Source organism: Pseudomonas sp. Fl5BN2, from assembly GCF_009908205.1.
In the GTDB taxonomy this organism is placed as follows: domain Bacteria; phylum Pseudomonadota; class Gammaproteobacteria; order Pseudomonadales; family Pseudomonadaceae; genus Aquipseudomonas.
In genome coordinates this window covers 285,604-343,274 of sequence record NZ_JAAARL010000003.1, presented here as the reverse complement: position 1 = coordinate 343,274, position 57,671 = coordinate 285,604, and the positions used below count along the sequence as shown (strand labels likewise).

47 protein-coding genes and 1 pseudogene (2 of these 48 only partly in view) are annotated in these 57,671 nt (G+C 62.0%); 17 read left to right on the top strand and 31 right to left on the bottom strand.

Going from position 1 to position 57,671, the window contains the following annotated elements:
- From mdoH to hutC, 12 genes are all read right to left on the bottom strand, one after another.
- Positions 1-825, bottom strand: the 5' portion of a protein-coding gene (gene mdoH / locus GV819_RS06025) for a glucans biosynthesis glucosyltransferase MdoH (protein WP_161754454.1). The gene continues 1,746 nt to the left of window position 1, outside the view; 825 of the gene's 2,571 nt are visible here — the first part of the coding sequence; it begins with the start codon at positions 823-825; its stop codon lies off the left edge, out of view.
- Positions 818-2,629, bottom strand: a complete 1,812-nt coding sequence (locus GV819_RS06020; RefSeq protein ID WP_161754452.1) for a glucan biosynthesis protein G — start codon at positions 2,627-2,629, stop codon at positions 818-820. The genes mdoH and GV819_RS06020 overlap by 8 nt, the downstream gene beginning before the upstream one ends.
- 276 nt (positions 2,630-2,905) lie before the next feature.
- Positions 2,906-3,343: a D-aminoacyl-tRNA deacylase gene (gene dtd, locus GV819_RS06015; RefSeq protein ID WP_161754450.1), complete on the bottom strand. Its 438-nt coding sequence runs from the start codon at positions 3,341-3,343 to the stop codon at positions 2,906-2,908.
- Positions 3,340-4,311: a prolyl aminopeptidase gene (pip, locus tag GV819_RS06010; protein WP_161754448.1), complete on the bottom strand. Its 972-nt coding sequence runs from the start codon at positions 4,309-4,311 to the stop codon at positions 3,340-3,342. The genes dtd and pip overlap by 4 nt, the downstream gene beginning before the upstream one ends.
- A gap of 159 nt (positions 4,312-4,470) precedes the next feature.
- On the bottom strand, positions 4,471-5,274 hold the full coding sequence (hutG, locus tag GV819_RS06005; protein WP_161754446.1) for an N-formylglutamate deformylase: 804 nt from the start codon (positions 5,272-5,274) through the stop codon (positions 4,471-4,473).
- Between the two features lie 10 nt (positions 5,275-5,284).
- Positions 5,285-6,490, bottom strand: coding sequence for an imidazolonepropionase (gene hutI, locus GV819_RS06000; protein WP_161754444.1), 1,206 nt, complete (start codon positions 6,488-6,490; stop codon positions 5,285-5,287).
- Between the two features lie 12 nt (positions 6,491-6,502).
- Positions 6,503-7,915, bottom strand: coding sequence for an amino acid permease (locus tag GV819_RS05995; protein WP_161754441.1), 1,413 nt, complete (start codon positions 7,913-7,915; stop codon positions 6,503-6,505).
- A 156-nt stretch (positions 7,916-8,071) separates the two neighbouring features.
- Positions 8,072-9,604 carry a histidine ammonia-lyase gene (gene hutH / locus GV819_RS05990; RefSeq protein WP_161754439.1) on the bottom strand — a complete coding sequence of 511 codons (1,533 nt, stop codon included), beginning with the start codon at positions 9,602-9,604 and terminating at the stop codon, positions 8,072-8,074.
- Positions 9,605-9,727: 123 nt separating this feature from the next.
- On the bottom strand, positions 9,728-11,197 hold the full coding sequence (locus GV819_RS05985) for a purine-cytosine permease family protein (RefSeq protein ID WP_161754438.1): 1,470 nt from the start codon (positions 11,195-11,197) through the stop codon (positions 9,728-9,730).
- 129 nt (positions 11,198-11,326) lie between these two features.
- Entirely contained in the window at positions 11,327-13,009 is a 1,683-nt protein-coding gene (gene hutU, locus GV819_RS05980) for a urocanate hydratase (protein ID WP_161754436.1), read from the bottom strand.
- A 416-nt stretch (positions 13,010-13,425) separates the two neighbouring features.
- Entirely contained in the window at positions 13,426-13,998 is a 573-nt protein-coding gene (locus GV819_RS05975; RefSeq protein WP_161754434.1) for a HutD/Ves family protein, read from the bottom strand.
- Positions 13,995-14,663 (bottom strand): histidine utilization repressor, encoded by a 669-nt coding sequence (gene hutC, locus GV819_RS05970; protein WP_256667381.1) that lies wholly within the window; start codon positions 14,661-14,663, stop codon positions 13,995-13,997. Before hutC ends, GV819_RS05975 begins: the two co-directional genes overlap by 4 nt.
- A gap of 188 nt (positions 14,664-14,851) precedes the next feature.
- Here hutC and GV819_RS05965 point away from each other — a divergent pair, with 188 nt between their 5' ends.
- On the top strand, positions 14,852-16,216 hold the full coding sequence (locus tag GV819_RS05965; protein ID WP_161754429.1) for a formimidoylglutamate deiminase: 1,365 nt from the start codon (positions 14,852-14,854) through the stop codon (positions 16,214-16,216).
- An 81-nt stretch (positions 16,217-16,297) separates the two neighbouring features.
- On the opposite strand, the gene GV819_RS05960 is transcribed toward GV819_RS05965, so the two are convergent.
- Both GV819_RS05960 and GV819_RS05955 read right to left on the bottom strand, forming a co-directional pair.
- Positions 16,298-16,867, bottom strand: a complete 570-nt coding sequence (locus GV819_RS05960; RefSeq protein WP_161754427.1) for a lipocalin family protein — start codon at positions 16,865-16,867, stop codon at positions 16,298-16,300.
- A gap of 32 nt (positions 16,868-16,899) precedes the next feature.
- A complete protein-coding gene (locus GV819_RS05955) occupies positions 16,900-17,154 on the bottom strand; it encodes an outer membrane protein assembly factor BamE (RefSeq protein ID WP_161754426.1) in 255 nt (84 codons plus the stop codon).
- Between the two features lie 281 nt (positions 17,155-17,435).
- Here GV819_RS05955 and GV819_RS33645 point away from each other — a divergent pair.
- Both GV819_RS33645 and GV819_RS33640 read left to right on the top strand, forming a co-directional pair.
- A pseudogene (locus GV819_RS33645) lies at positions 17,436-18,470 on the top strand (HAMP domain-containing protein); the annotation flags it as partial.
- A 93-nt stretch (positions 18,471-18,563) separates the two neighbouring features.
- The gene (locus tag GV819_RS33640; RefSeq protein ID WP_434738421.1) at positions 18,564-19,328 is read left to right on the top strand and encodes a methyl-accepting chemotaxis protein; all 765 of its coding nucleotides are present in this window, start codon (positions 18,564-18,566) and stop codon (positions 19,326-19,328) included.
- Positions 19,329-19,425: 97 nt separating this feature from the next.
- Here GV819_RS33640 and GV819_RS05945 read toward each other — a convergent pair whose 3' ends face one another.
- The 5 genes from GV819_RS05945 to GV819_RS05925 form a co-directional block, all read right to left on the bottom strand.
- Positions 19,426-20,028, bottom strand: coding sequence for a DUF924 family protein (locus tag GV819_RS05945; RefSeq protein WP_161754422.1), 603 nt, complete (start codon positions 20,026-20,028; stop codon positions 19,426-19,428).
- Positions 20,029-20,032: 4 nt separating this feature from the next.
- Positions 20,033-21,043 (bottom strand): class 1 fructose-bisphosphatase, encoded by a 1,011-nt coding sequence (locus GV819_RS05940; protein ID WP_161754420.1) that lies wholly within the window; start codon positions 21,041-21,043, stop codon positions 20,033-20,035.
- 160 nt (positions 21,044-21,203) lie between these two features.
- Positions 21,204-22,583 (bottom strand): DUF3999 domain-containing protein, encoded by a 1,380-nt coding sequence (locus GV819_RS05935; protein WP_161754418.1) that lies wholly within the window; start codon positions 22,581-22,583, stop codon positions 21,204-21,206.
- Positions 22,580-26,230, bottom strand: coding sequence for a DUF2339 domain-containing protein (locus tag GV819_RS05930; protein ID WP_161754416.1), 3,651 nt, complete (start codon positions 26,228-26,230; stop codon positions 22,580-22,582). The genes GV819_RS05935 and GV819_RS05930 overlap by 4 nt, the downstream gene beginning before the upstream one ends.
- Positions 26,231-26,436: 206 nt before the next feature.
- Positions 26,437-28,887 carry a glycogen/starch/alpha-glucan phosphorylase gene (locus GV819_RS05925; protein WP_161754414.1) on the bottom strand — a complete coding sequence of 817 codons (2,451 nt, stop codon included), beginning with the start codon at positions 28,885-28,887 and terminating at the stop codon, positions 26,437-26,439.
- A gap of 266 nt (positions 28,888-29,153) precedes the next feature.
- Here GV819_RS05925 and GV819_RS05920 point away from each other — a divergent pair, with 266 nt between their 5' ends.
- Complete coding sequence (locus GV819_RS05920; RefSeq protein WP_161754412.1) at positions 29,154-29,594, top strand: YkgJ family cysteine cluster protein; 441 nt, start codon at positions 29,154-29,156, stop codon at positions 29,592-29,594.
- A 222-nt stretch (positions 29,595-29,816) separates the two neighbouring features.
- On the opposite strand, the gene typA is transcribed toward GV819_RS05920, so the two are convergent.
- Together typA and thiI are read right to left on the bottom strand one after the other, a co-directional pair.
- Positions 29,817-31,637, bottom strand: coding sequence for a translational GTPase TypA (typA, locus tag GV819_RS05915; RefSeq protein ID WP_161754410.1), 1,821 nt, complete (start codon positions 31,635-31,637; stop codon positions 29,817-29,819).
- Positions 31,638-31,776: 139 nt separating this feature from the next.
- A complete protein-coding gene (thiI, locus tag GV819_RS05910; protein ID WP_161754408.1) occupies positions 31,777-33,231 on the bottom strand; it encodes a tRNA uracil 4-sulfurtransferase ThiI in 1,455 nt (484 codons plus the stop codon).
- Between the two features lie 330 nt (positions 33,232-33,561).
- Here thiI and glnA point away from each other — a divergent pair, with 330 nt between their 5' ends.
- From glnA to GV819_RS05895, 3 genes are all read left to right on the top strand, one after another.
- Complete coding sequence (gene glnA, locus GV819_RS05905; protein ID WP_161754406.1) at positions 33,562-34,968, top strand: glutamate--ammonia ligase; 1,407 nt, start codon at positions 33,562-33,564, stop codon at positions 34,966-34,968.
- A 178-nt stretch (positions 34,969-35,146) separates the two neighbouring features.
- A complete protein-coding gene (locus tag GV819_RS05900) occupies positions 35,147-35,701 on the top strand; it encodes a chorismate mutase (RefSeq protein ID WP_161754404.1) in 555 nt (184 codons plus the stop codon).
- 77 nt (positions 35,702-35,778) lie between these two features.
- A complete protein-coding gene (locus tag GV819_RS05895; RefSeq protein ID WP_178124666.1) occupies positions 35,779-36,285 on the top strand; it encodes a DUF4124 domain-containing protein in 507 nt (168 codons plus the stop codon).
- Positions 36,286-36,298: 13 nt separating this feature from the next.
- Here the strand turns inward: GV819_RS05895 and GV819_RS05890 are convergent, their stop codons facing one another.
- Positions 36,299-37,486, bottom strand: a complete 1,188-nt coding sequence (locus GV819_RS05890) for a CaiB/BaiF CoA transferase family protein (RefSeq protein WP_161754400.1) — start codon at positions 37,484-37,486, stop codon at positions 36,299-36,301.
- Between the two features lie 35 nt (positions 37,487-37,521).
- The gene (locus tag GV819_RS05885) at positions 37,522-39,243 is read right to left on the bottom strand and encodes an acyl-CoA dehydrogenase family protein (RefSeq protein WP_161754398.1); all 1,722 of its coding nucleotides are present in this window, start codon (positions 39,241-39,243) and stop codon (positions 37,522-37,524) included.
- Between the two features lie 111 nt (positions 39,244-39,354).
- On the opposite strand from GV819_RS05885, the gene GV819_RS05880 reads away from it, so the two are divergent.
- Complete coding sequence (locus GV819_RS05880; protein WP_161754396.1) at positions 39,355-40,254, top strand: LysR family transcriptional regulator; 900 nt, start codon at positions 39,355-39,357, stop codon at positions 40,252-40,254.
- 153 nt (positions 40,255-40,407) lie between these two features.
- On the top strand, positions 40,408-41,835 hold the full coding sequence (locus GV819_RS05875; protein WP_256667369.1) for an MFS transporter: 1,428 nt from the start codon (positions 40,408-40,410) through the stop codon (positions 41,833-41,835).
- A 5-nt stretch (positions 41,836-41,840) separates the two neighbouring features.
- On the opposite strand, the gene GV819_RS05870 is transcribed toward GV819_RS05875, so the two are convergent.
- Positions 41,841-42,935: a bifunctional transcriptional activator/DNA repair enzyme AdaA gene (locus GV819_RS05870; protein ID WP_161754394.1), complete on the bottom strand. Its 1,095-nt coding sequence runs from the start codon at positions 42,933-42,935 to the stop codon at positions 41,841-41,843.
- Between the two features lie 372 nt (positions 42,936-43,307).
- Here GV819_RS05870 and glnL point away from each other — a divergent pair, with 372 nt between their 5' ends.
- Together glnL and ntrC are read left to right on the top strand one after the other, a co-directional pair.
- A complete protein-coding gene (gene glnL, locus GV819_RS05865) occupies positions 43,308-44,393 on the top strand; it encodes a nitrogen regulation protein NR(II) (RefSeq protein WP_161754392.1) in 1,086 nt (361 codons plus the stop codon).
- Complete coding sequence (ntrC, locus tag GV819_RS05860; protein WP_161754390.1) at positions 44,390-45,826, top strand: nitrogen regulation protein NR(I); 1,437 nt, start codon at positions 44,390-44,392, stop codon at positions 45,824-45,826. Before glnL ends, ntrC begins: the two co-directional genes overlap by 4 nt.
- 751 nt (positions 45,827-46,577) lie before the next feature.
- Here the strand turns inward: ntrC and GV819_RS05855 are convergent.
- Positions 46,578-47,018: a hypothetical protein gene (locus GV819_RS05855; protein WP_161754388.1), complete on the bottom strand. Its 441-nt coding sequence runs from the start codon at positions 47,016-47,018 to the stop codon at positions 46,578-46,580.
- On the opposite strand from GV819_RS05855, the gene GV819_RS05850 reads away from it, so the two are divergent.
- The gene (locus GV819_RS05850) at positions 47,017-47,472 is read left to right on the top strand and encodes a tRNA (cytidine(34)-2'-O)-methyltransferase (RefSeq protein WP_161754386.1); all 456 of its coding nucleotides are present in this window, start codon (positions 47,017-47,019) and stop codon (positions 47,470-47,472) included. The two genes, GV819_RS05855 and GV819_RS05850, sit on opposite strands and share 2 nt — an antisense overlap.
- A 97-nt stretch (positions 47,473-47,569) precedes the next feature.
- On the opposite strand, the gene secB is transcribed toward GV819_RS05850, so the two are convergent.
- The 3 genes from secB to GV819_RS05835 are packed head-to-tail and all read right to left on the bottom strand — an operon-like array spanning position 47,570 to position 48,762.
- Positions 47,570-48,052 carry a protein-export chaperone SecB gene (gene secB / locus GV819_RS05845; protein ID WP_161754384.1) on the bottom strand — a complete coding sequence of 161 codons (483 nt, stop codon included), beginning with the start codon at positions 48,050-48,052 and terminating at the stop codon, positions 47,570-47,572.
- A 42-nt stretch (positions 48,053-48,094) separates the two neighbouring features.
- Positions 48,095-48,349, bottom strand: coding sequence for a glutaredoxin 3 (gene grxC, locus GV819_RS05840; RefSeq protein ID WP_161754382.1), 255 nt, complete (start codon positions 48,347-48,349; stop codon positions 48,095-48,097).
- Positions 48,349-48,762, bottom strand: a complete 414-nt coding sequence (locus GV819_RS05835) for a rhodanese-like domain-containing protein (RefSeq protein WP_161754380.1) — start codon at positions 48,760-48,762, stop codon at positions 48,349-48,351. Before GV819_RS05835 ends, grxC begins: the two co-directional genes overlap by 1 nt.
- A 164-nt stretch (positions 48,763-48,926) precedes the next feature.
- On the opposite strand from GV819_RS05835, the gene gpmI reads away from it, so the two are divergent.
- From gpmI to GV819_RS05810, 5 genes are all read left to right on the top strand, one after another.
- Positions 48,927-50,462 (top strand): 2,3-bisphosphoglycerate-independent phosphoglycerate mutase, encoded by a 1,536-nt coding sequence (gene gpmI / locus GV819_RS05830; RefSeq protein ID WP_161754378.1) that lies wholly within the window; start codon positions 48,927-48,929, stop codon positions 50,460-50,462.
- A gap of 282 nt (positions 50,463-50,744) precedes the next feature.
- The gene (locus tag GV819_RS05825; RefSeq protein ID WP_161754376.1) at positions 50,745-51,665 is read left to right on the top strand and encodes a DUF1460 domain-containing protein; all 921 of its coding nucleotides are present in this window, start codon (positions 50,745-50,747) and stop codon (positions 51,663-51,665) included.
- A gap of 219 nt (positions 51,666-51,884) precedes the next feature.
- The gene (locus GV819_RS05820; RefSeq protein WP_161754374.1) at positions 51,885-53,171 is read left to right on the top strand and encodes a murein hydrolase activator EnvC family protein; all 1,287 of its coding nucleotides are present in this window, start codon (positions 51,885-51,887) and stop codon (positions 53,169-53,171) included.
- A 31-nt stretch (positions 53,172-53,202) separates the two neighbouring features.
- Entirely contained in the window at positions 53,203-54,513 is a 1,311-nt protein-coding gene (locus GV819_RS05815; RefSeq protein WP_161754372.1) for a S41 family peptidase, read from the top strand.
- A 115-nt stretch (positions 54,514-54,628) separates the two neighbouring features.
- Entirely contained in the window at positions 54,629-55,435 is an 807-nt protein-coding gene (locus tag GV819_RS05810; protein ID WP_161754370.1) for a divergent polysaccharide deacetylase family protein, read from the top strand.
- A gap of 48 nt (positions 55,436-55,483) precedes the next feature.
- Here GV819_RS05810 and GV819_RS05805 read toward each other — a convergent pair whose 3' ends face one another.
- The 3 genes from GV819_RS05805 to hisA form a co-directional block, all read right to left on the bottom strand.
- Positions 55,484-56,239, bottom strand: coding sequence for a substrate-binding periplasmic protein (locus tag GV819_RS05805; RefSeq protein ID WP_161754368.1), 756 nt, complete (start codon positions 56,237-56,239; stop codon positions 55,484-55,486).
- Positions 56,240-56,302: 63 nt separating this feature from the next.
- A complete protein-coding gene (gene hisF / locus GV819_RS05800; protein ID WP_161754366.1) occupies positions 56,303-57,073 on the bottom strand; it encodes an imidazole glycerol phosphate synthase subunit HisF in 771 nt (256 codons plus the stop codon).
- A gap of 9 nt (positions 57,074-57,082) precedes the next feature.
- On the bottom strand, positions 57,083-57,671 hold the 3' portion of the coding sequence (gene hisA, locus GV819_RS05795) for a 1-(5-phosphoribosyl)-5-[(5-phosphoribosylamino)methylideneamino]imidazole-4-carboxamide isomerase (RefSeq protein ID WP_161754364.1). Its footprint extends 149 nt past the window's final position; 589 of the gene's 738 nt are visible here — the last part of the coding sequence; its start codon lies beyond the right edge, outside the window; it ends in the stop codon at positions 57,083-57,085.

Sequence of the window (57,671 nt, the reverse complement as noted above, 5' to 3'; positions counted from 1 at the left end):
GGCCGCCACCGACTCGAAGGTCGCCCGCAGACCAGCAAATACCCGGGGCACGTCTTCGTTGCAGATCGGCATCACCAGTGCGGTGCGCGCATCTTTCGCAATCGGTTCGTTGCCGGCGCTGGCTCCGGAGATGCGATATTTATCGCGACCGGTCAACAGTTCCAGGAAGCCCATCAGCGCTGTCCAGAAACCCGCCGAAACCCAGCAGAAGAGGATCCCGAACAGGATCAGGATGCTGGTCTGCAATGCATAAGGCAGTACCTGCTGTGCGGTCTGCATCAGTGGCTGATGCATCACTTCATCCAGGTCGACGAAGGACCAGCCCTGATACGGCATGATGCCTTTCATGTACCAGCCGGCAACGATGGTCTGGCCGAGCATCAGCACCAACAGGATATAGCGACGGATCGAACCCACGGTGCGCCAGCGGGCAGCCGGCAGCACCCGCTCGTCCTTGGGCGGCGCGGGTGGGTTGGTGCGCCCGGTCAGGCGACGCCAGCCACGCACCAGGATATTGGTACGCCACGGCTCGGGCACCACCTTGGTCCGACGGATCGGTGGCGTAGCCTTGAGACAGACTCGCCCCACGGCGTCGACGCCAAGCATTTCGGCATCTTCCAGTTCAGCCGCGGTGCTCAGGCTCAAGCGCGGCCCGATCGAAGCCTGGGCGGCATCGTCAGGACCATCGAAGGTGGCAGACGACAGACGCTGGTGCAGTTCACTGAAGGACTGGCAGCCCGCGAGTTCCGCGCGCTGCTCATCCGACATCGGCAAGTGAGCCAGGTACTCGGCAAGAGACTCTGGCTGGAGTTGAGAGTTACTCATCGGCAGGCAACTGATAGCTCCAGGTCTCGGTCAGGACTTGTTCAGTTTTAACCGGTTCCGGTGTGGCTGGGGCCGCTTCGGCAGCCACTGGCTGCTTGGCGTCTTTGTGGTCCTTGTCCTTGGTATCCTTGACGTCTTTGGCCGACTGGGCAGCCGCCTGCTTGGCCGCTTCCTTCTTCTCTTTTTCCTGCTGCTTGGCGGCAACCTTGTCGGCCTTGGCCACGGAGGAATTGGAGTTCGGCGTCGAGGCCTTGGCCGGTTCGGCAACCGGGATATCGCGAACCAGCGCGGCACGCATCTCGGTGGCTTTGCTGGCGTCCTTGATCTTCAAGCGCAGGGTCAGGCGCCAGCCCTTGGTTTCGTCGTTGTAGCGCACGCTGTTCTCGACCACTTCGGCGTTGTCGCCGACGCTGACCTGGCTGCGTACCTGTGCATCGGCCGGCAGTGCCTTGAGCGACGGGCCTTCGAAGTCCACCAGGTAGGCAACGCTGCCGTCAGGCTGACGGATCAGGTTGGACTGCTTGACGTCACCGGTGGAACGCAGGGTCTGTTGCACCCAGGCGCTGTCCGGGGAATGCAGGGCGGCTTCATCCATGGTCCAGTGCAGACGGTAGGCGAAGTCCAGCGGCTGGCCTGGCTCAGGTTGTTTTTCCGGGTTCCAGAACGCCACGATGTTGTCGTTGGTTTCGTCGGCGGTAGGGATTTCCACCAGGTCGACAGTGCCTTTGCCCCAGTCGCCCTTAGGCTCGATCCAGGCGCTTGGGCGCTTGTCGTAGCGGTCGTCGAGGTCTTCATAGTGGCTGAAGTCGCGGCCACGTTGCAGCAGGCCGAAACCACGCGGGTTCTCCACCGAGAAGTTGCTCACGGCCAAGTGCTTCGGATTGTTCAGCGGACGCCAGATCCACTCGCCATTGCCGGCATGGATCGACAGGCCACTGGAGTCGTGCAGCTCGCGACGGTAGTTGAGGACTTTCGACGGCTGGTTGGCGCCGAACAGGTACATGCTGGTCAGCGGGGCCAGGCCCAGCTTGCCAACTTTGTCCCGCAGGAATACCCGGGCCTTGACGTCGACAATGGTGTCAGCGCCCGGCCGCAGGGTCAGGCGATAGGCGCCGGTGGCCCGTGGCGAATCCAGCAGGGCGTAGATCACCAGGTGCTTGTCGGTAGGCTTGGGCTGTTGAATCCAGAACTCGCTGAAACGCGGGAACTCTTCACCGGACGGCAAGGCGGTATCGATCGCCAGGCCACGGGCGGACAGGCCATACGTGTGGCCTTTGCCGACGACGCGGAAATAGCTCGCGCCGAGCATGGTCATGATCTCGTCTTGCTTGTCAGCCTTGTTGATCGGGTACAGCACACGGAAACCGGCATAGCCGAGCTTTTCGGTGGCCTTGGGATCGAACTTGGCGTCGCCGAAGTCGAAACGGCTCGGATCGTACTTGATCTCGGAAACGGCGTTGGCGCTGATCTGGTTGATCTTCACCGGCGTGTCGAAGTGCATGCCCTGGTGATAGAACGACAGCTTGAACGGGGTCTTCTGATCGGCCCATTCGGCTTTTTCGGTGAGAAAGCGAATTTTCTGGTAGTCCGCGAACTTCATGTCACGGAACTCGTTCGGCAGGTTACTGCGCGGGGCCTCGTACTTCTGCCCGGCAAGATCCTTGGCTTTGGCCGACACATCATCAAGATTGAATGCCATGAGTTGACCGGCACCGAGCAGGCAGAACAGCGCAGAGCCCGTCACCAGTACGTTTCGTAACCGTTTGGCAAACAAATTTGGTGCATTACAGGGACTAACAATCACGAGCAACCCTCGCCGAAAACAGATCAAAAAACCAACGGCCAGCTATCTATATGCCAGGTTGGCGAGCATTGTTCCGACTCCGATGGGGCTAAATGATTCCCCAAACGGCCGTGGACAAGTCTCTACTTAAGTCAAAATGGACCAACGAACGCTGATCCCCGTAGCGCGCGATTATCTAGTAGCCCGCGTTACAACGCATCAGGGGCAACAAAGTATTTATCGCGAAAAACAGCAGTTTCCGGCCTAAATCGATGGAAAAAGATGTTTCAGGCGCTTTTAGGTCTGTAACAGGAAGGTTACCGGGCCATCGTTGACCAGATGCACCTGCATGTCCGCACCAAAACGCCCTGATGCCACTTTGCCATGCAACTGTTGCGCCTTCACTACCAGGTAGTCGAAAAGTTCCTCACCGAGAGCGGGCGGCGCGGCGCTGGAAAAACTCGGACGCAACCCGCTTTTGGTGTCCGCCGCCAGGGTGAACTGCGACACCAGCAACAACCCTCCCTGCACATCCATCAAGGACAGGTTCATCTTGCCCTCGGCGTCACTGAACACCCGATAGTTAAGCAGCTTATGCAGAAGTTTGTCGGCGCTGGCCCGGGTGTCCTCGGGCTCCACCGCCACCAGCACCAGTAAACCCTGGTCCACGGCGCCGACTCTTTCCCCGGCGACCTCCACTCGCGCGCCGGCCACGCGCTGCAACAGGCCCTTCATGCTTCTTCAGGCGGCAAGTCGAGCAGGCGTCGGGCCAACTGATCGGTGGCACGCACCAGGGCATCGGTGATGCCCGGCTCGGAAGCGGCGTGGCCGGCATCGCGAATCACCTGCAACTCACTGTTGGGCCACGCCTGATGCAACTCCCAGGCGTTGTCCAGAGGACAGATCACATCGTAGCGGCCGTGGACGATGACCCCAGGCAAATGGGCGATCTTGCCCATGTCGCGAATCAGCTGATCGGGTTCGAGGAAGGCGTTATTGGTGAAGTAGTGGCACTCGATCCGGGCAATCGACAGTGCTCGCTGTGGCTCGGAGAACCGGTCCACCACCAGCGGATTGGGACGCAGGGTCGCGGTGCGCCCTTCCCAGCCGGACCAGGCTTTGGCTGCATGCATCTGGGCGATCTGGTCACTGCCGGTCAGGCGCTTGTGGAAGGCACTGACCAGGTCATGACGCTCCTCCAGAGGAATCGGCGCGACGTAGTCCTGCCAGTAGTCCGGGAACAGACGGCTGGCACCACACTGGTAATACCACTGGACTTCCTGGGGCCGGGCAAGAAAGATGCCCCGCACGATCAGCCCGTGCACCCGCTCCGGGTGGGTTTGCGCGTAGGCCAGGGCCAGGGTCGACCCCCAGGAACCGCCGAACAGCACCCATTTGTCGATGCCAAGGTGCTGGCGGATCCGTTCCAGGTCGGCCACCAGATCCCAGGTGGTGTTGTTTTCCAGGCTGGCGTGGGGAGTGGAGCGCCCGCAACCGCGCTGGTCGAAGGTGACAATGCGGTACAGGTTCGGATCAAAATAGCAGCGGCTGGAAGCATCACAGCCAGCACCTGGCCCACCATGAATGAACACCACCGGCAAACCTTCCGGTGAACCACTTTCGTCGACATACAGCACGTGGGGGCTGTCGACGGCCAGATCGTGCCGGGCATAGGGTTTGATCTGCGGGTACAAAGTCTGCATTACGCGCTCCGTGGAGGTCGGGTTCATCCCTGAAGGGACTTCATTTATTCTGCCGTCCGGCATCATAAACCCGAATTACACAATGAGCATGCCCTTGAGAAAAATGGGGTTGTTGACCCCATTTGTCGTCTCCAGCCTGGCGTGGCTGCCACCATATGATCAGCGGCCGTAGCGCTCATGCCCCCAGGCCAGCAGGCCTTGCAGCAATGCCTTGAGCACCTCCTGGGTCGGTGCCGCCAGATCCTCGCGATAGCGGAACGGTTCGAACTCCTCCATATAAGCGCTCTGCGCCAGTTCCAGCTGCACCGCGTGAATGTGCTCGGCCGGGTTACCGTAATGCCGGGTGATGTGACCGCCCTTGAAACGACCGTTGAGCACATGGGTGTAATCACCATGAGCGGCGCAGATGCTCTCCAAGTGGCTGGCCAGTTGCGGATCACAGCTGGCGCCATTGAAGGTGCCGAGGTTGAAGTCCGGCAGCTTGCCCTCGAACAGGTGCGGGATCAGCGAGCGAATGGAGTGGGCATCGAACAGCAAGGCATAACCGAACTCGGCCTTGAGCCGCGCCAGCTCCTCCTGCAGGGTGCGGTGATAAGGCCCCCAGACCTCTTGCAGGTACTGCTGCCGCTCGGCCTTGGAAGGCGCCTGCCCCTCGATGAACAAGGGCTCACCATCAAACAGCGTCTCCGGGTACAGGCCCGTGGTGGCGCCAACGTAAAGGGGTTTATCGTCGGACGGACGGTTCAGGTCGATGACGAAGCGCGAGTATTCGGCGGCCAGGGTACTGGCCCCCAGCGCCGTGGCGAATTCGTACAGACGTGGGATGTGCCAGTCGGTATCCGGCAGGCTCTGCGCCCGCGGAACCAGCCCGGCGGCCACCGCCGGGGTCAGGCACGTGCCGGCGTGGGGCATGCTGATCAGCAACGGCACCCGACCAGGTTTGAAACTCAGAACCTTATCCACAACCCTTCTCCTACACAGTCACTTCAACGCCGTGTCGTACGACGCGTTTTTCCAGGTCACCGCCCAGCCAATAGGCCAGGTCGGCGGGACGATCAATCTGCCAGGCGACGAAGTCCGCCACCTTGCCCACTTCCAGCGAGCCATGGGTTTGCTCCATGCCCAAGGCCTGGGCCGCATGCAGGGTAACCCCGGCAAGGGCCTCCTCGGGAGTCATGCGAAAACAGGTGCAGGCCATGTTCAACATCAAGCGCACTGACAGCGCCGGTGAAGTGCCAGGATTGAGGTCGCTGGCCACGGCGATCTTCACCCCGTGTTTGCGCAAGGCATCCATCGGCGGCAACTGGGTTTCCCGGAGGAAATAAAAGGCCCCGGGCAATAGCACCGCAACCGTCCCGGAGGCCGCCATGGCGATGGCATCGCCCTCGGTCATGAACTCCAGGTGATCGGCGGACAGTGCCTGATAGCGCGCTGCCAGGCTCGAACCATGCAGGGAAGACAGCTGCTCGGCATGCAGCTTGACCGGCAGGCCAAGCTTCTGCGCGGCAATGAACACCCGCTCCACCTGCGCCGGGGAAAACGCCAGGTATTCACAGAAGGCATCCACGGCATCCACCAACCCCTCGGCCGCCAGCGCCGGGAGCATCTCGCTGCAGATGTGCTCGATGTAGTCATCCGCACGCTCGGCGTATTCCGGCGGCAGGGCGTGGGCCGCCAGGCAGGTGCTGCGCACGCTGACCGGCAGCACCTCGCCGAGCCTGCGGATGACCCGCAGGATCTTGCGCTCGCTGGCCAGGTCCAGGCCATAGCCGGACTTGATCTCGACGCTGGTGACGCCATCCCGCAGCAGGCTCAGTAGACGCTTGCGCGCACTGACGAACAACTCCTCCTCGGTGGCCGCACGGGTAGCCCGCACGGTGCTGGCGATACCGCCACCGGCGGCGGCGATTTCGGCGTAGCTGACCCCCTGCAGACGCTGTTCGAACTCACCGCTGCGGTTGCCACCGAACACGGTATGAGTGTGGCAATCGATCAGGCCCGGGGTGACCCAGGCACCCGCCAGGTCCTGTACCTGATGGTAATCGGCGACCGGCGCCTGCTGGCGCCGGCCGATCCACTCGATGTGCGCCCCTGACGTCACGATGGCCGCGTCCTCGATGATCGAGTAGGTGCCCTGGGCCATGCTGGCGACGTTGCAGTGTTGCCAAAGAGTCTTCATCCAAGGCCTCCGTTAATGATCAGTAGGTACAGAAGTGTCGGCGAGAATTCGCTGGGCCTGCGCGGCCGCCGGTTTGACCCACAGCATATAGGCCAGCACTAGCAACACGACCCACGCCACGCCCACCATCAGCGATGCCTGGGTTTCCGGGAAGTAGGCCAGCACGCCGAAGATGAACAGCATGAAAACAATGGCCGCCGCCGGCGCCCAAGGCCAGAACGGCACCTTGAACTGCAACTGCGCCACCTGCTCGGCGCTCATGGAGCGGCGCATGGCCACGTGGGTCAGGAGAATCATCAGCCAGACCCAGACCGTGGCGAAAGTGGCCAAGGAGGCAATCAGCAGGAAGATGTTTTCCGGAATCAGGTAGTTCAGCACCACCCCGCCCAGCAAGGCCACGGCCATCACGAGCACGGTCATCCACGGCACCCCATACTTCGACACCTGGGCAAAGCCCTTGGGCGCCTGCCCTTGCTGGGCCAGGCCGAACATCATACGTCCAGCGCCAAAGATATCGCTGTTGATCGCCGACACCGCCGCCGAAATCACCACAATATTGAGGATGGTCGCCGCCGCACTGATTCCCAGGCTGTCGAAGATCTGTACGAACGGACTGCCTTGGGTACCGATCTGCGGCCAAGGGTAAATCGACATCAGCACGAACAGGGTCAGCACGTAGAACAGCAAGATCCGCAGAGGCACCGCGTTGATCGCCTTGGGGATGACCCGCTGCGGGTCCTTGGCCTCACCGGCGGTGACGCCAATGATCTCGATCCCGCCGAAGGCGAACATCACCACGGCGAATGAAGCGATCAGCCCACCCACGCCGTTAGGCATGAAGCCACCATGAGCCCAAAGGTTGCTGACGCCGGTCGCCTGGTCGGCGGTGGCCGAGCTGAGGCCGAACAGCATGATGCCGAAACCACCGAGAATCATCGCAACGATCGCCCCGACCTTGAGCAGTGACAGCCAGAACTCCATCTCGCCAAAGACCTTGACGCTGCACAGGTTCAGGCCGCCGATCAGCAACACGATGCCCAGTACCCAGACCCAGCGCGCCACCTCCGGAAACCAGAAGCCCATATAAATGCCAAAGGCCGTGACGTCGGCCAGGCAGACGATGATCATCTCGAACGCATAAGTCCAACCCAGCACAAAACCCGCCAGGGGGCCCAGGTACTGGCTGGCGTAGTGACCGAAGGAGCCGGACACTGGGTTGTGCACGGCCATCTCGCCCAGGGCGCGCATCACCATGAATACCGCCGCGCCACCGATCAGGTAGGCCAGCAGTACCGCCGGGCCGGCCATCTGGATCGCCGAGGCGGAGCCGTAGAACAGCCCGGTGCCGATTGCCGACCCCAGGGCCATGAAACGTATGTGCCGGGCGGTCAGGCCCCGGCGTAAGCCTTTCTCTTGCGATTGCATGTCTTTGTCCCTTTTATTGTTATCGGACAAGACCACCCTGCGCGGCTGCGCAGGGTGACTGGAGCAGGCGCTCCAGGTCTGTCTTGCGGGTAACGCGCCCCCTAATGGGCCGCCCCTGCCTACCGGACACGGAGTGACAGGGCGGCCCGTCGCCCATCACAGGCTCGGCAACAACCGGGCAGGCAACAGATCGTTCAGGCAGCGTGAAGCCAACAGTTCGCTGGCGGCGTTGATGTCCGGTGCGAAGAAACGGTCCTTCTCGTAGTACGCCACTTTTTCGCGCAGGGTAGCGCGGGCTTTTTCCAGGGTCGGCGAGGTTTTCAGGCCTGCGCGCAGGTCCAGGCCCTGGCAGGCCGCCAGCCATTCCACAGCCAGGACACCGCGGGTGTTCTCGGCCATTTCCCACAGGCGCTTGCCGGCGGCCGGGGCCATGGAAACGTGGTCTTCCTGGTTGGCGGAGGTGGGGATGCTGTCCACCGAGTGCGGATGGGCCAAGGCCTTGTTTTCGCTGGCCAGGGCCGCCGCGGTGACCTGGGCGATCATGAAGCCGGAGTTGACCCCGCCATTGGCCACCAGGAACGGCGGCAGCTGGGACATGTGCTTGTCCATCATCAGCGAGATACGGCGTTCGCTCAGGGAGGCGATCTCGGCGATGGCCAGGGCCATGTTGTCGGCGGCCATGGCCACCGGCTCGGCGTGGAAGTTGCCACCGGAGATCACGTCACCCTCGGCAGCGAACACCAGCGGGTTGTCCGATACGGCGTTGGCTTCCACCACCAGCACTTCGGCGGCCTGGCGGAACTGAGTCAGGCAAGCGCCCATCACTTGCGGCTGGCAACGCAGGGAGTACGGGTCCTGAACCTTGTCGCAGTTCTGGTGCGAGGCGGACACCTCGGTGCTGTCCCCCAGCAATGCCCGGTAGGCCGCAGCGGTATCGATCTGCCCGCGCTGACCGCGAGCGGCGTGAATCCGCGCATCGAACGGCGAGCGCGAACCCAGCACGGCTTCCACCGTCAGGCCACCACAGACCAGGGCACCGGCGAACAGATCTTCGCCTTCGAACAGACCGCGCAGGGCATATGCAGTCGAAACCTGGGTGCCGTTGAGCAGCGCCAGGCCTTCCTTGGCGGCCAGGGTCAGCGGCTTGAGGCCGGCGACTTCCAGGGCCGTCGTAGCTTCCAGCCATTGCCCCTTGTAGCGCGCCTTGCCCTCGCCCAGCAGCACCAGGGACATGTGCGCCAGTGGCGCCAGGTCACCGGATGCACCCACAGAGCCCTTGAGCGGGATATGCGGGTAGACCTCAGCGTTGATCAGGGCGATCAAGGCATCGATCACCTTGCGACGGATACCGGAGAAGCCACGGCTCAGGCTGTTGACCTTGAGCACCATGATCAACCGCACCAGATCATCGCTGATCGGCTCGCCCACGCCAGCGGCATGGGACAGCACCAGGGAGCGCTGGAGATTTTCCAGGTCGGCGCTGGCGATGCGGGTCGAGGCCAACAGGCCGAAACCGGTGTTGATCCCGTAGGCGGTGCGGTTCTCGGCGAGGATCTGCTCGACACAGGCGACGCTGGCGTCGATCTGCGCCGAAGCGCTGTGGTCCAGGCTCAGGGTCAGCGGTTGCTGATAGATAGCCCGCAGTTGGGCCAGGGTCAGTTGGCCGGGAATCAGGTTTAGCGCAGTCACATTTATGCTCCTTTTGAGAGTTTTGTAATAACGACCAGTCGCTCCGGAAGCTTCCGTTGTCCGTCGCCAGGCTCAATAGTGAGTCGCTGGCGCCTTGGCACGCTGGTTATGGAAAATCGGGGTTCACACCGCCGTAACACGGCGAGGCTCATGGGTCGTTTGTTCAAGGGCTGCTGGCGGCTCGGCGGGCAGGATCAACTGCTCGGGCACCGCCCCATGCCACTTCTTCGCACAGACGTAATACAACGCTGCGGGCACCACCAGGCCGATGATCCAGGAAATATCAGTATCGCCAAGACTCGCCACCAGGGGGCCGGTATAGAAGTGAGTGGAAATGAACGGCATCTGGACCAGCACGCCGAACACATAAATGCTGATGCCCATGACATTCCAACGACCGTAGCGACCGTCCGGGTCGGACAGCGCAGGGATGTCATAACGCTCCCTGGTGATGCAATAGAAGTCCACCAGGTTGATCGCGCTCCAGGGCGTGAAGAACGCCAGCAGGAACAGGATGAAGGATTTGAACGCACCGAGGAACGAGTGCTGGCCGAGCAGAGCGATCAGGGTCGCGGTACCGACAATCAGCAACACCACGACCAGCCGCTGCAAGCGGGTCACCTTCAGCTCGCCGCGAAAACCGCTGATGATGGTGGCAATGCACATGAAGCTGCCGTAGGAGTTCAGCGTCGAGATGGTCACCTTGCCGAAGGCGATGCTGAAGTAGAGCAACGCGGCTATCGCACCACTGCCACCCAGGCCAACGATGTAGGCCACTTCACGGCCAGCGAACTGGCCCTTGGACATGGCCGCGGCGAACACCCCGAGCACCATCGCCACCTGAGCACCGATCACCGAACCTGCACCGGCGGCGAGGAACGTCTTCAACGGCGAAGTCGTGCTCGGCAGGTAGCGCGAATAGTCGGCGACGTAGGGACCGAAAGCGATCTGCCAGGATGCGGCCAACGACACGGCCAGGAGGAAACTGCTCCAGCTGAAGTGACGAATAGCCAGCAAGGCACTGACGTCGGTCTGGCTCAGCAGCCGGCTGAACAGGTAGCAGAAAGCGATCACGCCGATCACACTGGCGACTCGGCCGATATAGTGAATCACCCGATAGCCAAGCACAGTGACCAGCACAATGACACTGGCGAAGACCAAGATGCCGGTGCTGTCACTGACGCCGAACATCTGGCCCAGCGCCTGCCCGGAAAGCACCGTGCCGGTCGCGGTGAAGCCCAGGTACATCAGGCACACCAGCACCATCGGGATGGCCGCGCCATAGACTCCGAACTGCACCCGACTGGAGATCATCTGCGGCAGGCCGAGCCTCGGCCCTTGCGCCGCATGCAGCGCCATCACCCCGCCGCCCAGCAGTTGCCCGATCAACAGACCGATCAACGACCAGAACACATCACCGCCCAACACCACCGCCAGAGCGCCAGTGACGATGGCTGTGATCTGCAGGTTGGCACCCAACCACAGGGTGAACTGACTCAAGAGACGACCGTGTCTTTCCGCTTCCGGGATGTAGTCGATCGAACGCTTTTCGATCAACGGTTTGATGCTTGCACGATCATTCGCTAAAGCCATGGACGTCGAACCTCTATGGGCACTGCAGACGATATCCCCTGTAGGAGCGAGCTTGCTCGCGAGGCGGTACGACTCGCGCACCGCAGTGTTGCCATCGCCAGCAAGCTGGCTCCTACAGAGAACGGGGGGTTACTTGCCGGTGATCATCGGCAGATTCAGGCCCTGTTCCTTGGCGCAATCGATAGCGATCTGGTAACCGGCATCGGCATGCCGCATGACCCCGGTGGCCGGATCGTTGTGCAGCACGCGGGCAATACGCTCGGCCGCTTCATCGGTACCGTCGCAGACGATCACCATCCCCGAGTGCTGGGAGAAGCCCATGCCAACGCCGCCGCCGTGGTGCAGGGAAACCCAGGTTGCGCCACTGGCGGTGTTCAACAGGGCGTTGAGCAACGGCCAGTCGGACACGGCGTCGGAGCCGTCCTGCATGGATTCGGTTTCACGGTTCGGGCTGGCCACGGAACCGGAGTCCAGGTGATCACGGCCGATGACGATCGGCGCCGACAACTCACCGCTACGGACCATTTCGTTGAACGCCAGACCGAGCTTGGCGCGCAGGCCCAGGCCGACCCAGCAAATCCGCGCCGGCAGGCCCTGGAAGCTGATGCGCTCGCGGGCCATGTCCAGCCAGTTGTGCAAGTGGGCGTCGTCGGGGATCAGCTCCTTGACCTTGGCGTCGGTCTTGTAGATGTCTTGCGGATCACCCGACAGCGCCGCCCAGCGGAACGGGCCGATGCCGCGGCAGAACAGCGGACGGATGTAGGCCGGGACGAAGCCTGGGAAGTCGAAAGCATTCTCGACGCCTTCTTCCTGGGCCATCTGGCGGATGTTGTTACCGTAGTCGAAAGTCGGGATGCCCTGCTTCTGGAAGTCGAGCATGGCCTGGACGTGCACGGCCATCGATTGCTTGGCCGCCTTGACCACCGCTGCAGGCTCGGTCTTGGCGCGCTCGCGGTATTGCTCCCAGGTCCAGCCAGCCGGCAGGTAGCCGTTGAGCGGGTCGTGGGCGCTGGTCTGGTCGGTGACCATGTCCGGGCGCACGCCGCGACGGACCATTTCCGGAAGAATCTCGGCGGCGTTACCGCACAAGGCAATGGAGATCGCACGGCCTTCGGCAGTGTATTTGGCGATGCGCGCCAGGGCGTCGTCCAGGTCCTTGGCCTGCTCGTCGACATAGCGGGTCTTGAGGCGGAAATCGATGCTGGTCTGTTGGCACTCGATGTTCAGCGAGCAGGCGCCGGCCAGGGTTGCGGCCAGAGGCTGGGCGCCGCCCATGCCGCCGAGGCCGGCGGTCAGGACCCAGCGGCCCTTGAGGTTATCGTTGTAGTGCTGGCGACCGGCTTCGACGAAGGTTTCGTAGGTGCCTTGGACGATGCCCTGGCTGCCGATATAGATCCAGCTGCCGGCGGTCATCTGGCCGTACATGGCCAGGCCCTTGGCATCCAGTTCGTTGAAGTGTTCCCAGGTAGCCCAGTGCGGCACCAGGTTGGAGTTGGCGATCAGTACCCGCGGCGCATTGCTGTGGGTCTTGAACACGCCCACTGGCTTGCCGGATTGCACCAGCAGGGTTTCGTCATCATTCAGGTTGGTCAGGGCTTCGACGATCTTGTCGTAGCACTCCCAGTTGCGGGCGGCGCGACCGATGCCACCGTAGACCACCAGTTCCTTGGGGTTCTCGGCGACTTCCGGGTCGAGGTTGTTCATCAGCATGCGCAGCGGCGCTTCAGTCAGCCAGCTCTTGGCGGTCAGCTTGTTGCCGCGGGCGGCGCGAATTTCGACGTTGCGGAATGTGGTGGGTTTGCTGTCAGTCACGGAAAAACTCCTCGGCGATGAGTCCAAGGTGCGAAGAGGATTCCATCGACTCTTACGCACACATATTTACTTGTACATACAAGCATATGCAATCAAGCGGCCAACTCTCTTGAGACTTACCTGATAAGCCTCAGGAAAAATCTGCAAGCCTTGTGGAATGCGGTCTCCAGCAGTGCGTAATTTTTAAACGAAGATTTTTTGCCAGGTGCGCAGCTGTTACCAAAGTCGGGGGTTGCGCCGTACTGGGGCATTCGGTAACAAATCAGTGCGCGAACGGAAGCGCATTCGACGGCCGAGAGGTGGGAGTTTTACCCAGCACCAATCGCCTCGATCCGAATGGGATCGAAGTGCAGATTAAGGAGGGAAGTGTGAAACATCCGCAGGCCGTATCCCGGCCTGCGGCAACCGCTGGTTGATCAAACAGCGGTGAGTTCGATCACGCAGCAGAGACCATCGAGGGCGATTTCCATGACCTCGGTGTTGCCGTCCACGCGCAGGCAGTCATAGCGCCCCAGTGCTTGCACCGGGGTGTTGCCCATGTCCACCCACGCCTGCTCGGCGGCACCAAACACCAGCACCGTGTGGGCCTGGGTGAAAAACCGCTGCTGGCCATCGAGCCATTGCAAACGGGCGACGTAACGCTCAGGGCAATAGATCAGGTTGAAGTCGCGGATCGCCCCGTCCAGCAGGGTGCAGCTCACCTGGCTGGCGCCACTGAAGGCAAAGGCATCGAGGGGCAGCAAGGGCCGCGCATCCCGGCCATCGACATTGAGCGTCATGCCGGTGCCTTGCAGCACGGTGATGATCCGCTGATAACCGGCAAAGCTGGAAAAACCGCCGGACTCGGCGATGTCGGCAATCGACAGGCGCCAACCGAAACCCTCCAGGCCGGCCCCAGTATCGCGAGCAATCTCTTCAGTGCTGCCGCCGCCATTTTTCCACGGCATGCGCGGGTAGTCGGTGGCGCGTAAAAGGGTGGACTGGATCATTTATGAAAGCGTCCTTCCAGACGATGACGGGAACCGGGGTGGATCAAACGCGCAGCAGTCACCGGCTGGCGCCCGGACCAGGTACGGCGGCGAATCAGCAGGCACGGCTCGCCACGCTCGATCTGCAGCAGCCGGCACTCTTCGGGCTCGGCGAGAATCGCCTCCACCACGTGCTCGCCCTCGGTCAGGGGTGCGACCTGGGACAGATAGGCATAAGGGGTTTGCAGGGTGAAGTCCTGCTTGAGGTACTCCGGCGCCACCAGGGCGTTAACGAAGCGATCCTCGATCTGCACCGGAATATCGTTCTCGAAATGCACGATCAGCGAGTGGAAGACCTTCTGCCCTTCGCGCATGTCCAGGGCCAGGGCGCGCTCGGAACCGGCAGCCTCCTCGCCCAGGGTGACGACCTGGCAGGTGTGGCGATGACCGCGGGAGGCGATCTCGTCGGCAATGTTGTGCACCTCGAACAGCGCCGACTGGCTCTTGGGCTCGGCAACGAACGTGCCCACGCCCTGCATGCGCACCAGCATGCCCTCGGCGGTCATTTCCCGCAGCGCGCGGTTGATGGTCATGCGACTGAAGCCCAGCTGATTGACCAACTCGCTTTCCGACGGCACCCGGTAATGCGGCGGCCAGTTCCCGCTCTCGATCTGCTGGGTGATCATCTGTTTGACGCGGGCATACAAGGGCGCCGGACTATCGCCCAGATGGGCAGCCAGCGGCAATTTGGCAGGCGGAGTCGGCACGGGAAATCCTTGTGATTCGATAAAGGTGGCTAGCTTGCCGGAGTTTACCGGGCAGGCAAACGTCTGTATATGTATATACAAATAACATAACGATGGGGTTTTGAACCATGTCCGCCTTCTTTGCCGAGCGCGCGCTACTGCCTAATGGATGGGCCAACCATGTACGACTTGAAGTCAGCGCCAGCGGCCAACTGACTCACATCCAGGCCAACGCCAGCGCAGAAGGTGCCGAGCGGCTCAAGGGCCCGCTGCTGCCAGGCATGCCCAACCTGCACTCCCACGCGTTCCAACGGGCCATGGCCGGGCTGGCGGAAGTTGCCGGCAACCCCAACGACAGCTTCTGGACCTGGCGTGACCTGATGTACCGCCTGGTAGGCAAGATCAGTCCCGAGCAGTTGGAGATCATCGCCCGCCAGCTGTACATCGAAATGCTCAAGGCCGGTTACACCTCGGTGGCGGAATTCCACTATGTGCATCACGACACCGACGGCCAGCCCTACGCCGATCCTGCCGAGCTGTCTCGGCGCATCAGCCAGGCGGCCGGCAGCGCCGGTATCGGCCTGACCCTGCTGCCAGTGCTGTACAGCCACTCCGGATTCGGCGGTCAGGCACCCAATGACGGCCAGCGGCGCTTTATCAACAGCACGGAAAACTACCTCGAGCTACAGCAGCGTTTGCAGCCCTTGCTGGCACAGCAGGCCAACCAGCAACTGGGCTTGTGCTTTCACTCCTTGCGCGCGGTCACCCCACAGCAGATCAGCGAAGTGCTGGCCGCCAGCGATCGCCAATGCCCGGTGCATATGCACATTGCCGAACAGCAGAAGGAAGTCGACGATTGCCTGGCCTGGAGTGGGCGTCGCCCACTGCAATGGCTGTATGAAAACATCACGGTGGATCAACGTTGGTGCCTGGTCCACGCCACCCACGCCAACCCGGAAGAAGTCAGTCTCATGGCCAAGAGCCAAGCCATTGCCGGCCTGTGCCTGACCACCGAGGCCAACCTCGGTGACGGGATCTTCCCAGCGGTGGATTTCCTCGCTCAGGGCGGGCGCTTGGGCATCGGCTCCGACAGCCATGTATCACTCAGCGTGGTGGAGGAACTGCGTTGGCTGGAGTACGGCCAGCGCCTGCGGGATCAGCGGCGCAACCGCCTGTATCGCGCGGACCAGCCCATGGTTGGCCGCACGTTGTACGATGCCGCGCTGGACGGTGGCGCCCAGGCACTGGGGCAAGCCATAGGCGCCTTGGCCGTGGGCAAACGCGCCGACTGGCTGGTGCTCGATGGCAATGACCCTTATCTGGCCACCGCCGACGGTGACGGGATTCTCAACCGTTGGCTGTTTGCCGGCGGCGACCGCCAGGTGAGGGACGTGATGGTGGGTGGCCAGTGGGTGGTGCGTGACGGGCGCCACGCTGCCGAAGAAGACAGTAGCCGGGCCTTCACCCAGGTCCTGCGCGACCTGCTCAACTAACCCCAACCCGTAGGAGCCGGCTTGCCGGCGAAAGCATTCTCACGAGCGCCTTCGCCGGCAAGCCGGCTCCTACGGATGAGCTTATTTCGAGGTCTTGGCCATGGCCGAGTCCGACACCCGCCAGATCAGCCGTGTGGTGTCATAACCCTGCTGGCGAGCCTTGCTCAGCAACTCCTCACGCACCGTCTCGGTGACTTCCGGCGTCCGCGACAGCAGCCACAGGTAGCGCCGGTTCGGGTTGCCAACAATCGCGGTCTTGTAGTCATCGCTGACATACAGCACCCAGTAGTCACCCTTGGTCGCCCCCGGCAACAGCCGCGAGAACCAGTTATCGAACTCGACCCAGAGCTTGTCGGTTTTACCCGACACCTGAGGCGTTGCCGTGCCGCGAGCCTCCTCCCACTTCCACTCCGGAGTCAGGCAGCGGTTGAGCACCGCCACGGTGCCATCCGGCAGTTGGGTGTAACGGGCCTCGGATTGCGCACAGTTGCGCTGGAAATACATCGGCAACCGCGCCAACTCGTACCAGGTCCCTTGGTAACGCTTGAGATCGACGTGATTGACGGTCTTGGGCGCCAGCGAATCGTCCCGGGACGTGGCGCAGCCGGCCAAGAGCAGGCCGACCAGAAGAGTGACAACAAAACGCATCATTATTTTTCTCCCGCAGGCCCGAAGCCCCGGTTTTACTTCAGGCCTTGCCCGGAAAACATCAGGACCTTGTCACCGGCATACTGCACGCTGATAAAGCTGTTCTTGTCGCCCCAGGTGCAACTGGACATGCCCAGCGCGCCCGAACAATCGGTCGGTTTGCCCAGGAGTTGCTCAACCTCGACCTTGGGCATGCCCGCCGAGAGCTTGGAATAGTTTTCCTGATTGACCTTGCTGCACGCAGCCAGCAGCACGCAAAACGACAACAGAGCGAGAGAACGCAGGGACATGGTGAACTCCTGGACGAAGGGGGGAAGGCCTGTCAGCCAACCAGAAGCTTAGAAGAGAAAACCCCCTTCTGGTTCCCCACCGCGGCGGGTATTTGTTGCCCGATGTCCCAGGCATTTTCCTCGCAAATCAATGACCTTTCTACCTGCCCTGGCAGTTCGTCGGTTTTCCTCGCGAGCGCCTCATCTTACGTACTGGCCAGTCGACATAACTGCAGCGCAAAACCCTCCACTGTGGCAAATTGACGCCCCTCGTTGACCAGCCCATCGCGGTAGTTCATTTAATGACCAGCAATATGAAATTCAGCCACAAGATCCTGCTTGCCGCCGCCCTTGTGGTGGCCGTCGCGTTCGCCTGTTTTATTCTGTTCAATGACTACCGACAGCGTGAGGCTCTACACAGCAGCACCGAATCCTCGATGCAAGAACTGGGCAGCCTGACCACCAGCAATATCCAGACCTGGCTGGAAAGTCGCATCCAGCTCCTGCAATCCCTGGCCCAACAGATCGCTGTGGACGGCAACGGCGCCGACAGCCTGAAACGCAGCGTCGGCCTGCCCGCCTATACCAGCAACTTCCAGCTCAGCTACTTCGGCGGCCAGGATGGCGTGATGTTCTCGGTGCCAGCCGGCAACCGCAGTGCCGACTACGATCCCCGCGCCCGTGGCTGGTACAAGGCCGCCAACAGCGCCCAGCAGACCATCGTCACCGAACCCTACATCGCCGCTTCGTCCGGCAAGCTGGTGATCACCGTCGCCACGCCGGTGCGGCATCAGGAGCAAATGATCGGCGTCGCCGGAGCCGACATCGACCTGTCGAGCATCAGCGCGATCATCAACTCGCTGAACTTCGGCGGTCATGGCCACGCCTTCATCGTCAGCGCCGATGGCAAGATCCTGATCCATCCCGATAGCAAGCTGGTGCTCAAGAGTCTTGCCGAGGCGTATCCCAGTGGCGCGCCAACCATCAGTCCCGGCTTGAAAGAAGTGCAACTGAACGGCAAGACCCAGTTCATCTCCTTCACTCACGTCAACGGTGTGCCCTCGGCCGACTGGTACGTGGCCCTGGTCCTGGACCAGGACACCGCCTTCGCCATGCTCAGCGAGTTCCGCACCTCGGCGATCATCGCCATGTTGATCGCCGTGGTGATCATCATCAGCCTGTTGGGCATGCTGATCCGCCTGCTGATGCAACCCTTGCACCTGATGGGCCGGGCCATGCACGACATCGCCGAAGGCGAAGGCGACCTGACCAAGCGCCTGGTGATCCACAGCCACGACGAGTTTGGCACCCTGGGCCTGTCGTTCAACCGTTTTGTCGAGCGCATCCACAGTTCGATCCGCGAAGTGTCCTCAGCCACCGGCCAGGTCAACGAAGTTGCCCTGCGGGTGGTGGCAGCCTCCAACTCGTCGATGTTCAATTCCGACCAACAGGCCTCGCGCACCAGCAGCGTGGCTGCAGCCATCAACCAGCTGGGCGCCGCCGCCCAGGAAATTGCCCAGAACGCCGCCCTGGCTTCGCAGCATTCCAGCGATGCCCGCAGCCTGGCGCAAGATGGCCAGCAGGTGGTGGACAAGACCATCGCTGCCATGCAGCAGCTTTCGGTGAAGATCAGCAGCTCCTGCGACAACATCGAGACCCTCAACAGCAACACCGTGAACATCGGGCAGATCCTCGAAGTCATCACCAGCATCTCCCAGCAGACCAACCTGCTGGCCCTCAACGCCGCCATCGAGGCAGCCCGGGCCGGGGAAGCCGGGCGCGGCTTTGCCGTGGTCGCGGACGAAGTGCGCAACCTCGCCCACCGTACCCAGGATTCGGCGCAGCAAGTGCAGAAGATGATCGAGGAGTTGCAGGTGGGTGCCCGTGAAGCGGTGGGCACCATGACCGAAAGTCAGCGCGAGAGCGAAAGCAGTGTCGGCATCGCCAATCAAGCCGGCGAACGCCTGGACAGCGTAACCCAGCGCATCGGCGAGATCGACGGCATGAACCAGTCAGTGGCCACCGCCACCGAGGAACAGACCGCCGTGGTGGAGTCGATCAATGTCGACATCACCGAGATCAACACCCTCAACCAGGAAGGCGTGGAAAACCTGCAAGCGACCCTGCGTGCCTGCGCCGATCTGGAGCAACAGGCCAAGCGCCTGCAGCAGTTGGTGGGCAGTTTCCGTATCTGACAGCTTCGCCGGTCAGCCTGCCCCTACCGAAACCCGGTAGGAGCCGGCGGGCCAACGAAGGCGATCTGCCAGGGGTCTTCAGCGACACTGTCGACAATCAGAAGCGCGAGCCGGGCTCACCCAGGAAGGCCAGTTCTTCGGCTGTGGATTCACGGCCAAGAATGATATTGCGATGGGGGAAGCGCCCGAAGCGGGCAATGACCTTCTGGTGCCGTTCGGCATAGTCCAGTTGATCGGCGAATACCGGGCGATCTTCCAGCGACTGTTGGTCGTGCAGGGCGGCAAAGCGTGAAACGCCTTCGTTCTGCACCGCCAGGTGCTCGCAATGCTCGAACACCAGGTAGATGAAGCTGCGCTGCATGGCGCTCAACTGCCGATCAAGATCCGCGGCAATGCCTTGCGCTACCAGGGCCTGGGCACGGCTATCGCCGGCAAATGCCTTGGGGGTGTCGCGGTAGATCATGCGTGGCAGTTGGTCGAGCAGGATCACCAGGGCCAGCCAGCCTTGCGGACTTTGCGCCCACTCGGTCAAGCCGCCCGCCAGCGCCTGTTCGACCTGGCCCCCGAAGCGCGTGCGCGCTTCGAGGTCCTGGCTGTCACGCTTGCCAAACCACAGGCCGCCCTTCTCAGCCACGATGTCCGAAGGTTTCTCGGCGCTGCCGAACCACCAATCAAGCAAAGGCTGCCAGGAGTCGGCCATGGGTTTACTCGCTGTGGTAGGAAGTCGCGCGAGCGACTTCTTCTTTCGAACCAAGGAACACCGCTACGCGCTGGTGCAAGCCTTCAGGCTGGATGTCGAGAATGCGCTGATGGCCGTTGGTGGAGGCGCCGCCGGCTTGTTCAACCAGGAACGACATCGGGTTGGCTTCGTACATCAGGCGCAGTTTGCCTGGCTTCTCCGGCTCGCGGCTGTCACGTGGGTACATGAACAAGCCACCACGGGTCAGGATCCGGTGCACGTCGGCAACCATCGCAGCGACCCAACGCATGTTGTAGTTCTTTTTCAGCGGACCGTCTTCGCCTGCCAGCAGTTCGTCGACATAGCGTTGTACCGGCGCTTCCCAGTGACGCTGGTTGGACATGTTGATCGCGAATTCCTGAGTGGATTCCGGGATCTTGATGTCTTCGTGGGTCAGTACGAAGCTGCCCATTTCACGGTCCAGGGTGAAGCCTTTCACACCATCGCCCAGGGTCAGCACCAGCATGGTCTGCGGGCCGTAGATGGCATAACCGGCAGCAACCTGCTCGGTACCTGGCTGCAGGAAGGCCTTTTCGTTCAAGGCTTCGTTCTGGCTCAGGTACTCGTTCGGGCAACGCAGTACCGAGAAGATCGTGCCGACCGGCGCGTTGATATCGATGTTCGAGGAGCCGTCCAGTGGGTCGAAAACCAGCAGGTAGGCGCCCTTCGGATATTTGCCGGGGATCTGGTAGGCATTGTCCATTTCTTCGGACGCCATGCCGGCCAGGTGACCGCCCCATTCGTTGGCTTCGAGGAGGATCTCGTTGGAGATCACGTCGAGCTTCTTCTGCACTTCGCCCTGCACGTTTTCCGTGCCCATGCTGCCCAACACGCCGCCCAGGGCGCCCTTGGACACAGCGTGGCTGATCTCCTTGCAAGCACGCGCCACCACTTCGATCAGGAAGCGCAGATCGGCAGGAGTGTTGTTGCTACGGGTCTGCTCAATCAAATAGCGACTCAGGGTAACGCGGGACATGGAAGGCTCCGGAGGAATGGGGGGCTAAAAACCCGCGCAGTTTAACGCGAGTCGAGGCGCATTTCCTCCTCTCAGACAGGGAACTGGCAGATAGAGTTCAGGCGCCGGTTTCAGCGTAGTCGCATTTATGGCGAGGGCGCTTGCTCCCTCGCCACAGGGATCAGGATTTGATCGCTGGTTTGCGCAGCAGGCTGAACGCCATTGCGCCCAATGCCAGCACCCCCAGGAGCAGCACCGCCCACAGGCCGATTTTCTTCCAGTCAGGCCCGCTTGCCACCGGGGCGGCCGAGGTCGCGGCAGTGGACGGCGTCAACTGCGCCGCACCCTCGACCTTGGCCTGACCGAGCTCCTTGAGGCGCTGCGGACTGTAATCGGGAATCAGGGTGGCCAGCGGCAGATTCGCCGCCGTCGCGCTCGGATTGCCCAGGGCCAGGGTGTAAGGCCCGGCGCCACGGGCCAGGAACACCAGTTGGGTGCCACGCACGGCAAATTGCAGCGACGGAGCCTCGCTGCCCAAGCCACCTCCGCGCTCATCCACGGTGAGTTTCAGCTGCTGCACGGTCTGCCCGGGCAATTGCAGCTCGTTCTGCTGCACGTCCTGGCCGTTCTGGGTCAGGCGATACAGCAGGCCGCTGCCCAGTGGCTGCCACGGCAGGCTGCTCTCGCGACGCCCATGCAGCGTCGCCGGGGCCAGGCTGTTGGCCTGTTTGAGTTCGACTCGCACCCGCTCGATATTCAGCCCCATGGGCAACTGCCAGGTGTACTCACCCGCCTTGGCCGTACTGCCGCCCAGGGGCTGCGACCACACCAGCGGCGACGGCAGGCTGCTGGTGCTGCTGCTCAGCAGTTGCGCCGAGATCAGCGCCGGTGCCGACTGCGGGGTGTTCCACAACAGGCGCAGGTAGCGCGCCGACTGCCCGGGCAAGGCCACTTCATGCTGCTCGATCCGTTCGTCGGCAAACGACAGACGCGCCACCTGGCCTTCGCCCCAGGATTGCCAATGCTGCAGGTCGTCGCTGGCCTCGATGCTGAAACGCTGGAAACCGTCGCGCTCGCTGGTCCAGTCCAGTACCAGTTGCTGCAACGGCGCCTTGATCGCACTGGCGTCCAGCAACCAGCCCCGCAGGACTTCCTCGCCCGCCTCAAGCTGAGTGGCTGGCTGCACCTCCACCAGGGTGCCATTGGCAGTGGACTGCACTCGCACACTTGGGGTGCTGTCGCTGGCCTGCTCGGAGTTGTACAGCGGGAACCACTTCACGTCGCTGAGGTTGCGCCGCTCACTGGTCTGCGCCTGCTGACGAGCCAGGGCATAGGCTTGGGGCTCGCCGGCAGCGTTGAATACGCGGATGTCGCGCAGATCGGTCTGGCTGGCATGGAGTTGCACCGCTAGCGGCAACTCGAGGCGATACCAGGGGCCCTCGCCGCTCAGGCTCAATGGTGCAAGGGACTTAAAGTCCCCCGGCTTGTCCTGGGCCACGGCGGACAACGCCACACACAGGCCCATGGCCCCCAACCAGCCCAGGTTCAACTTATGACTCAAGACGACACTCCTTCATTCAACGGTTTGCCGGCCTCAGGCTCGGCCTCGGCCCGCTTGGGCGGCAACGGGGCGAAGTAGCCCACCACCAGCAACAGCACGCCGACCCCGATGAACGAGACGATCCGCGCCAGCCCGCCACGGTTGCTCAATTCCACCAGGAACAATTTGGCCACCACTACGGCAATCAGCGCAGCGCCAATCAGCCAGACTTCGCGACGATGACGCAAATGCCCGCCAATCATCAGGCTCAGGGCAATCAGGGTCCAAACGATGGACAACCCGGCCTGGACCATCATGGATTCCAGCAGCGCATCCGGCTGGAACGGTACGCCGCTCCAATGGTGAGCCGCCCGCATCACCAGGACAGTAAAGAAGGCGAACAGGGAGACCCCGGTCACCAACTGCAGGCCACGTTGCGCATGATCGGCACGAATCGACAGCTGCTGCACGGCGCTGCGGGACCAGACATAGACCCCGAACAGGGAGAACAGCAGTCCCAATTCCAGCGGGTTGAGCAACGGCAGATACGGCAACGGCTCGGCGCGTCCGTCGCTGAAGGTATTCGCCAGCCAGAACCAGCCGAGCATCAACACCGCCAGGGGCAGTGCGGCATACAAGCGGTACTCTCTGGAGTGGGAGGAAATCGGCCACGGCCAGTTGCGCGGCAGTGCCATCAACACCAGGTACAGGCTTGGCAGGATCGCCCAACCCAGCCAGCGCCAGGCGTTGTACTGCTCGGACAACAGCAGCAGGGCATAGCGCAGTTCCAGCGCCAGTATTCCGATCAGCAGCCAGCACCCCAGCACATGGGCACCGCTCAGCACTCGCGCCGGCAGCAATGTCGCCAAGCGCCGCAGGCTGAAGAAGTGCACTGCAAACAGCAGACTCCAGGCCAGCCAGCCAAGATCTGCCGCCGGGTGGTAACGCGGCGCCCAGGATGCCAGCAGCACCAGGGCCCCGGCCGGTATCAGCACACTGCACAGCAGGCCAAGAGACGACCATTTCAGGCGCAGCGCCAGCAATGACCAGAGCAACACACTAGCGGCAGCGATCAGCAACAACAGGCTTGCCTGCCAATGGACCGGAGCAAAACGCAGTACTTCCTTGAACCAGGTAAAGGCCCACCAGCAAGCACCCCAGGCCAGTAACAGATCGGACAGATGCCCCAGGCGCAAAGCAGCGAATGCCGAGCCGTGGTTGCCCCGCTGCAAGCGCCAGGCGCCCACCAACGCTGCCAGGGCCAGGACCATCGGCGTCCAGAAGTCGCCATTGGCCAGAGGCCGCACGCCCTCCTCCAGATCGCTGAAGAACCCGTTCGAACCGGCCAGCAGGAAGGTACTGCCGCCAATCACCTGCAGCAGCAGGCCGAAGACAAAACTCGCTCGCTGCTGCAGGTACAGGCTCAGCCAGATGATCAGCAGGCCGCTGGCCGCCCAGACTCCGCTGGCGGTGCGCCAAGGCAGGACAAACAACACCGCCAGGTTGATCATCATCAACCCCGCCAGCAGCACCACCGACAGGCCACGCAGCAGGCGCGGGTCACTGCGCACCATGTCATCGCGGGCCGCCAGGAGCATGCCGCCGATCAGTGTCAGGCCGATCAGCGACGCGCTCAACAGGCCGCTCCAGCCAGCACTGAACACCCCACTGGCATTCGCGTCCGCACCTTGCAGGCGCATCAGGAACAGGGCGCCGCCCAGCAACTGTATGGCGAACGCGGTGAACAGGAACGCCCGTGATTGCAGGCGCAGGCCAACAAACAGTGTCACCAGTCCTGCCAGGGCCCAGCTGATGGCGGTGCCTTGAGTGAAAAAGAACAGCGGCGCCAACAGGTACAGGAAGCCCAGCCCGAGCACTGCCAGGATCGGCGCTATGCCCTGCTCCCAATTCGACGACAAGGCCGCCTCGGCCCGTCGCAGTTGATCAAAACTGAACAGCAACGCAGCCCCGAGCAACAGCGCGCCCAACGGCGCACCGGCCAGCAGGCTGGTGTCACCGGGGCTCAGCTCACTGAGGAAAGCCAGGGCCGAGCCCACCTGCAGCAGCAAGGCGAACGCCCGCGCCAGAGGACGCTGCTGGCGCAGGCCGAGCCAGAAGATTCCGGCGCCCTCCACCGCCCACGCGGCAGCGGTCCAACGCGCATCCAGGCCCAGCGGAATCGCCAGGCTGGCGAAAATCACTCCCAGTGCCAGGCAGGTTTCACCCAACAGCAGAGCGCGCCCACCCATCAGCACCCGGGCCAGCAGCATGTAGATCAGACCCAGCGCCAAGGCGCTGAAGGACGCTGCGAATTCCAGGTGCTGGACCAGCGCCAACTGCAGGCCGAAGCCCACCAGCGGCGGACCGAAAAGCATGCTGCCGTCGACATAGTCGCCCTTGCGCGCGGACCAGTGCAGCAGCGCCTGCCGGCTGTCGTCCTGCGGCGCATCACTCATCTCCAGCAGCTTGCGCCGGGTGAACAACAGGCCGATGGCCAGGTACATCAGGAAGAACAGGATCAGGAACGGCTCGGTATTCCACAGCAGCTCCGGTGCATAGGAGCGCATGCCCCAGGCGAAACCGATGCCGAAGGTACCGACAAAGCCGATCAGGTTGAGCAGGCGCCAGGCCTTGAACCAGGCAATGGCCAGGATCCCGGCGTTGAGCAGGGCGAAGTAGCTGAACAGCGCCACATGGCTACCGGCGCCTGTGGACGTGAGGATCGGCGCGGCAAACCCACCCAGGGCAGCTGCAGCCGCCAACCCCAGGGCGTCCTGGGTAATGGCCAGGATTGCCGAGAACAGCGTCACCGCCACCAGCAGCCCTAGCGCAGCGGAAGGGTCGAGCAATGGGTGCAGGCGCATGGCCGCGAACACGGTCAAGTACAGCACCGCGATACCGGTACCTTGCAGCATCAGGGCGTAATTGCTGTTGCGCCGACGCAGCCACCAGCCCAGCCCCAGCAAGCCCAGGGAGCACGCCGCGACTCCGGCGTAACGCATTTCGATGGGCACCACCATGCCTTCGGTGGCGTAACGCAGGAGGAAGGCCAAGCCAAGGAACAACAGCACCACGCCGACCCGCAGCACGGTGTTGCCGCCAAATAACCAGTTGCGTGCGCCGCTGATGGCACGCTCGATCAGGTTCGGTTCCAGATGCACAGGGGCAGCAGGCTGATGCGCCTCCTGCGACGTCGGTTGCGACTGCCAGACCGCGTCCGGCACAGGCTGGCTGGCCTCGGCTGCGGCAGCCGACTGGGCAGCGGCTGGCAATTCCCAAACCAGCTCGGCAGCGACGGGAGCAGGCTCTACCGGCTGGACGGGGTCGAGAATGAATTCAGGCAATTGCGCAAGCTCTGGAGCCTCGGCAAAGCCAGTGGCCGTCTCGGGGAATGCTGCGCTGCTGGCTGTGGCCAAGGGCTGCGACGTGGGCTCGACAGTCGGGCTGCCGCTGGTTTCCAGCAACGCAAGACGCTGGCCCAGCGTGGACAGGGTGTTCTTCGCCAGCTCCAGCTCGCGGTGCTGATCAGCAACCTGCTTGTGCAGGGCACCGAGACGCAAGGCCAGGCCGATGGCCAGCCCCACGAACGCGCCAATCAGGGCATCGCTGAAGGATTCATCAACGATCCAGCCCAGCACCACCCCCAACAGCATGAACATCCATTGCATGTGTCGATATCCCTAAGCGGTCCACTGAAGGACGGGTACAACCGTGTTGACACTTTCGCCGGCAAGACGGCGCAGGTCACCCCCTATTGGAAGCCAGTCACGAAGCACAAGGCACCAGCAGGGAGATAAAAGGCGGCGCTCAGTATATCGACAAGGCCCAACAAACGTTGGGCCCTGTAGACACTTCTAGAATTTTCTCAAAAGGCTCATTCCAGCGCCTTCCAGATCTCCGCTGCGTATTCACGAATGGTCCGGTCCGATGAGAACCAGCCCATCCGCGCGCTGTTGAGTACCGCCGAGCGCCACCATTCCTTGGAATCGTGCCAGCGCTCCTCGACCCGGGCCTGGGCGCTCCAGTAGGCATCGAAGTCGGCGCAGACCAGGAACCGGTCGTGGTCGATCAGCGAATCCACCAGCCCGGTGTAGCGCGACGGATCATCCGGCGAGAACACCCCGCCGCGGATCGCCTGCAACACATCGTTGAGCCGATGAGAAGCAGCAACATCCGCAACCGCGCTGAATTCACCATTGCGCTTGCGCGCCTCCACCTGCTGGGCGCTAAGGCCGAAGATGAACATGTGTTCGGCGCCGACCCGCTCACACATCTCGACGTTGGCGCCATCCAGGGTGCCGATGGTCAGCGCACCGTTGAGACCGAACTTCATGTTGCTGGTGCCCGAGGCTTCGAACCCGGCAGTGGAGATCTGCTCCGAAAGGTCGGCGGCGGGAATGATGCTTTCCGCCAGGCTGACGTTGTAGTTGGGCAGGAACACCACCTTGAGCAGCCCGCGTACCGTAGGATCGTTGTTCACCGTGCGGGCGATGTCGTTGGTCAGCTTGATGATCAGCTTGGCCTGGTGATAGCTGGCGGCGGCCTTGCCGGCGAAGATCTTCACCCGAGGCACCCAGTCGGTTTCCGGCTCGGCGCGAATCGCCTGGTACAGCGCCACGGTGTGCAGCAGGTTGAGCAACTGACGCTTGTACTCGTGGATGCGCTTGACCTGCACATCGAACATCGCCGCCGGGTTGACCGCAATCCCCAGGCGCTCATGGATGATCGCCGCCAGGGCGCGCTTGCTGTGCAAGCGCTGTTCGGCGAACTGTTTGCGAAATGCCGGTTTTTCGGCAAAAGGCTCAAGCCCCAGCAGCAGCTCTTCGGGGTTGTCCAACAGCTCGTGACCAAGCGCCTCGACCAGCATGCCTGTCAGTTGCGGGTTGGCCTGGTACAGCCAGCGGCGGAAGGTGATGCCGTTGGTCTTGTTGTTGATTCGCTCGGGATACAGCTTGTGCAGCTCGGAGAACACCGTGCTGCGCATCAACTGGGTGTGCAAGCCGGACACACCATTGACGCTGTGGGAGCCAAGGAATGCCAGGTTGCCCATGCGCACCCGGCGGCCATTGTCTTCCTCGATCAGCGACACCGCCCGCAGTACGTCGAAATCATGCATGCCCTTGGCCCGTAGCGCATCGATGTGCTGGGCATTGATCAGGTAGATGATCTGCATGTGCCGCGGCAGCATGCGCTCCATCAGGCCCACCGGCCAGGTTTCCAGGGCCTCGGGCAGCAGGGTGTGGTTGGTGTAGGACAGGGTTTCCACGGTGATCTGCCACGCCGCATCCCAGGCGATGCCGTGCAGGTCCACCAACTGGCGCATCAACTCGGCCACGGCAATCGAGGGGTGGGTGTCGTTGAGCTGGATCGCCGCGTGCTCGCCGAGGCTGAGCACCGAGTCGTGCATGTTCTTGTGGCGCCGCAGCAGGTCCTGCAACGACGCCGAGACGAAGAAGTACTCCTGGCGCAGGCGCAGTTCCTGGCCGGCCTCGGTGCTGTCGGCCGGGTACAACACCCGGGAAATGCTCTCGGCCCGGGCCACCTCCGCTACCGCCCCCAGGTGGTCACCGGCATTGAAACGCTCCAGGTGCAGGTCTTCCATGGCCCGCGCCCGCCACAGGCGCAGGGTATTGACGCTGGCCCCGCGCCAACCCACCACTGGGGTGTCATAGGCCACCGCCCGCACCGTTTCCACCGGCCACCAGACTTGCCGGGGATTACCCATCTCGTCGGTCACCGTGTCGACGCTGCCGCCAAAACCGATGGAGTAGATCACCTCCGGGCGCTCGAACTCCCAGGGGTTGCCGAAATCCAGCCAGTGCTCGGTCTGCTCCTGTTGCCAGCCGTCGACGATGGCCTGGCGGAACAGGCCGTGCTCATAACGGATGCCGTAGCCGTGGCCGGCGATGCCCAGGGTCGACATGCTTTCCATGAAGCACGCCGCCAGGCGTCCGAGGCCACCGTTGCCCAAGGCCGCATCGGGCTCCAGCAAACGAATGCGCTCCAGGTCCACCCCCAGGTCGGTTAGGGCTTCACGGGCCACCTCCAACAGCCCGAGATTGCTCAGGCTGTCGAACAACAGGCGGCCGATCAGGAACTCCAGGGACAGGTAGTACACCCGCTTCTGGCCCTTGCGGTAGATCTGCCGCGTGTGATCCATCCAGCGGTCGACCATATGGTCGCGCGCGGCCAGGGCAATAGCCTCGAACCAATCGTGGTCGAAGGCGTGATCCGGGTCTTTGCCTACCGCGTAGGTGAGCTTGGTCAAGACGGCTTCGCGAAAAGCAGCCACCTCAGCGTCGCGAACAAGGGGTTCCTGAGTCATTGATACGACCTCTGACGAGATACACAGTGAGCATGGAGTGGACTGAGCCTAGTCGGTCTGACACGAGGCGAAGGCTCTGGTTCGGCGCTATTTCAAATGGCTCGGCTAAAACGGCAGCCTTCTGCGCCAGCAGGGAAAAAGATGCAGATGCCGTGCCGCCAGGCGTTGAGCGACCTGACATGAAGAAAAATCCGACACAAAGTTGTTCAAAAATCCACCAGTCCCGGTATGATCGCGCGCCCTGGAACATGCCGGAAACAACCTTGATGAAGCCCACTCTGATCGCCGCCGCGGAAATCGACCGACTCGATACCTGGGCCAAGTACTCCGCACCCATGTGCGGTTCCTGCATGTCCAGCTGCTGTACCCTGCCGGTGGAAGTGAAGATCAAGGACCTGATCCGCATTGGCATCGTCGATGAGTTCGAACTGGGCGAGCCGGCGAAGAACATCGCCAAGCGCCTGCAGAAAGAAGGCATCGTCGAGCGCTACAACCAGAAGTCGGAAATCTTCACCCTGCAGCGCATGAGCAACAACGACTGCCTGTATCTGGATCGTAAAAGCCGCCTGTGCACCATTTATGACAAGCGCCCGGACACCTGCCGCAACCATCCGAAGATCGGCCCGCGTCCCGGCCATTGCGCCTACAAGCCTAAGCCACTGGAACGCCCGACCAACACCACCCGTCGGACCCTGGAACGCTTCTGATCCCCGACCTGCGCCTTTAGCCCGGTAGCGAGGCCGCGGCCGGCTGCACAGCAGCCGCTGTGCGGCCGTCCCGGCGAGATGTAGCGCGCCCTGTCGCTTCACGGCTGCTACGCAAGCTCGGCAAGGGCACTGACAGGCAGCCAACCGGGCTTTTTCGCAGAGCAAAAAAAACGCCCCCGGTCTTGCGACCGGGGGCGTTTTTATTCAGCCGGAACTAAAGACTCAGTTCTTGGCTTTCTTGGCAGCGCGGGTACGCTCGCTTTCGTCCAGGATCTTCTTGCGAAGACGGATGGACTTAGGAGTCACTTCACACAGCTCGTCGTCCTGGATGAATTCCAGAGCCTGTTCCAGGGTGAAGCGAACAGGTGGAACCAGAGCGATGGTTTCGTCTTTACCCGAAGCACGCATGTTGTCGAGCTTCTTGCCCTTGGTAGGGTTAACGCCCAGGTCGTTGTCACGGCTGTTCAGACCAACGATCTGACCGTTGTAGATCTCTTGACCGTGCTCAACGAACAGCTTGCCACGCGCCTGCAGGGTTTCCAGGGAGTAGGTCAGCGCCTTACCGGTTTCAACCGATACCAGAACACCGTTCTGACGGCCGGACATGTCGCCGGACTTCATCACGTCGTAACGGTCGAAGATCGAGGTCAGGATGCCAGCACCGTTGGTCAGGGTCAGGAACTGGTTACGGAAACCGATCAGACCGCGAGCAGGGATGTTGTATTCCAGACGTACACGGCCCTTGCCATCCGGCACCATGTTGGTCAGGTCGCCCTTACGCAGGCCCATCTCTTCCATCACCTTGCCCTGGGATTCTTCCGGCAGGTCGATGGTGACGTTTTCGAACGGTTCGTGCTTCACGCCGTCAACCAGACGGATGATCACTTCCGGACGGCCTACAGCCATTTCGAAGCCTTCGCGACGCATGGTTTCGATCAGTACCGAGAGGTGCAGCTCACCACGGCCGGAAACCTTGAACTTGTCAGCCGAGTCGCCTTCTTCAACGCGCAGTGCAACGTTGTACAGCAGCTCTTTGTCCAGACGTTCCTTGATGTTACGGGAAGTCACGAACTTGCCTTCTTTACCGCAGAATGGCGAGTCGTTGACCTGGAAGGTCATGGAAACGGTTGGCTCGTCAACGGTCAGCGGCTTCATCGCTTCGACCGTGTCCGGGTGGCACAGGGTGTCGGAGATGAACAGCGAGTCCATGCCGCTGATGCAAACGATGTCGCCTGCAGCAGCTTCTTCAACGTCAACGCGGTGCAGACCGTGGTGACCCATCAGCTTCAGGATACGACCGTTACGCTTCTTGCCAGTGGCGTCGATAGCCACGACTGGGGTGTTCGGCTTGACGCGACCACGAGCGATACGGCCAACGCCGATAACACCCAGGAAGCTGTTGTAGTCCAGTGCGGAGATCTGCATCTGGAACGGACCGTCACGGTCAACAGCCGGCGCGGGTACGTTGTCGACGATCGACTGGTACAGCGGGGTCATGTCTTCAGCCATGTCGGTGTGGTCCAGACCGGCAATACCGTTCAGGGCCGAGGCGTAGACGACCTTGAAGTCCAGCTGTTCTTCGGTAGCACCCAGGTTGTCGAACAGATCGAAGATCTGGTCCAGAACCCAGTCCGGACGCGCGCCTGGACGGTCAACCTTGTTGATCACCACGATTGGACGCAGGCCGGCTTCGAAAGCCTTCTTGGTCACGAAACGGGTTTGCGGCATAGGGCCGTCCTGGGCGTCGACCAGCAGCAGCACGGAGTCAACCATGGACATTACGCGCTCAACTTCACCACCGAAGTCGGCGTGGCCCGGGGTGTCCACGATGTTGATGTGGTAGCCGTTCCAGTTGATGGCGGTGTTTTTCGCCAGGATGGTAATACCGCGCTCTTTTTCCTGGTCGTTGGAGTCCATCACGCGCTCGTCGTTGAGCTCGTTGCGCTCCAGGGTGCCGGATTGACGCAGGAGTTTGTCTACCAGGGTGGTCTTACCATGGTCAACGTGGGCAATGATGGCGATGTTGCGTAGATTTTCGATCACTTGTGTATCTCGATCAGAGGATTCGGTGTGCTGACAAATGCTGGCAGCGATTAACAATAGATTCAGGCCTGGCCGTTACAGCTTGACGGCGGCGTCGGGGGGCCGGTGACGCAAGCCACAGGCAAACATCCCCGGGCACTTAGCTCGGTCTATAAACGCGCACATTGGCATGTCCCTCACTGAGCAGATGGTGAGCATGCAGGCGACTCATGACGCCTTTGTCGCAATACAGCAGGTACTGGCGCGTAGGGTCCAGTTCCTTGAAGCGGGCGTTCAATGCATAGAACGGCAGCGCTTTTACTTCGATGCCAGAAAGCTCCAGCGGGTCATCTTCCTGAGCATCCGGGTGACGGATGTCGATAACGATCTGACCGGCCAGCGCTTCACTGACTTCTTCAATCTGCACATCCTGGCCCAACTCGTCGATCACCCGATCGATCGGCACCAATTTGGCCCGCTCGATCGCACGCTCGAGCACCGCCATATCGAATTCTTTCTCTTCATGCTCGACGCGATGGCGCTTGGCATGGGTCTTGGGGTTCACCGAGATGACCCCGCAGTACTCCGGCATGTGCTTGGCGAAGTCGGCGGTGCCGATCTCCACGGCCAGGTCGATGATGTCCTGCTTGTGGCTGGCGATCAGTGGACGCAACACCAGCTTCTCGGTCACGCAGTCGATTACCGACAGGTTCGGCAGGGTCTGGCTGGACACCTGGGAAATCGCCTCGCCGGTGACCAGCGCATCGATGTTCAGGCGGTCGGCAATGCTCGACGCGGCACGCAACATCATACGCTTCAAAATGACGCCCATATGACTGTTGTCGACTTTGCCGAGGATTTCCCCCAGCACTTCCTCGAACGGCACGCTGACGAACAGCACCCGCTGGGAGCTGCCGTACTTCTTCCATATATAGTGCGCGACTTCCATCACGCCCAATTCATGGGCACGACCGCCCAGGTTGAAGAAGCAGAAATGCCCCATCAGGCCGCGGCGCATGATCTGGTAGGCCGCCACTGTAGAGTCGAAACCGCCGGACATCAGTACCAGGGTCTGTTCCAGGGCGCCCAGCGGATAGCCGCCGATGCCGTTGTGCTGGCTATGGATCACAAACAACCGTTGGTCGCGAATTTCCATCCGCACTTCAATTTCCGGCGTTTTCAGGGAAATTCCGGCGGCGCCGCACTGCCGACGCAGTTGGCTGCCGACGTATTTCTCCACGTCCATGGAGCTGAATTCATGCTTGCCGGCACGCTTGCAACGCACGGCAAAGACCTTCCCGGCCAGGGCGTCGCCGAAGTGCTGCTGACACTTGGCAACGATGTCGTCGAAGTCACCCAGGCGGTACTCATCGACCTGCAGGAAATGCGCGATGCCGGGCATGCAGCTCAGGCGCTCGGTCATGTCCTTGAGGGCCTTGGGCTCGCTGACGGCAGTTTCCAGCTCGAGGTTGTCCCACACACCATTGACCACCACAGCCGGGTCCAGATCGCGGAGCACGGCACGGATGTTTTTAGCCAGCTGACGGATGAAACGCGTCCGTACCGGGCGGCTCTTGATAGTGATTTCTGGGAAAACTTTAACGATTAGTTTCATGAAAACAGCGCGCGCTGGGCCAGCCGAAAAAGGGGGGCGCGGATTATAGCGGAAATTGCTCAAGGTTTGACCAGTTAATGTGCAGAAGGATTTCAATGCACCAAAACAGGTCATTTATCAGCAAAGACGCTACATTGCAGTGCGTCGCACGCCGGCATTTAGCCAAAACCGCCCGATAAAGCGTGATTTTGGGGCAGAAAACCCATCTCGGGGCACTGGCATGCAATTTGCTCCCTTGTGAGGCAGGTTGCCATGGCAGAGTATTCGCGCCGGCATCACCCACATTCTAAGGGCACTCCAACACCAGCCCGAAGCCACCCGGAGGACACTATGTCGAAGTCGGTTCAACTCATCAAAGATCATGACGTCAAATGGATTGATCTGCGCTTCACAGACACCAAGGGCACTCAACATCACGTGACCATGCCGGCCCGTGATGCCCTGGATGACGCCTTCTTCGAAGAAGGCAAGATGTTCGACGGTTCCTCCATCGCTGGCTGGAAAGGCATCGAAGCCTCCGACATGATCCTGATGCCGGACGACACCACCGCCGTACTCGACCCGTTCACCGAAGAGCCGACCCTGATCCTGGTCTGCGACGTGATCGAACCTTCGACCATGCAAGGCTACGACCGCGACCCGCGTGCGATCGCCAAGCGTGCCGAGGAGTACCTGAAGTCCACCGGTATCGGCGACACCGTATTCGTAGGCCCGGAGCCTGAGTTCTTCATCTTCGACCAGGTGAAGTTCAAGTCCGACATCTCCGGCTCGATGTTCAAGATCTTCTCCGACCAGGGTTCGTGGATGTCCGACCAGGACGTGGAAGGCGGCAACCATGGCCACCGTCCAGGTATCAAAGGCGGCTACTTCCCGGTTCCGCCGTTCGACCACGACCACGAAATCCGTACCTCCATGTGCAACGCCATGGAAGAAATGGGCCTGGTCATCGAAGTTCACCACCACGAAGTGGCGACTGCCGGCCAGAACGAGATCGGTGTGAAGTTCAACACCCTGGTCACCAAGGCTGACGAAGTTCAGACCCTGAAATACTGCGTACACAACGTTGCCGTGGCCTACGGCCGCACCGCGACCTTCATGCCCAAGCCTCTGTACGGCGACAACGGTTCGGGTATGCACGTTCACCTGTCCATCGCCAAAGATGGCAAGAACACCTTCGCTGGCGAAGGTTATGCCGGCCTGTCCGATACCGCCCTGTACTTCATCGGCGGCATCATCAAGCACGGTAAGGCCCTGAACGGCTTCACCAACCCGTCGACCAACTCCTACAAGCGTCTGGTCCCAGGTTTCGAAGCACCGGTGATGCTGGCCTACTCGGCGCGCAACCGCTCCGCTTCGATCCGGATTCCTTACGTGTCCAGCCCTCGCGCTCGCCGTATCGAAGCCCGCTTCCCGGATCCAGCAGCCAACCCGTACCTGGGCTTCGCTGCCCTGCTGATGGCTGGCCTGGACGGCATCCAGAACAAGATCCACCCTGGCGACGCAGCTGACAAAAACCTGTACGACCTGCCGCCTGAAGAGGCCAAAGAGATCCCACAAGTTTGCGGCAGCCTGAAAGAAGCCCTGGAAGAGCTGGACAAAGGTCGGGCGTTCCTGACCAAAGGCGGCGTTTTCAGCGACGACTTCATCGACGCTTACATCGCTCTGAAAAGCGAAGAAGAAATCAAGGTCCGGACCTTCGTACACCCACTGGAATACGAGCTGTACTACAGCTGCTGATCCGGTAGCGCCGGCGCAAGCCGCGTGATCAAAAGGCCTCCTTCGGGAGGCCTTTTTTATGCCTGCAATAGCGCAAAAGGCTTTTGTGGCGAGAGCGCTTTCAGGGACGCAAGTTTGCACCGCCCAGGGCAGTTGCGTGCATCATGGGCGCCACTCTATTGAACAGCCGAGCTCGCCCATGACCTCACGCCTCACGCTATGCCTGACACTGACCTGCAGCCTGTTTGCCACAGCAGCCTGCGCCGCCGACGCTCCAGCCTCCCTGGCCCCGTTGCTGGGCAGCATTGGCGAACGTCTGGACATTGCCGATCAAGTAGCCCTGAGCAAATGGGACAGCCACAAAGCCGTGGAAGACCGCTCCAGGGAACAGCAGGTGATTGCCGGGGCCTCAGCCCAGGCCGCCGTCTATCACCTGAACCAGGAGGTGGTCGCGCCATTCTTCGCCGCCCAGATCGAAGCCAACAAGCTGGTGCAGTACGCCAGGCTTTCCGCCTGGCATCTGCAAGGCAAGGCGCCTGATACGCCACGGGCGGATCTGGTTGGGCAGATCCGCCCGCAACTCGATCAGTTACAAAAACGCCTGCTGCAGCAACTGGCCGATTTCAGCCCTCATCGCAGTGACGCTCAATGCCCGCAATGGCTGGCCCAGGCCAACAGGGCCAGCAGCAACGACCCACTGCGCCAACTGGCAATGGTCCGGGCCACGGCCGAGTTATGTGTGTTCAAAGGTTAACCACGGCCGGGCCAATCGGCCCTGCGCCCTATGCTGGAGCCTTTCAAGCAAAGGCCCCGGCGGCCAGGATCAAGGTCATGCGCGTCACCGTCTTTTGCCTGCTGTGGATAACGGCTCTGCCAGCCATTGCCGAGATCTACCAGTACACCGATGCCGCGGGCCATCGCGCCTACAGCGACCAGCCGCCAAAGACTGCATACCAGTCAATCGAAACACCCGCACCCAATCGCATCCAGAGCCCTGTGCCACTCCCCCGGGAAACGCCGCGAGCGGCACCGCCCACGTCGGAGCAGCCCTACGCCCGGCTGGAGCTGAGCGGAGTGCCAGAGCACGGTGCCTTGCGGGCCAACAATGGCAGCTTCAGCGTGCAGGTGGAGTTGCAACCAGGCCTGCAGGCACCTCATCGCCTACGCCTGTTGCTGGACGACAAACCCTATGGCCGCGCCAGCCCGGGGCCAGGCCTGCAACTGGTGAACCTCAACCGTGGCCAGCATCGCCTGGCAGTCCAGGTCCTCGATGGCGAACGGGTCTTGCAGCAGAGTCCGGACGTCACCTTCACCCTGCTGCGAACCCGTCGACCTTAACCCCACGCACGCCTCAACCGCGCACCACCCCACTGGCCAACAGCTTGGCAATCGTCGGCGCATCCAGGCCGAGCCCCTCCAGTACTCCGCGGGTGTGCTGCCCCAATGTCGGCGGCGCACTGCGATAACTGGCCGGCGTCCGCGAGAGCTTCACTGGAGAACCAATGCCCCGATAGTCGCCGATCTCCACCAGCAACCCTCGATGACGGGTGTGGGGATGGGCCACCACCTGGTCAACGGTGGCGATCGAACCGCAAGGCACACCCAGGCCAATCAGTCGCGGCGCTAGCAACGCACCGTCGTGGGCGGCCAGATAATGCTCCAGAGCCTGCTTCAATGCCTGGCGATTGACCGAACGCTGGCCGTTGTCGGTAAAGCGTGGGTCTTCCAGCAACTCACTGGCCCCCAGTTCCTGACACAACCTGGCGAACTGTCGATCGTTGCCAACCGCAAGGAAGATCGGTTCGCCAGCAGTGCGATAGCTGTCGTATGGAGCAATGTTGGGATGGGCATTACCGGTGCGCTGTGGCGTTTTGCCAGAGGCAAAATAGTTCGGCAAATGCGGATGCAACAGCGATACGCCACAGTCGTACAGGGAGATGTCCAGTGACTGCCCGAGGCCGCTGCGCTGACGCTCGTTGAGCGCCAGGAGGATCCCCGCCAGAGCATTCAGGCCAGTGACCATGTCGACAATTGGCAGACCGATCCGCAGCGGCCCGCCCTCGCCTTCGCCATTGACACTCATCAAGCCGGCCATGGCCTGGATCACCGCGTCATACCCGGGCAGGCCTCCCAGGGGACCGTCACCGCCAAAACCGGAAATCGCGCAGTGAATCAGTCCTGGAAAGCGCTGGCTCAGCACCTCGCTGTAGCCGATCCCCCAGCGCTGCAGAGTGCCGGGCTTGAAGTTCTCGACCAGCACATCGGCGTCTTCCAGCAATTGCATCAGCAACGCCAGCCCTTCGGGACGGGACAGGTCGACGGCAATCCCCTGCTTGTTGCGGTTGATACCCCGAAAATACGCAGCATCGACCCCTTCGAAAGGCGGCCCCCAGCCCCGGGTCTCGTCGCCACTCAACGGCTCCAGCTTGATCACCTGCGCACCATGGTCGGCCAGCGCCTGGGAACAGTAGGGACCGCCCAGCACACGGCTGAGGTCGATGACTTTCAGGCCCGTCAGGGCCCCTTGGGCAAGCGTCATGAATGTACTCCGGCAAATCGGAAAGGGCCGGCCATTCAGGCCGGCAGCAACTGCAGGGCCTCGGCTTGCGACAGCGGGCTTTCATTGGCCAGGCGCGCCAGTAGCCCGGCGTCGATGCTGGGCTCCAGGCCCAGGGGATCGCGCGGCAAGACCTTGTGCACCAGCACCAGATGCGCCAGGGCCAGGCGGCGATAATCCGGTGCCTGACGCGTGGCCTCCCAGGCCATGAAGATCGCACTGGCCAGGTGATAGAGCACACTGCCAGCCTGCCGCACCTGCTCATCCCGGCGTTGTTGCGCCACCGCATGGAAGCAGGTCACGGTGCGCAGCAGGGCCGAGTCGAACTGCCGGCGGCTGGCCTCGGGCAAATCGGCTTCGGCCAACAATCCGGCCAGATGGCCTTGCAAGGATTCCAGTGCCTGTTCACGGGTTACCGCTCGGGCAATGTCGAGGGCCACGATGTTGCTGGTGCCCTCCCAGATCGACCCCAAATGTGCATCGCGCACCAGCCGGGCATCGCTCCACTCCTCGATGTAGCCAACCCCGCCGCGCACTTCCATGGCATCGCCGGTGACCCGTCGGGCATCCCGGCAAGCGCGGAACTTGATCAGCGGCGTGAGAATTCGCACGCACTTGCGCGCCGCGTCGTCACCGCCATCGGCCCGGGGCAGCAAGCTGGCGATCTGCATGAACATCGAGCGCGCCTGTTCGGTGGGCAGCATCATCTTCAGCAACTGGCGCTGCATCAGCGGCATCTCTATCAGGTGCTTGCCGAAGGCCCGGCGCTGGCGCGCGATGAACAGCGCTTCATTAAGCCCGCGACGCATCAATCCCGCCGCCCGCACGCCGTTGGACAGCCGTGACATGTTGATCATGTCGGCCATCTGCTGGAAACCGCGGCCGACCTCACCGATCAAGTAGGCACTAGCGCCTTCCAGGGTAATCTCGCCGCTCGCCATGGAACGGCTGCCCAGCTTGTCCTTCAGGCGCTGGATCCGGTAGTGATTGCGCGAACCATCCGCCAGGATTTTCGGCAGCAGGAACAAACTGACCCCGGCCATGCCCTCTGGGGCGTCTTCCGGGCGCGCCAGGACCATGGCCAGGTCGGCATCCGGGTTGGAGCAGAACCACTTTTCCCCGAACAGGCGCCATTGGCCGTCCTCCAGCCGGGCTCGGGTTTCAGTGCGCGAGACATCGGAGCCAGCGGCCTGTTCAGTCATGAACATCGCCCCTTGGAACAGCTGCTCGAAATCCTGCGACTGCAACTGCGGCAGGTAGCGCTCCACCAGTTCCGGTGCGCCGAACTTGCGCAAGGTGCGGGTCAGGGAGTCGGTCATGCTGACCGGGCAGCACAGGCCGAATTCAGCCTGGACGAACAGATAGGTCAGGGCATATTTGATCAACGGCACAGGGCTGTCGGGGCGATGGCTCATGGCGGCCAGGCCCAGTTCGGCGTAGGCGACTCGTTCCAGAGCCACGTAGTCTGGATGCTTGGCGATGCTTTGCAGGTTCTCGCCACGGCGGGTGCGCGGTTGCAGAACCGGCGGGTTCTTGTCGGCGGACAGGGCCAGCACATCCAGTTCACCGCCAGCCCGAGCACCCAGGCGCTGCAAGGTGGGCAACCACTGCTGGTAGACCGTCGACGGCAGGTAGACCTTGAGCAACGCGGCCAGGCCAGCATCACATTCGAATAGGTTGATGCCCCGGCTATCAGGGATATTCAGGCTGTCTGCAGTAGGGCGAGGCTCGGCGATCATGGCGCATCTCCTGATTTTTGTAGGCCGAGACTAGAGCCGCCATTGATAAGTATCTAATACAAAATTCATCAACTACGATAAGAAAACAATATCGTAGAAGCCGAGTTCATCATGGACCTCAAACAGCTGCGCTACTTCGTCGCGGTCGCCGAAGAACTGCACTTCGGACGCGCCGCAGCCCGCCTGTGCATCTCGCAACCGGCGCTGAGTTTCGATATCAAGAAGCTGGAAGGGCAGCTGGATATCCAGTTGCTCAATCGCAACAACAAGTCCGTGAGCCTGACCAACGCAGGCCAGGTGCTGCTGAACGAAGCGCGCTACCTGCTGCTGCGGGCCGACCAGGCTCGGCGCCTGACCCAGCGCTCGGCCGAGGGTTTTGCCGGGCGCCTGAGCGTGGGCTTCGTCAACTCGATCCTGCACCGTGGCCTGCCCCAGGCGGTCAAGGCCTTCGAGCGCGATCACCCGGACACCGAGATCGTGCTGATGGAAATGAACAGCGCCGATCAGGCCCAGGCCCTGCAACGCGGCCAGATCGATATCGGCTTCGTCCACGGCGGCACCTTCGCCGCCGGTATCCACAGCGAACCGCTGCTGGCCGAACCCTTCCTCTGTTGCCTGCCCCTGAACCACCGACTGGCACAGCAGACGCGAATCGACCTGGCGCTGTTGGCCAACGATGATTTCATCCTGTTTCCGCGAGAGGTCTCACCGCACTACCACGACCTGATCATCGCCCGCTGCGTGGCCGCCGGCTTCAGCCCGCGCATCCGTCATGAGACCCGGCTCTGGCAAACGGTGGTGGCGATGGTGGTGCATGAGATGGGGGTGGCGCTGGTACCCCAGACCCTGGCCATGCTCGGCCAGGCTGGCGTGCGTTACTGCGAGATCGAAGGCAGCGGCGCCTCTTCCGAGATCCTGGCGATCCATCCGGCGGGCCAACCCTCAGCCGCCGCCGAGAGTTTCCTGGCGATGTTCAAGTCTTTGCTGCAACCCACAACCACGGGCAGTTGAGCCCTGCGCCGCGATACGAAATCACGTATCAAACCATAAGATTTAATCATTATATTTTTCGATTCCCGCCTGTATAGGCTCCAGCGGCCGGACCGTGCATGAAGCGATGCACACGGCGCAGGCGCACATAACAATAACAAGCAGGAGTTGAACATGACCGCCGCCCAGGAAGCTGCCGCCCACCAGAAAGCCCGCAAGGCGGGCATCGCCTCGTTCATCGGCACCACCATCGAGTGGTATGACTTCTACGCCTACGGGATCGCCGCCGCCCTGGTGTTCGGCAAAGTGTTCTTTCCCGCCGACCTGCCCCCCGGCACCGCTACCTTGCTGTCCTTCCTGACCCTGTGGGCCGGCTTTGTCGCCCGCCCCATCGGCGGCATCATCTTCGGCCACATGGGCGACAAGATCGGCCGCAAGACCACCCTGGTAATCACCCTGATCATGATGGGCGTGGCCACCACCTGCATCGGCCTGCTGCCCAGCTACCTGCAGGTCGGCATCTGGGCGCCGATTGCCCTGGTGACGCTGCGGATCATCCAGGGCATCGCGGTGGGCGGCGAATGGGGCGGGGCGATCCTGATCGCCAGCGAAAGCGCGCCCAAGGGCAAGGGCATCCTGTATGCCGCCTTTGCCCAACAAGGCTCCCCGGCCGGCAACCTGCTGGCGACCCTGGTGTTCTTCGGCCTCAGCGCCCTGCCCACGCCGGACTTTCTGCTCTGGGGCTGGCGCATTCCCTTCCTGCTGTCGGCGCTGCTGGTGATTGTCGGCATGGTCATTCGCCTCAAGCTCGAAGAGTCTGATGACATGAAGCGCCTGATCGAGCAGAAGAAGACCGTCAAGCTGCCGATTCTCGAAGTGCTGCGCGATCACTGGCGGTTAGTGCTGCTGGGCGCCGGCGTGCTGCCGATCATCCACGTGACCTATTTCAAGAGCACCTTTGCCCTGTCCTGGGCCACCAAGGAACTGGGCTACTCCCAAGGCAGTTTCCTCAGTGTGATCGTCATCGCCCTGGTGGTGCAGTTCATCACCCAACCCCTCGGCGCGGTGCTGGTTTCGCGCATCGACATGCGCAAGGCGATGGTGCTGATGGTGGTGCCGGAGTTGCTGCTGATGCCGGCGATGTTCTTCGCCGTGGAGACCGGCAACTACTGGATCGCCGTGCTCGGCATGTGCCTGGCCACGGTGCCGCACTCGATGTTCTATGGCGCGGTGGGCGGCATCCTGGCCCGGGCCTTTCCGACCCGGGTGCGCTACAGCGGGCTGTCGATCTCCTATCAGTTGTGCTCGCTATTGGTAGGAGGCGCCACCCCGGTGCTGGCCCAGAGCATTCTCAACAGCACCGGCAGCATCGTCGGCGTGGCCATCGCCTCGGCCTGCTACACCCTGGTCTCGCTGGTGTGCATGCTGGCGCTGCTCAAGCGCATCGGCCACAACGCCGCCGAGCTGTCCACCGCAGAGCAGGCGGACGCCGACGAACTGGCTCGACAGGCGCAGGACCACACGCCCCTGCTACGTCCTGTGGATAACGACGCCAGCAGCCAGCAAACAGCCGCAGAAAGCGAGCTGCAACCCGCACGCTGAATCCCTCAGGCCACGGCCTGTTTCTCAAGCAGGGCCTGGAGCGTGCGCCGCTCATGCTCCAGCAGCCAGCGCTTGCGCCACAGGCCGCCGCCGTAGCCGGTCAGGGAGCCATCGGCGCCAATGACCCGATGGCAGGCAATGACGATGGAGATCTGGTTGGCACCATTGGCCCGGGCCACTGCACGCACCGCAGACGGCGAACCGATCTGGTTCGCCACCTCGGCATAGCTACAGGTGCTGCCCAGGGGAATGGCGCGCAAGGCTTGCCAGACCGTGCGGGTAAAGGGCGAGGCATTCATCGCCAACGGCGTGGCGAAGTGGACTGACTCACCAGCGAAATAGCTACGCAGTTCGACTTCAATCTGATCGATCGGGGCAAAACGCCCGAAGCCGATGGTCGAGCCGCTGTTCTTCTGCAGGTGCTGCAACTCACTCGCCAAGGCCGGCCGATCGAAGAACTCCAGCAGATGCAGGACCTGAGCGTCAGCCACCGCCAGCATCACGCCGATGGGGGTCTGCAGCCAATCCACCTTGAGTAGCTCGCGTCCCCGCAGGTTCGATGGCGGCTGACCCGCCAGACGACTGAATGCACGACGAAAACCGCTGTCGGAGTCAAAGCCGGCACTGATCTGCGCCTCGATCACCGACTCCCCTGAAGACAGCTGCTGCATGCCCTGGCCGATACGCCGCAGGCGGGCCATTTCCAGGAAGGTCACCCCGAAGTAACGCTTGAACGCGCGACGCACGGTGGACGGATCCAGCCCCAGGCGGATCAGGTCATCCTCGTACCAACGGCGTTCGGCATTGTTCTCCAGCTGTTCAAGCAGGGTCTGCACCCAAGGCTCCTGGACCCCGGCCCGCTCCAGGGGACGGCAACGCAGGCAGGCCCGGAATCCCGCTTCGACACAGCCCTTGATCGAACTGAAAAACACGCTGTTCTCGCGCTTGGGTTTGCGCGCGGCACAGGTCAGGCGGCAAAACACGCCGGTGCTTTTCACTCCGACAAAGGCAAACCCCTCGTAGGCCGGATCACGGTCCAGAAGCGCCTGGTAAAGGGTGTCATCGTCTGGGAGCTGGAACAGCAGAGCGGGGTTTTCCATGGCCGTATCCTAAACCTTGAAGCATCAGGTTCGAGCACTCTAAACCTGCGCCTTGCCAACTGCCGCTGAAAAACGGGCGTTGATTCCGAGGCCTCGGTGCACTGGGCAAGCACCACTCAAGATCATGCACTATATTGGTGCAACAACTTGCACTCGCGGGTCATTGCCAGCCCATTTTGGTTCGAAAATACTCAACAGAGCTGGCAAAACGCCACGCAAGCGGGCTTCAAACGCCTGTTTCAGGGCTTGAGCGCTTCTTTTCGGAGCCTTGGTTTGGTTTTTGCATTTTCTCCACATCAGTGCTTAACCCGTGCGCGCAATCCGGGTTCAGTTCCGGTCTTGCCTTGCTTCAAAAGAGGTCAACATTTACCCATGACCATCAGCGATCCACTGCACCGTCTGCTTCTGGACAACCTGACCACTGCCACCATCCTGCTCAATGCCGACCTGCGCCTTGAGTACATGAACCCGGCGGCGGAAATGCTCCTGGCCATCAGCGGCCAGCGCAGCCATGGGCAATTCATCAGTGAGCTGTTCACCGAGTCGGCCGAAGCCCTGAGCTCCCTGCGCCAGGCCGTGGAACAGGCGCACCCCTTCACCAAGCGCGAGGCCATGCTCACCGCCCTGACCGGCCAGACCCTGACCGTCGACTATGCGGTGACGCCGATCCTCAGCAATGGCGACACCTTGTTGCTGCTGGAAGTCCACCCCCGGGACCGTTTGCTGCGGATCACCAAGGAAGAGGCCCAGCTGTCCAAGCAGGAGACCAGCAAGATGCTGGTGCGCGGCCTGGCCCATGAGATCAAGAACCCCCTGGGAGGCATTCGCGGCGCCGCTCAGTTATTGGCCCGAGAGCTGCCGGAAGAGAGCCTCAAGGACTACACCAACGTCATCATCGAAGAAGCCGACCGTCTGCGTAACCTGGTGGACCGCATGCTCGGCTCGAACAAGCTGCCGTCCCTGGCACTGACCAATATCCATGAGGTACTGGAGCGCGTCAGCAGCCTGGTGGAAGCCGAAAGCCAGGGTTGCATCACCCTGGTCCGGGACTACGACCCGAGCATTCCCGACGTGCTGATCGACCGCGAACAGATGATCCAGGCAGTGCTCAATATCGTGCGCAACGCCATGCAGGCCATCAGCAGCCAGAATGAACTGCGCCTGGGGCGCATCACCCTGCGCAGCCGCGCCATGCGCCAGTTCACCATCGGCCATGTGCGCCATCGCCTGGTGACCAAGATCGAGATCATCGACAACGGCCCGGGCATTCCCGCCGAGCTGCAGGACACGCTCTTCTTCCCCATGGTCAGCGGCCGTCCGGACGGTACCGGGCTGGGCCTGGCCATTACCCAGAACATCATCAGCCAGCACCAGGGCCTGATCGAATGTGACAGCCATCCCGGCCACACCACCTTCTCGATCTTTCTGCCTCTGGAACAAGGAGCCCCATCGACATGAGCCGTAGTGAAACCGTGTGGATCGTCGATGACGACCGTTCTATCCGTTGGGTCCTGGAAAAAGCCCTGCAACAGGAAGGGATGACCACCCAGAGCTTCGACAGTGCCGACGGGGTGATGAGCCGCCTGGCCCGCCAAGCGCCGGACGTGATCATTTCCGACATTCGCATGCCTGGCGCCAGCGGTCTCGACCTGCTGGCGCGGATTCGCGAACAGCATCCGCGCCTGCCGGTGATCATCATGACGGCGCACTCCGACCTGGACAGCGCTGTCGCCTCCTATCAGGGCGGGGCCTTCGAATACCTGCCCAAGCCCTTCGATGTCGACGAGGCGGTGTCGCTGGTCAAGCGCGCCAATCAGCACGCCCAGGAGCAACAAGGCCTGGAAGTGCCACCGACCCTGACCCGCACCCCGGAAATCATCGGTGAAGCACCGGCGATGCAGGAGGTGTTCCGGGCCATTGGGCGTCTCAGCCACTCCAACATCACCGTATTGATCAATGGCGAATCCGGCACCGGCAAAGAGCTGGTGGCCCACGCCCTGCACCGCCACAGCCCTCGGGCGGCCTCGCCGTTCATTGCCCTGAACATGGCGGCGATTCCCAAGGATCTGATGGAGTCCGAGCTGTTCGGCCATGAAAAAGGCGCATTCACCGGCGCAGCCAACCTGCGGCGTGGGCGCTTCGAGCAAGCCGACGGTGGCACCCTGTTCCTCGACGAGATCGGCGACATGCCGGCGGAAACCCAGACCCGCCTGTTGCGGGTACTGGCCGACGGCGAGTTCTACCGAGTCGGCGGCCACACCCCGGTCAAGGTCGACGTGCGCATCATCGCCGCGACCCACCAGAACCTGGAAACCCTGGTCCACGCTGGCAAGTTCCGCGAGGACCTGTTCCACCGCCTCAACGTGATCCGCATTCATATCCCGCGCCTGTCGGACCGTCGCGAAGACATCCCGACCCTGGCCCGACACTTCCTCAGCCGTGCGGCGCAGGAGCTGGCGGTGGAGCCCAAGCTGCTGAAGAGCGAAACCGAGGAGTACCTGAAAAACCTGCCGTGGCCGGGCAACGTGCGCCAGCTGGAGAACACCTGCCGCTGGATCACCGTGATGGCCTCCGGGCGCGAGGTGCATATCAGTGACCTGCCGCCGGAACTGCTGAGCCTGCCTCAGGACTCGGCGCCGGTGACCAACTGGGAACAGGCCCTGCGCCAATGGGCCGACCAGGCCCTGGCCCGTGGGCAATCGAGCCTGCTGGACAGTGCGGTGCCAAGCTTCGAGCGGATCATGATCGAGACCGCCCTCAAGCACACCGCCGGCCGTCGCCGTGACGCGGCGGTGCTGCTGGGTTGGGGACGCAATACCCTGACCCGCAAGATCAAGGAACTGGGGATGAAGGTCGACGGCGGCGACGAGGACGAAAGCGAGGAAGGCTGAGCCCTCCCCCCTGCGTAGGAGCTGGCTTGCCAGCGAAGAAGCCCTTGACCCTTGCAACGCGCTGACAGGCGCTTTCGCCGGCAAGCCGGCTCCTACAACAAGGTCAAGCGTGCACCAGGATGGGCTGCATGCACTGCCCGAAGGCACCGGTGCGGCAGTCCGGCTTCAGGTTTCACTTGCGAAAATCTCCGCTTCGAAAACGCAAAAGCCCCGGATTACGGGGCTTTCGGCTTTTTATTCAACCCATGAACGCCTCTGCGGCGAAAACTGGCACGCCACCTGCAATAACCCTGTCACTACCCAGTTTCGGGGACCTTGGTACAGGCAGGCCGGGGATTCCCCTCTTTAACACCGAGCTCGGCACGCATGGCGACGAGCCCAAGGTTTCGGGAACCCCAGTACAGGCAGGCTGGGACTTCCCTCTTTAATAGCCGGCCCTTCACGCACACCGTGACCGGCCATGTTTTCGGGAACCCTGGTACAGGCAGGCCGGGAATTCCCTCTTTAACACCCGGCCCATCACGCGCATCGCGACGGGCCCAAGGTTTCGGGAACCTCAGTACAGGCAGGCTGGGGCTTCCCTCTTTAATACCCGGCCCATCACGCGCATCGCGCTGGGCCACGCTTTCGGGGACCCTGGTACAGGCAGGCCGGGAATTCCCCTCTTTACACCGGGACTGATTGCCCCTGAGGCAATTGGCCCCTCCCGCTTTTGGGGGCCTTGGTACAGGCAGGCCGGGGTTTCCCTCTTTTATTCCTCCCGCAGGTGGATCTCCAGGCGCCAGCGCCCGTCGACCTCGCCTCCGCGCCATTCACCGCGCAGCGCGCGGGCGGCCACCAGGTTCAGCAGCAAGCCCTGGTCCGCCAGGCGGACACGCCAGTTCACATTCCTCTGGTTGACCTGCAATTGGCCGTGCTGCGCATGTCCCTGGGCATCGAACAGCAGCGCCACGGTACCGTCGATGTGCTCACCGTGAACCTTGGGTTCCTGGTTGAACCAAACCACCAGCCCGTCAGGTGCGATTTCGACCTGCTGCAGCTCCACAGGATCGGACTGGGTCAGGCGACCGATCATCAGCCCCACCATCACCCCGACAATCGCCAGGGAGCCGAACACCCGCAGCATTAGCTTCGGTCGCGAGTACTCTTCAGGCGTAGAATGCAGCCTGTCTTTCTCTTCGGAGCCGTGCATGTTTCACGTCATCCTCTTTCAACCAGAAATTCCGCCGAATACCGGCAACGTTATCAGGCTGTGCGCCAACAGCGGCTGCCACCTGCATTTGATCGAGCCGCTGGGTTTCGACATGGACGACAAGCGCCTGCGCCGCGCCGGCCTCGACTACCACGAATATGCCACCCTGCAACGCCATGCCGACCTCGCCAGCTGCCTGGAGAGCCTCGGCCAACCGCGCCTGTTTGCCTTCACTACCAAGGGCTCGCGGCCGTTTCATGATGCCAGCTTCGAGGAAGGCGACGCCTTCCTGTTCGGCCCGGAAAGCCGCGGCCTGCCAGCGGACGTGCTGGACGCCCTGCCCGGCGAACAGCGCCTGCGCCTGCCGATGCGCGAAGGCTGCCGCAGCCTCAACCTGTCCAACACCGTGGCGGTGGCGGTTTATGAAGGCTGGCGGCAACTGGGCTTCAAGTAAGGCCCGGAGATTCGCGGGCAAGCCCGCTCCTACAGGTTTCGCCCGAGCATGAAAAAAGCGCCATTACAGGCGCTTTTTTCATGCTCGGGCGACGCTCTTATTGAACGGTGTTCTCGCCAGCGGACTGCATGCGTTGCAGCTCCTGGGCGTACAGCGCGTCGAAGTTCACCGGAGCCAGCATCAACGCCGGGAACGAACCACGGGTCACCAGGCTGTCCAGCGCTTCGCGAGCGTAAGGGAACAGGATGTTCGGGCAGAAGGCACCCAGGGTGTGGCTCATCGAAGCCTCATCCAGGTTCTTGATCAGGAAGATACCGGCTTGTTGCACTTCAGCGATGAAGGCCACTTCGTCGCCGTTCTTCACGGTCACCGACAGGGTCAGCACGACTTCGTGGAAGTCGGTTTCCAGGGCTTTCTGGCGGGTGTTCAGGTCCAGGCCGACGCTTGGCTCCCACTGCTGGCGGAAGATCGCCGGGCTTTTCGGCGCTTCGAAGGACAGGTCACGCACGTAGATGCGCTGCAGGGAGAATTGCGGTGCGCTTTCGTCTTCGGCAGCAGCAGTGTTCTGTTGGTCAGTCATCTCAGATCCTTCTTGATCTTTAGGTCTATAGGGTTAGGAATTTCAGGCCGCCAACAGCGTGTCGAGCTTGCCGACGCGCTCCAGGGCAAACAAATCATCACAACCACCTACGTGGGTGGCACCGATCCAGATCTGCGGCACGGACGTGCGTCCGGCCTTCTGGGCCATATCGGCGCGCACCTGCGGCTTGCCATCGACCTTGATCTCTTCGAAGGCTACGCCTTTGCTCGTGAGCAGATGCTTGGCCCGCGAGCAGTAAGGGCAGTAATCACTGGAGTAGACGATGACCGTGGACATTACTTCACCAATGGCAGGTTATCGGCTTTCCAGCTGGCAATACCACCGGACAGCTTGGCCGCGGTGAAACCGGATTTCATCAGCTCACGGGCGTGGGTGCCGGCGTGCTGGCCTTGGGCATCCACCAGGATGATGGTCTTGGCCTTGTGCTTCTCCAGCTCGCCGACGCGCGACATCAGCTTGTCCTGGGGAATGTTCAGCGCGCCGACGATGTGGCCGGCAGCGAAGTCCTTGGAAGGGCGAAGGTCGATCACCACGCCCTGCTCACCATTGACCAGTGCGGTCAGTTCACGGGTGCTGAGGCTGCGGCCGCCGCGGCTCAATTCATGGGCGATCAATAGCGCCAGCAGGATAGCGAAGGCACCGGCGAGCAAGTAGTGTTCAGTGGCGAATTGAATCAGGTGAGCAACCATCTAGGAGGTTCCAGGGCGTTAAAATGTCGGCCAGTATACACAGCCCTCCGGGTCGGCCAAACCCCGCCCGGCGGTGACGCCGTCGGAACTTCGCTTTAAACTGCCACTCCCTTTTTCAACACCTCTCTTTTCATTACTTTCCTATCCAGCCACGAGTGGACGCCATGACTACCACGCCTAAACCTTTGGTCCTGATGATTCTGGATGGCTTCGGTCACAGCGAGAGCCACGAATCCAACGCCGTCTATGCGGCCAAGAAGCCAGTCCTGGACCGTTTGTGCGCGAGCATGCCCAACGGCCTGATCTCGGGCTCGGGCATGGACGTCGGCCTGCCGGACGGGCAGATGGGCAACTCTGAAGTCGGCCACATGAACCTGGGGGCCGGTCGCGTGGTGTACCAGGACTTCACCCGGGTGACCAAGTCCATCCGCGACGGTGAGTTCTTCGAAAACCCGACTATCTGCGCTGCCGTGGATAAAGCCGTGGCCGCCGGCAAGGCGGTGCACATCCTCGGCCTGCTGTCCGACGGTGGCGTGCACAGCCACCAGGACCACCTGGTGGCCATGGCCGAACTGGCCTTCAAGCGCGGCGCCGAGAAGATCTACCTGCACGCCTTCCTCGACGGCCGTGACACCCCGCCGAGAAGCGCCCAGTCGTCCATCGAACTGCTGGACGAAACCTTCAAGGCCCTGGGCAAGGGCCGGATCGCCAGCCTGGTGGGTCGCTACTTCGCCATGGACCGCGACAATCGCTGGGACCGCGTGGCCCAGGCCTACAACCTGATCGTCGATGGCCAGGGGCAATTCAACGCCGCCACCGCCCAAGAAGGCCTGCAAGCCGCCTATGCCCGCGATGAGAGCGACGAATTCGTCAAGGCCACCACCATCGGTGAGCCGGTCAAGGTCGAAGACGGCGACGCCGTGGTGTTCATGAACTTCCGCGCCGACCGTGCCCGCGAACTGACTCGGGTGTTCGTCGAAAATGACTTCAAGGACTTCGAGCGTGCGCGCCAGCCGAAACTGGCCGGGTTCGTCATGCTCACCCAGTACGCCGCCAGCATCCCCGCGCCGTCGGCCTTTGCCCCGGGCAGCCTGGAAAACGTGCTGGGCGATTATCTGGCGAAAAACGGCAAGACCCAGCTGCGCATCGCCGAAACCGAGAAATACGCCCACGTGACCTTCTTCTTCTCCGGTGGCCGTGAAGAGCCGTTCCCGGGGGAAGAGCGCATCCTGATCCCGTCGCCGAAAGTCGCCACCTATGACCTGCAGCCGGAAATGAGCGCTCCGGAAGTCACCGACAAGATCGTCGATGCCATCGAGCACCAGCGTTACGACGTGATCATCGTCAACTACGCCAACGGCGACATGGTCGGCCACAGCGGTGTGTTCGAAGCCGCGGTGAAAGCTGTGGAATGCCTGGACCTGTGCGTCGGACGCATTGTCGACGCTCTGGACAAGGTCGGCGGCGAAGCGCTGATCACCGCCGACCACGGCAACGTCGAGCAGATGTCCGACGAGTCCACTGGCCAGGCCCATACGGCCCACACCACTGAACCGGTGCCCTTCATCTATGTCGGCAAGCGCCCGCTGAAAGTCCGAGAGGGCGGGGTTCTGGCGGATGTGGCGCCGACCATGCTCAAGCTGCTGGGCCTGGCACAACCCAAGGAAATGACCGGCAAGTCGATCCTGCTGGACGCCTGAGACTGAAGCAGGTTGCCCCCTGTTGCCTGCGCAAACGCCCGATACACCGTGTCGGGCGTTTGTGCATCAGTCCTGCCTGATGGGCAACGAGGCCAACGCCTGACACAGACACGCGGCGTGCAATGCAAGTACCCGCTGTGACAGTATCCATCGCCCCCTGGAACACTAATCCCCCCGCAGTGTCTCCCTCTGATGAGCAAATTCAGATAGCGCGTTCTGCAACACCGCCCTATAAATGGTAATAATTATCAATTCCATTTAATGGCAGCATGGAGAAATCGAATGAACAAGGCCGCCGTATTTTTTTTAGCCTCTGTCCTGGCAGGCTGCGCAAACCCGACCCACGTCGAACACAAGACCCAAGCCGAAGTGGGTGCGCTCGAGGATCAGCGCACCCAGCTAGAGATGGACACCTACACCGCCGAAAAACTCACCGCCCTGCTCAAGGTCCGCAACCAGCTCGGAGCCGACCAGCCAGGACAACTGAGCGAGCAGATCTCCCGCGAGTTCATGCATACACCTTATGCAGCGGACATGTTGCAGGGCTCGGCGAGCATGGCAGAGAAGCTGGTCGTCGACTTCAGGGGCCTGGATTGCTTCACCTATATGGATTACGTCGAGACATTGCGTAAATCCACCGACCAGGACAGCTTCATCAAGAACCTCATCCAGACCCGCTACGTGAACACCGATGTCCAGTTTGCCAACCGCCGGCACTTCTTCACGGACTGGGCGTATGCCGGACAACCGCTGACCAATGATCTGACTGCACAACTGAGCGCCCACTCAGTGACCGTGACTAAAAAGCTCAATCAAAAGGCTGACGGGGATCTTTACCTGCCAGGCCTGCCCCTGGTCGAGCGCGACATTACCTACATACCCAGTTCGTCGATTGACGAGAAGTTGCTCAGCCGCCTCAAGACCGGCGACTACATTGGCATCTACACCCACCTTCCGGGCCTGGACGTCACCCATACCGGGCTCTTCATCCAAACCGCCGCCGGCCCCGTACTGCGCAATGCATCTTCCAAGAAGATGTACCGCGAGGTCATGGACGCGCCTTTCATGGAGTATGTCCAGAACATCCCGGGCATCGTCGTACTGCGCACGCGGCAAGACCGCCAGGCACTCGAAGAACCATCCGTATCGGAAACCGGCGCATCATCCGCACAACATCCAGACAAGACGCTCGCCCACGGCTGATACCGCCCGCGATCAGCCGCTACCCAGGCAAGACAACAGGCCGGACTGGATCACCGCCCGCGGCAGTAACAGCCCCTGCTCTGATAGCAAAAGGCCCAATAACGGCCCGGAAACGGCTTTTTATGACGAACGCCTCAAAGCAGTTGGCTTTGAGGCGTTTTTTTTGCAGCGATGGGCGGGCATACTAGGCCGTCCCTTTCCCTGGTGTCGCCCGCCTCTATGCTTCGCGCCCTGATTGCCCTTGCTCTGACCTGCCTGCTCCAACCGGCCTTTGCCGACGAGCGCGCGCAAACCCAACAACAGTTGGACGCCACGCGTCAGGACATTACCGAGCTGAAGAAGCTGCTGGGCAAGCTGCAGGAAGAAAAGTCCGGCGTGCAGAAAGAACTGCGCGGCACCGAGACCGAGATGGGCAAGCTGGAGAAACAGGTCGAAGCCCTGCAAAAAGAGCTGAAGAAAAGCGAATCCGAGCTGCAGCGCCTCGATGAGGAGAAAAAAAAACTCCAGAGCGCGCGCACTGAACAGCAACGACTGATCGCCATCCAGGCCCGCGCGGCCTATCAGAACGGGCGCCAGGAATACCTCAAGCTACTGCTCAACCAGCAGAATCCGGAAAAATTCGCCCGCACCCTCACTTATTACGACTACCTGAGCCAGGCCCGCCTGGAGCAGCTGAAGAATTTCAACGAGACCCTGCGCCAACTGGCCAATGTGGAAAAAGACATTTCCCTGCAGCAAGCCCAGTTGCTGGTGCAGAAAAGCAGCCTCGACACCCAGCGTGAAGAACTCGACAAGGTCCGCAAGGAACGTCAACTGGCCTTGGCCAAGCTCAACAACGACGTCAAGGCCCGCGACGACAAGCTCAAGGCCCGTGAACAGGACCAAGCCGACCTGGGCAAAGTCCTGAAAACCATTGAGGAAACCCTGGCACGCCAGGCCCGCGAGGCAGAGGAAGCGCGCCAGAAAGCGCTGATCGCCCAGCAGGAAGCCGAAAAAAAGCGTTTACGTGAGGCCCAGGCCAACACCAGCGATGAGCCGCGCAAGCCAGTCAGATCAAGCCCTGGCGCCCTGGTTTCGAGCAGCGGCCCCTCCTACGGTGGGGCTTTTGCTTCATCCCGGGGAAAACTTCCATGGCCCGTTGATGGTCGACTGCTGGCACGCTTTGGTGAAACCCGTGGCGACGACTCCCGTTCCAAATGGGACGGGGTGATGATCAGCGCCACCGCCGGCAGCCAGGTGCACGCCGTGCACGGCGGCCGGGTGGTGTTTGCCGACTGGCTGCGGGGCGCCGGCCTGCTGGTGATCCTCGATCACGGCAACGGTTACCTGAGTCTCTATGGACACAATCAGACGCTGCTTAAAGAAGCCGGCGATGTGGTCAAGGCCGGAGAGTCCATCTCCACAGTGGGTAATAGTGGCGGACAGGACACTCCTGCGCTGTACTTTGCTATTCGTCAGCAGGGCCGCCCCAGCGACCCGGCACAGTGGTGCCACGCGCAAGGATAAGCGCTGCATCTAAATTAGGAGTTCGTTCGACATGCTGCATTTGTCCCGCCTTACCTCGCTGGCCCTGACGATCGCCCTGGTGATCGGAGCGCCACTGGCGTTTGCCGCCGAAACCGCTCAATCGGCCACCGCCGCGACCACCAAGGCGCCCTTGCCGCTGGAAGAACTGCGCACCTTTGCCGAGGTCATGGACCGCATCAAGGCCGCGTATGTCGAACCTGTCGACGACAAGACCCTGCTGGAAAATGCGATCAAGGGCATGCTCAGCAACCTTGATCCGCACTCGGCCTACCTGGGGCCGGAAGACTTTGCCGAACTGCAGGAAAGCACCAGCGGCGAATTCGGCGGCCTGGGTATCGAAGTCGGCGCCGAAGACGGCTTCATCAAGGTGGTCTCGCCGATCGACGACACTCCGGCGTCCAAGGCCGGGATCCAGGCCGGCGACCTGATCGTCAAGATCAACGGCCAGCCGACCCGCGGCCAGACCATGACCGAAGCCGTGGACAAGATGCGCGGCAAGATCGGCCAGAAGATCACCCTGACCCTGGTACGCGACGGCGGTACACCGTTCGACGTGACCCTGGCCCGCGCCACCATCCAGGTCAAAAGCGTGAAGAGCCAGCTGCTGGAATCGGGCTACGGCTACATCCGCATTACCCAGTTCCAGGTCAAGACCGGCGAGGAAGTCTCCAAGGCCCTGGCCAAGCTGCGCAAGGACAACGGCAAGAAGCTCAACGGCATCGTCCTCGACCTGCGTAACAACCCGGGCGGCGTGCTGCAGGCGGCGGTGGAAGTGGTCGACCACTTCATCACCAAGGGCCTGATCGTCTACACCAAGGGCCGCATCGCCAACTCCGAGCTGCGCTTCTCCGCCACCGGCAAGGACGAAAGCGAAGCCGTGCCGATGGTAGTGCTGATCAACGGCGGCAGCGCCTCGGCCTCGGAAATCGTCGCCGGCGCCCTGCAGGACCAGAAACGCGCGGTGCTGATGGGCACCACCAGCTTCGGCAAGGGCTCGGTGCAGACCGTGCTGCCGCTGAACAACGACCGTGCACTGAAGATCACCACTGCGTTGTACTTCACTCCCAACGGGCGCTCGATCCAGGCCCAGGGCATTGTCCCGGACATCGAAGTGCGTCGCGCCAAGATCACCAGCGAAGCTCAGGACGGCGAGTACTTCAAGGAAGCCGACCTCCAGGGCCACCTGGGCAACGGCAACGGCGGCGCCGACAAACCGAGCAGTTCGACGGGCAAGGCCAAGCCGATGCCGCAGGATGACGACTACCAGTTGGCCCAGGCCCTGAGCCTGCTCAAAGGGTTGAGCATCACCCGCGGCAAATGATTGAACCCTTCGCCGGCAAGCCGGCTCCTACAGGAGCTGGCTTGTGTAGGAGCTGGCTCGCCAGCGAAGCGCCCGCCAGGGCGCCCATCCCCCCTAAAGGCCTGATCCCGATCCGATGATTTCCCGCTGCTCCCCCCTGTTCCGCTCATTCCGGGCCCCGCTGCTCAGCCTGCTGTGCCTCTTGCCCCTTGCGAGCCAAGCCGCCGAACCCACAGCCGCTGCACCCAAGGCCTACCTGAGCCTGATCATCGACGACCTCGGCCAGAATTTGCCCCGTGACCGCCGCGTACTGGCCCTGCCCGGCCCGGTGACCACGGCGATCATGCCCGACACCCCCCACGCTGGCGAATTCGCCCGCGAGGCCCACCGCGCTGGCAAGATCGTCATGCTGCACATGCCCATGGACCCAGCCACCGGGCCTTTCGCCTGGCACCCCGACCTACCCATCGAAGAGCTGCAAAAACGCCTGGAGGCGGCCTTCCAGGTCGTGCCCTACACCAGTGGCATCAACAACCATATGGGCAGCCGCATGACCGCCCAGCCGCAAGCCATGGCCTGGTTGATGGGTGAGTTGCAACGGCGCCACAAGTTCTTCGTCGACAGCCGCACCAGCGCGCAGACCGTGGCTGCCGCCGAGGCGCAGAAGATCGGCCTGGCCAGTGTTTCCCGGGACGTGTTCCTCGACGACGAGCGCACCGAAACGGCGATTGCCCAGCAGTTGCAGACCGCCATCAAGCTGGCCCACAAGCAAGGGTCGGTGGTGATCATCGGCCATCCCTATCCGCAGAGCCTGGCGGTGCTCGAGCGCGAGTTGCCCAAGCTCAAGGCCCAGGGCATCGAGTGGATTGATATCAAGTCGATGATCAGCCTGCGCAGCAACAAGGCCATGGCCGGGCATGGCAAGGATGGTGTGTATCGTTAGGCCAGTTCCTGCTGGGGCTTTGTAGGTACTGGCCTGCCAACCAAGCGTTTAGAGATAGCGCCCCATGATCTCTTCCACCAGCCCTTCTTTGCGCATCTCGTCCAGGGCCGCCTGGAGCTTGGCCACTACCTCGTCGGACACGTCCTTGTTCAAGGCCAGGTACAGCTCGGCGCTGTTGAAACGCAGCACGGTCTTGAGGCCGCCGATGCCTTCCTGCTTGGCCAGGTAGCGGCCGGCCGGGTCGCCGGTGGCCCACAGATCGATCTGCCCAGCCACCAGCTTCCTGGCGTTGTCCTGATCGCGCAGTACCACTTGCGGCGCCAGCCCCTGCTTGGTCAGGGTTTCGGCAATCGCATCGCCCTTGTAGGCGCCGATCTTGTACTTGCGCGCCTGCTCCAGGGATTGGAGGTTGATCTTGCTGTCACCCTTGGCCAGCATGATCCAGTCATCCGGACCGATAGGTCCGACCCACTTGAACAGCGGTTCGCGGTCCGGCAGGCGCGCCATGACAAACACCCCATAGCCCGGTTGCTTCAGGGCCAGCTTGTAGATGCGTTCCCAGGGAAAGCGCAGGGTCAGGCTGTAATTGATTCCGGCACGCTTGAACATTTCGCGGACGATATCCACGGCGATGCCGTCGATATTTTCGCCCTGAGCGAAGTTCTTGCCGTTCTTGGCCATGTTGTAGGGGGGGAAGTTTTCTGTCAGCAACACCAGGGAGGTGTCGGCGGTTTCAGCGGCGCGGGCAATACCGCCAAGGAGGAACGAGGCGCTGGCAACAACCACAAGAAGACGTTTGAGCATAACGGGCTACCGGAATCCATGGCGTGCTCAAGAGTGCCGTGAGCCCGCCATGCTGTCCAGTGGCTATCGCACAACAATCCCGCGCTGGGCCATGTAAGCCTTGGCCTCGGGAACCGTGTACTCACCGAAGTGGAAGATGCTCGCCGCCAGCACTGCGCTGGCGTGGCCTTCAATGATGCCGTCGGCCAGATGCTGGAGATTGCCGACACCGCCGGAGGCGATCACTGGAATGCCCAATGCATCGCTGATGGCCCGGGTCACGCCCAGGTCAAAGCCGTTCTTCATGCCGTCCTGGTCCATGCTGGTGAGCAGGATCTCGCCGGCCCCCAGGCCTTCCATCTTCTTTGCCCATTCCACTGCGTCCAGCCCCGTGGGCTTGCGCCCGCCGTGGGTGAAGATTTCCCAACGCGGAATTTCACCCGGGCCGGAGACCTTCTTCGCGTCGATGGCAACCACGATGCACTGGGAACCGAAATGCTGCGCCGCTTCGCCAACGAACTCGGGGTTGAACACCGCAGCGGTGTTGATCGAGACCTTGTCCGCGCCGGCATTGAGCAGGTTGCGGATGTCCTGCACGGTACGCACGCCACCGCCCACGGTCAGCGGGATGAACACCTGGCTGGCCATGCGCTCGACGGTATGCAGCGTGGTGTCGCGCCCGTCGACGCTGGCGGTGATGTCGAGAAAAGTAATCTCGTCAGCGCCCTGCTCGTCATAACGACGGGCGATTTCCACCGGGTCGCCGGCGTCACGGATGTTCTCGAACTTGACGCCCTTGACCACCCGGCCGTTGTCCACGTCCAGGCAAGGGATGATGCGTTTGGCCAATGCCATGACGAGTCCTCAGCCTGGATACGAATCGCAGAAAGCCTGGGCTTCTGCGACGTCGAGAGTGCCTTCGTAGATCGCGCGCCCGGTAATGGCGCCGATGATTCCCGGAGCCTTGGCATCCAGCAGGGCCTTGATATCACCCAGGTTGTGGATACCGCCGGAAGCGATCACCGGAATCTTGGTGGCCGCCGCCAGGGCTGCGGTGAAGGGTACGTTGCAGCCCTGCATCATGCCGTCTTTGGCGATGTCGGTATAAACGATGGCGGACACGCCGTCAGCTTCGAACTGCTTGGCCAGGTCGATCACCTGCACGGTGCTGATTTCAGCCCAGCCGTCGGTGGCGACAAAACCATCCTTGGCGTCCAGGCCAACAATCACCTTGCCCGGAAACGCGCGGCAGGCTTCGGCGACGAAGGCCGGATCTTTCACCGCTTTAGTGCCGATGATCACGTAGCTGACGCCAGCCTTGACGTAGTGCTCGATGGTTTCCAGGGAACGGATACCGCCACCGATCTGGATCGGCAGGTTGGGGTAGCGCTTGGCGATCGCGGTGACCACCTCGCCGTTGACCGGCTGGCCTTCAAAGGCACCGTTCAGGTCC

What these genes read in the sequence shown, in the direction of transcription:
- ntrC (WP_161754390.1), top strand. Translation starts at nt 44,390, where the DNA reads ATGAGCCGTAGTGAAACCGTGTGGATCGTCGATGACGACCGTTCTATC.
- GV819_RS05835 (WP_161754380.1), bottom strand. Translation starts at nt 48,762, where the DNA reads ATGGTTGCTCACCTGATTCAATTCGCCACTGAACACTACTTGCTCGCC.
- secB (WP_161754384.1), bottom strand. Translation starts at nt 48,052, where the DNA reads ATGACTGACCAACAGAACACTGCTGCTGCCGAAGACGAAAGCGCACCG.
- GV819_RS05955 (WP_161754426.1), bottom strand. Translation starts at nt 17,154, where the DNA reads ATGTCCCTGCGTTCTCTCGCTCTGTTGTCGTTTTGCGTGCTGCTGGCT.
- GV819_RS05895 (WP_178124666.1), top strand. Translation starts at nt 35,779, where the DNA reads ATGCGCGTCACCGTCTTTTGCCTGCTGTGGATAACGGCTCTGCCAGCC.
- thiI (WP_161754408.1), bottom strand. Translation starts at nt 33,231, where the DNA reads ATGAAACTAATCGTTAAAGTTTTCCCAGAAATCACTATCAAGAGCCGC.
- pip (WP_161754448.1), bottom strand. Translation starts at nt 4,311, where the DNA reads ATGCAGACTTTGTACCCGCAGATCAAACCCTATGCCCGGCACGATCTG.
- GV819_RS05875 (WP_256667369.1), top strand. Translation starts at nt 40,408, where the DNA reads ATGACCGCCGCCCAGGAAGCTGCCGCCCACCAGAAAGCCCGCAAGGCG.
- grxC (WP_161754382.1), bottom strand. Translation starts at nt 48,349, where the DNA reads ATGTCCACGGTCATCGTCTACTCCAGTGATTACTGCCCTTACTGCTCG.
- GV819_RS05975 (WP_161754434.1), bottom strand. Translation starts at nt 13,998, where the DNA reads ATGATCCAGTCCACCCTTTTACGCGCCACCGACTACCCGCGCATGCCG.
- GV819_RS05870 (WP_161754394.1), bottom strand. Translation starts at nt 42,935, where the DNA reads ATGGAAAACCCCGCTCTGCTGTTCCAGCTCCCAGACGATGACACCCTT.
- GV819_RS05825 (WP_161754376.1), top strand. Translation starts at nt 50,745, where the DNA reads ATGAACAAGGCCGCCGTATTTTTTTTAGCCTCTGTCCTGGCAGGCTGC.
- dtd (WP_161754450.1), bottom strand. Translation starts at nt 3,343, where the DNA reads ATGAAGGGCCTGTTGCAGCGCGTGGCCGGCGCGCGAGTGGAGGTCGCC.
- GV819_RS05805 (WP_161754368.1), bottom strand. Translation starts at nt 56,239, where the DNA reads ATGCTCAAACGTCTTCTTGTGGTTGTTGCCAGCGCCTCGTTCCTCCTT.
- GV819_RS05920 (WP_161754412.1), top strand. Translation starts at nt 29,154, where the DNA reads ATGAAGCCCACTCTGATCGCCGCCGCGGAAATCGACCGACTCGATACC.
- GV819_RS05985 (WP_161754438.1), bottom strand. Translation starts at nt 11,197, where the DNA reads ATGGCTTTAGCGAATGATCGTGCAAGCATCAAACCGTTGATCGAAAAG.
- hutC (WP_256667381.1), bottom strand. Translation starts at nt 14,663, where the DNA reads ATGATCACCCAGCAGATCGAGAGCGGGAACTGGCCGCCGCATTACCGG.
- GV819_RS05965 (WP_161754429.1), top strand. Translation starts at nt 14,852, where the DNA reads ATGTCCGCCTTCTTTGCCGAGCGCGCGCTACTGCCTAATGGATGGGCC.
- GV819_RS33640 (WP_434738421.1), top strand. Translation starts at nt 18,564, where the DNA reads ATGTTCAATTCCGACCAACAGGCCTCGCGCACCAGCAGCGTGGCTGCA.
- glnA (WP_161754406.1), top strand. Translation starts at nt 33,562, where the DNA reads ATGTCGAAGTCGGTTCAACTCATCAAAGATCATGACGTCAAATGGATT.
- GV819_RS05960 (WP_161754427.1), bottom strand. Translation starts at nt 16,867, where the DNA reads ATGATGCGTTTTGTTGTCACTCTTCTGGTCGGCCTGCTCTTGGCCGGC.
- hisF (WP_161754366.1), bottom strand. Translation starts at nt 57,073, where the DNA reads ATGGCATTGGCCAAACGCATCATCCCTTGCCTGGACGTGGACAACGGC.
- GV819_RS05815 (WP_161754372.1), top strand. Translation starts at nt 53,203, where the DNA reads ATGCTGCATTTGTCCCGCCTTACCTCGCTGGCCCTGACGATCGCCCTG.
- GV819_RS05820 (WP_161754374.1), top strand. Translation starts at nt 51,885, where the DNA reads ATGCTTCGCGCCCTGATTGCCCTTGCTCTGACCTGCCTGCTCCAACCG.
- gpmI (WP_161754378.1), top strand. Translation starts at nt 48,927, where the DNA reads ATGACTACCACGCCTAAACCTTTGGTCCTGATGATTCTGGATGGCTTC.
- GV819_RS05925 (WP_161754414.1), bottom strand. Translation starts at nt 28,887, where the DNA reads ATGACTCAGGAACCCCTTGTTCGCGACGCTGAGGTGGCTGCTTTTCGC.
- GV819_RS05850 (WP_161754386.1), top strand. Translation starts at nt 47,017, where the DNA reads ATGTTTCACGTCATCCTCTTTCAACCAGAAATTCCGCCGAATACCGGC.
- GV819_RS05900 (WP_161754404.1), top strand. Translation starts at nt 35,147, where the DNA reads ATGACCTCACGCCTCACGCTATGCCTGACACTGACCTGCAGCCTGTTT.
- GV819_RS05995 (WP_161754441.1), bottom strand. Translation starts at nt 7,915, where the DNA reads ATGCAATCGCAAGAGAAAGGCTTACGCCGGGGCCTGACCGCCCGGCAC.
- GV819_RS05940 (WP_161754420.1), bottom strand. Translation starts at nt 21,043, where the DNA reads ATGTCCCGCGTTACCCTGAGTCGCTATTTGATTGAGCAGACCCGTAGC.
- GV819_RS05930 (WP_161754416.1), bottom strand. Translation starts at nt 26,230, where the DNA reads ATGCAATGGATGTTCATGCTGTTGGGGGTGGTGCTGGGCTGGATCGTT.
- GV819_RS05810 (WP_161754370.1), top strand. Translation starts at nt 54,629, where the DNA reads ATGATTTCCCGCTGCTCCCCCCTGTTCCGCTCATTCCGGGCCCCGCTG.
- glnL (WP_161754392.1), top strand. Translation starts at nt 43,308, where the DNA reads ATGACCATCAGCGATCCACTGCACCGTCTGCTTCTGGACAACCTGACC.
- GV819_RS05880 (WP_161754396.1), top strand. Translation starts at nt 39,355, where the DNA reads ATGGACCTCAAACAGCTGCGCTACTTCGTCGCGGTCGCCGAAGAACTG.
- GV819_RS05855 (WP_161754388.1), bottom strand. Translation starts at nt 47,018, where the DNA reads ATGCACGGCTCCGAAGAGAAAGACAGGCTGCATTCTACGCCTGAAGAG.
- hutI (WP_161754444.1), bottom strand. Translation starts at nt 6,490, where the DNA reads ATGAAGACTCTTTGGCAACACTGCAACGTCGCCAGCATGGCCCAGGGC.
- GV819_RS05885 (WP_161754398.1), bottom strand. Translation starts at nt 39,243, where the DNA reads ATGATCGCCGAGCCTCGCCCTACTGCAGACAGCCTGAATATCCCTGAT.
- GV819_RS05890 (WP_161754400.1), bottom strand. Translation starts at nt 37,486, where the DNA reads ATGACGCTTGCCCAAGGGGCCCTGACGGGCCTGAAAGTCATCGACCTC.
- GV819_RS05945 (WP_161754422.1), bottom strand. Translation starts at nt 20,028, where the DNA reads ATGGCCGACTCCTGGCAGCCTTTGCTTGATTGGTGGTTCGGCAGCGCC.